The sequence below is a fragment of the Paenibacillus sp. P46E genome (assembly GCF_001909095.1).
Lineage (GTDB): Bacteria > Bacillota > Bacilli > Paenibacillales > Paenibacillaceae > Paenibacillus_AQ > Paenibacillus_AQ helianthi.
Window position 1 is genome coordinate 1 of sequence record NZ_LVYZ01000072.1, and the last position, 40,538, is coordinate 40,538.

The window sequence follows — 40,538 nt, forward strand, 5'->3', positions numbered from 1 at the left end:
GGTGAACGTCTAGCCCCGCGCATCTTTCTAAAATCGCCTCCATCCACATCACCCCTGGAATCAGTTTGACGCAGGTCATGTACCCTCAAGTAAAAGGATTTTTATACACGTGCTCATAGCAACAATTGGCGGTACTCGTGGGATACAATCGGCCGGTTTGGGACTCAGAGTATGTCCTACCAAAAAAGCCTCGGCCTGTGACCTGCACTTCCATTATGGAAGACACAGATTCACAAGCCAAGACATTTTCATTCATGATGGTGGCCGTCAGGCCATGTTAGTTTGGGACAGCCCCTTCTACTTGTTTCCATGGGTAAATTCCCGCATATTGCAGATACTCTCCATAAAAAGCGGGGAGGCAGCAGGATGGATCAGGGTGAAAAAGGATTATCGGTGTGGGGATTGACAATGCTCGCACTGGGTACAGTGGTCGGCGGCTCTTTTTTCCTGGGATCGTCGGTGGCAATCCGTGCAGCTGGACCGTCTGTACTGCTGTCCTATGTAATTGGAGGGGTTCTTGTCTATTTTATTTTGTCCGCATTGTCGGAGATGACGGTAGCTAATCCGGTTGCTGGGTCCTTCCGAACCTATACGGAACAGGCTTTTGGCCGCGGGGCAGGATTCACGGTAGGCTGGGTCTATTGGACAGGCCTTGTGCTTGCGATGTCCAGTGAAGCCACGGCAGTATCTATTCTGCTGCGGGGCTGGTTTCCCGCCTTGCCGCTTGCACTCCTCGGATCAGGGATTATCGTAGGGGTGACCCTGCTTAACCTGCTGGGTGCAGAACGGCTGAGCAAGCTGGAGAGCGGACTCGCCGCATTTAAGCTGCTCGCCATTGTGGCGTTTGTGCTGATCGCCGTGGCTTTAATTGTGGGCTTGGGTACTAGAGGAGCAGGTCCGGTAGGTCTTGGCGTTGCCCGCGGGCAGAGCTTGATGCCAGGAGGAGTTGCCGGAATCGCGGGAAGCATGCTGATGGTGATGTTCACCTACGCAGGCTTTGAGGTGCTCGGTCTGGCGGCATCGGAGACGGGCAATCCGGGAATCACTATTCCACGGGCGATCCGGTACACCATCGTGCTCCTGGTCGGATTGTATTTGGCAGCAATAACCGGACTGTTCCTGCTATTGCCCCCGGCACGGGTATCTGAACAGATTAGTCCATTCGTATCTGCACTAAGCCTTTATGGATTGGGGTGGACCGGGACCGTGATGAATATCGTGCTGGTATCTGCCATTTTGTCTACGATGCTGGCTTCGGTATTCGGTCTGGGCCGGATGCTCCGTTCTCTGGCTGAGGAGGGGCATACTCCCGAATGGATGCGGGACCGTACGGACATTCCCTTCAGAGGGATCCTGATCTCCGGGGCCGCGATGCTGGCAGGACTCTGGATGGGAATGCTGCTGCCGCAGGGGGTCTATCTCTTTCTGGTCAGCTCCGGCGGCTTCTCGCTGCTGTTCTCCTATGTAATCATCATGGCCAGCCATTACCGGCTGCGCAAGCGTCATGGCAGTCCACTGACCGGGCAGCATGGGTTGCGCGGATATCCTTACACCTCATGGATTGCGATCGTAAGTCTGGTGGCGATACTGGCCAGTATGCCTTTGATCCCGGGACAGGGCGGAGGACTCGCGGCGGGTGTGATGTTTGTTGTGTTATTTTCCGGGATTTATGCGCTTGGAGTCATGCGGAAGGCCAGGGAACAGGACGGATTTCGGAGACAGCCTTTTCAGGTGCCTGCGATAAGGGCCCAGATGGAGGCGGCAGAGGAGCTGGAAGGGGAAAAAGAGCAGGATACTATGAATGAATAGGGAAGGGGAATCCTCAGAGCGGATAGTTCAGCTTACGGGATTCCTTTTTTTCTACGACAGCATAATTAACTACCGTATAAGTGAATTCCATTTTTGCTCTAATTCGTTGAGGTAGCCTGCGCGATTGCGATTAAATTTTTTGCGTAATATTACGCTAGTTAAACACTGATCCCACAATGTTTTTCGAGATTTATAGCGAGTAAAGCAAACTGAGCGCAGTCGTGAAAAGACATGTTCTTGGCGCAGTGCATCATTCACTAGTACGATTATTTCACCATTGCGTACGATGTAACTGTTCCAATTACGAAGTCCCGTAATACAACGGTGACTAGCCTTCGTCCGTCGAAAGAATTGCTCTAAGTTATTGTTTGTTCTTGGAATGTAGTAATGGTCATAACAAGTGAAAAAGCCTTTCAAAACCCTCTGGAAAAGTTAAGTAAATTGTTAACCATTAGCTCGTCACTCTGATGCGTGTAGGTTTGTTTCACCCATTCCAGTAGCAGGGACAGTTCTCACTCAGCCGTCTCACTACTTTTGTCTTCCTCAGGAGTGAGAATGCTAGCGATATGTTCCAAGGGTTTCACTAGCTGCGAAACGGCTGTATGACTAGGTTTTAATTCTTCAATTTTTACTGAATAATCTGACAACGCCTTGAAGTAAATTAAGCTCTTTTTTTACTCAAGCATCTTTGTAAGGAAGCTTGTATGGCTTGTGCACGTTCATAAATTTTGGTAATCCTAACGCTGATAATCTGCCGTTCTACCTTACGGATTCCAAAGGTAATAAACTGGATACAGGGGTCGCCGATCAAGGCGAGCCAGAGGGGGGATTCGCGTTCAGCTTTAAAATTTCCAATGAAAAATGTGGACACCTCATAAGTGACCACGTTTTTTTGTCGCGAATAAATCAATTTTGAACCGGGGTCCCTTTTCATTGGTTTTGAGATTCTTAAAGTATGGATTCAGCAATCGGTATGCCGGGACAGCAACCGTCAGTGCTTAGGTAAGAACTTTTATCACTTCAACAACAATCTTAGTTCCCCCGGGGGAGTTTAATAAGCATAACGGTGTTAACAAAATTTAGCGTATATGCTCAGGGTGACACTTACCTTTATGACAGTACCTGTACTAAATGTGCGTACTTACATATTTAGAGTGCAATCTTTATACTCAAAGAACGAAATAAATAAATTTCTATACACCCGGAAATATAGAAACCTAAGAAAGAGGGATAATTAAATGTCTAATGCCTGGAAAGTTTACTTATTAGCCGCTGTTAGCTTCTTGCTTGGAACATCCGAGTATATCATAGCTGGGATTCTCGACACAGTTGCAAGAGACGTTAATGTCTCTGTCGCTGCTGCTGGTCAGCTCATTACTGTTTTTTCACTCGCCTATGCTTTTGGAACACCTTTCCTTATCGCATTTACAGCACGAATGGAGCAGCGCAAGCTTTTAGTTTATTCACTTGGCGTATTTGTGATTGGAAATATTATCGCCGTAGTTTTACCTGGCTTTGAATTTCTTATAGTCTCACGCGTTATTCTTGCACTAAGCATGGGAGTATTCGTTGTAACCTCCTTTACTGTCGCTACTAAGATGACTCCACCTGATAAACAAGGAAGTGCAATTGCAACAATCCTTATGGGCTTTAGCACCTCGTTGATTATCGGTGTTCCGCTAGGCAGAGTTATTGCTTCCGCTTATGATTGGAGATTGATCTTCGGAGGAATCGGTGCACTTAGTATTCTTGCGATGATCGTTATACTCTTAGTCATCCCACGCTCAAATGGCGATGAGTCGGTTCCCTTACGCAAACAGCTTGCTTTAATTAAGCAACCGAAAATAATTGCAGCCCTAATGATCACTTTCTTATGGATTTCTGGTTATTCTACTGTCTACACCTACATTTCTCCCTTCCTACTGTCGGTTACAGGGATGAACAGTAAAACTGTTATCATTGCTTTATTCGCTTTCGGGATTGCCAGCTTATTCGGCTCAAAGCTTGGCGGCTATAGTACGGATAAATGGGGATTCCCTCGTACTTTATTTGTCAGTATGGTACTGCATGTAGTAGCCTTAGTTCTACTGTCATTATCAGCCCACTCGCCTGCTATCGTTTTCCTTGTGCTCATATTTTGGGCTCTCTCCGCTTGGTCAACAAGTCCAACTCAGCAATATCACTTAATGACGCTTGCTCCGGCGGCTTCAGGCATTATGGTGAGTATGAATAGTTCAGTTTTACAGCTTGCTATGGGGGCTGGTGCAGGAATTGGAGGCGTTGTAGTGGAACAAGCTTCCTTAGCTTCGATTAGCTGGATTGGAGCTGCGGTTGTTGCCATCGCTGCAACAACCGTTATGGTATATTTACGAGTAACCGGCTCCAAAGCTCAATTAGAACTTAGTAAAGCTATAGGAAGAAACTAATATCTAAAAGGTTAGTGCTTAGCCAACTGCAAAATCCAAAGCGCACAAAATTGCTCAAGCGATCCAGTTGATTAACCGGCAATACGAATTTTCGTGTTTTAAAGTACGAAATTGTGAATTTCATTTCCCAGTTCATTGAGCTGAATAATAAAAAACTCCTACTGAAAAGTAGGAGTGAAGATAAGAAATAAGGAGGACAAATCTTTGAAAACTCTTGTTGTCGTGACACACCCGAGCATAGAAACATCCGTAATTAATAAGCGATGGGTAGAAGAACTCAAAAAATATCCTGAAAAGTATACTGTTCACGAATTGCATAAGGCTTACCCTGATGGAAGCATAGACGTGAAAAAAGAACAAAAATTGGTTGAATCACATGGTAATCTTGTTTTGCAGTTCCCTATATATTGGTTTAATTGTCCGCCTCTCCTTAAAAAATGGCTTGACGATGTTTTAACTTATGGGTGGGCTCATGGTTCAAATGGAGGAGATAAATTAAAGAATCGCAAAGCTGCTTTAGCTGTATCTACCGGAAGTAAAAAAGAAGATTATAGTGAAGATGGAAGATATCACTATGTACTTGATTATTTATTATCTCCTTTTGAAACTACCTTCCTATACTGCAATGCAAATTACCGTTCGTTCTTTGCGTATTATGGTACGGAAAACGAGACTGGTGAAAATGTGCCTGATACAGAAAATGAGCCGTCTGTAAGCGAATTGGAAAAAAGCACACTAAATTATTTGAGTTTTCTTGACAATCTGTAATAGTTAGCTTTATTAAGACTGCTATAAAAAAAGAAGTATTTCCCTGTTCAGGAGATACTTCTTTGTAATATAAACAAAACAACTATGCCTACCGCTGTACAGCCTCCAGAGCTGGCAAACTGTTTTTCTCTCCCCACTCGCACATCATATTTAACAATGGAATGAGAGAAAGACCTCTTTCAGATAATGAATATTCAACTTTTGGAGGTATTTGGGGAAATTCCTTCCGTATGATAAGCCCATCTGCCTCCAGCTCTTTTAACATGATGCTTTGCGTTTTAAAGGAAATGGTACCGATACATCGCTTCAGCTCATTAAACCGCATTACTTTATTTTCAGACAGCCAATACATAATGATCATTTTATATTTACCGCCTATTAAGGACAACGTGTATCCAAAGCCAGTTTCTTTTAGTTTCACGTTAGATGGAATATTGGTTTCGTGCACAAGTTACACTCTCCTTTTGGTAAGTATATGATATAAATATGCATACTTTATAATACATCATTATGCAATCTTATTGAAAGGATGTAAATCGCTATAATAAATTTTAGAAACGGAATGGGACCGGAACGATGGCAGCGCGAACGCGGAGGGCGAGTGTTGGCCAAAACAGGAAACGGTTTGTTCAGTAAAGATAACCTTTTTGTTACTTCTTCAGTTATTCGATTCACAATGGAGAATGTATCTAAATAACCCTCTATGACAATGTCTGAACTGGGTTTAACTGTCCTTTCCATTTTCAAATAAGCCGACCTTCCATTAACTAAATAGTTTTTTAACTATGACAGCAAAATTAACTACCGTATAAGTGAATTCCATTTTTGCTCTAATTCGTTGAGGTAGCCTGCGCTATTCCGTTTAAATTTTTTGCGTAATATAACGCTAGATAAACGCTGATCCCACAATGTTTTTCGAGATTTATAGCGAGTAAAGCAAACTGAGCGCAGTCGTGAAATGACATGTTCTTGGCACAGTGCATCATTCACTAATACGATTATTTCACCATTGCGTACGATGTAACTGTTCCAATTACGAAGTCCCGTAATACGACGGTGACTAGCCTTCGTCCGTCGAAAGAATTGCTCTAAGTCATTGTTCGTTTTTGGAATGTAGTAATGGTCATAACAAGTGAAAAAGCCTTTCAAAACCCTCTGGAAAAGTTAAGTAAATTGTTAACCATTAGCTCGTCACTCTGATGCGTGTAGGTTTGTTTCACCCATTCAAGTAGCAGGGACAGTTCCCGCTCAGCCGTCTCACTACTTGTCTTCCTCAGGAGTGAGAATGCTAGCGATATGTTCCAAGGGTTTCACTAGCCAAGCATCTCAGCTTCAGCAGATTTATACGCAACGCCTGCGTGTCGCAGTCTGGATTTTCACAAGCATAAGCCATGCTCCATACATGGATGATTCCGTCTCTTGTGATAATCTTTTTCTCAGGTCTGAAGTAAACTCTGAGCCCGGCACCCAATCTATTTTTCTCAAGCATGAAGGTCATCTCCTGGGGTGAATTCTGACCTATATACCTTCGACAAAAGACTGGAAACCTGTTAATTAATCTTGCTGTAGTAGTTTTTTTTGAATTTGCTTACGTGCAGATTTTGTTGCCGGGCAGCGTCTGAGAAGTCCTCCAGGCGAATAGTTATAGGTGATGCGGGTTTTAGTTGATTGACCCATACCTGTCACTAAAGGGGGAATTAGTATGCATCCGTCTGCAATCTATGCTGCAACAGTTGATTCCCATACCCTTGCAACATTTAGAGCACTTGTTGAGGCAATCATTCCTGATTCACCGGTGTCTGCCACATATTCGGTAGAGCTGTCTGCAGGAGCAGCTGATTTGTGCATACACGAGTATATGATCTGGGAGCTGGACCACAGCCTGTCCCTTGTATTGGGGTTTGGTTTGAGGGACATTCCATTGTCCTGTTCCACCGCAGGATTGCTTAATGCTGGTGCCGTCCATTTAGCCGCCTCGGGACAGCTGCAGTATCCTCCTAATCACCTACTCTGGGAAAGCGGACCCTTCAGCGCAATATCCACGGCTGACCGGATTCGTGTTCTCGCCATGCTGGAGCAAGGGAATATTGACCCGGGGGTTTTGCCTCCCCCATACCGGAACGATTTGGGGTTTACCCGGTATATGATTGACTTTCTTAACCGGCAAACGATGTTTGGCAACTATTCGGAGTGGTCGGCATACGGGACGACCCGGCTTAGGACACCGACCGAACGAAGGCTGGAATATTTCCCGGTCTCATGGAAGCAGGCGGAATATCCTGGAGTGGTGCCGGGCTACCGGGCGCTCCTTGGCTACATGCTGACCATCGAACGCAAGGGAGGGGAATCCACCATTGAATAGTGCAGAGACAATGTTCGATGCGGACGTCATCGTGATCGGATCAGGCGGTGGAGGTGCCGTTGCAGCGAAGGAACTTGGGGAGGCTGGGCTCAAGGTGCTGGTGCTGGAAGCCGGGCCCTGGTACGGAAACAAGCAGTGGGAGAATCCGAACAGCGAACGTGGCGGTGAATGGAGCTCAGAGGTTAAGGATCTGGATATAGGTATCTATAAAAAAATCTTCAATGCGTATGAAAATAATATGAATGATGTGGTGTCAGGCACATTCCGCTTTGGTCCAGCCGACCGCCGCCGCACGCCTTGGCACAGGATTATGCGCCAGAAGGGGGACATCTGGCAAGTATCCGGCGTAGGGGGAACGACTCAACATTACTGGGCCCAGTCACCGCGTGCTTTTCCGTCTGCAATCGATGATATCTGGCCAATCAGCTACCGGGAGCTGATTCCGTATTACGAGAAAGCCGAAGCCACCTTGCCTGTTCAGTTTGCGCCTACGACGCCCAAGGAAGAGCTTTTCTACTATGGCGCCCAAAAATCAGGCTGGCAGCTGAATCCGACGCTGAATGTCACGACCCCGGGTTACCGTCCCAATCCAAATGCCATTCTTCCCACCAACGAGCATCTGATGGACCCCAATTACTCGCTTGAGCAATTGTCCAACATGGAAGGATGTACCTTGAAGGGGAATTGTGTCAATGGTTGCTCAGCCGGGCCGTCTGTGGATAAAATCGCCAAACGGAGCACCCTAGTCAGCTACATCCCACTCGCACTTAAGACTGGAAATGTAGCCATCCGTCCGAATTCCTTCGTGGTCAAAATCTTAACGTCGCATGACCCCAAAGAAGGGCTTCGGGCGACCGGTGTACAGTTTCGGGATACGTGGACAGGAGAAACCGGCGAACTCACGGCCAGAACGGTAATCATGGCTGCGGGCTGTATTGAAACGCCGCGCCTGTGGTTGAATTCAGGACTACCTGATAACGAATGGGTGGGAAGAGGTTTAACCAATCACTGCTTTGACTGGGTTGGAGGCGTCTTTGAAGAAAAGGATCTGATGCGCATTATGGGACAGCCGGCGGTCTATCCGTATGTCGGCCATACTTCGGGTGCAAGGGTCGATATTCCGGGTACCGGGATCTTCCAGGTGTCTTGCTTAAGCCCTGGGATCATGTCGTTTCTGACCTATGGCTTCAGTGAAGCCGGTTATGACGCCTTGAACCCGCGGGAGCCGGGAGCGCCGTGGGATATCCGTGGCCGGGTCGTCGGTCCACAGCTGAAAGAGCTGATGAGGAACTATAGCCGGACCATGACCATGCTGCTTCTTACGGATGATGAAACGCTTTACCGCAACAGGGTGGAGGTTGACCCCTTTTTGAAAGACGAGAACGGTCCTATTCCCGTTATCCATTATTCTCCTAGTGTCAAGACGCTGAAGCGGCGCGATCAACTAGCCAGATATGCTTCGGAAACGCTGCGGCAAGCGGGTGCCAGAACCATTATTCGCTCGGATACGCCCTTCGGCTTCATGCTCCACCTGGAGAGCACCATGCGGATGGGATACGTTACGGATACGAACTGCGAAGCCTTTCAAGTCAAACGCCTGTTCATAGCCGACAACAGTGTACACTATAATGGAATCGGTGGCCCTAACCCTACTCTCACGACTCAAGCACTGGCTACCCGGACGGCAGAGAAGATTGTCACACGCTATTTCAGCTAACCACCCATTTCGGTGGCATAATACAGAACTGCTCCGGATAATGCGACGATTAGTAAAAAAACAATAGCTTTTCCGAACACTTTCATTCTGATTCCCCCCATTTCTGCATTGTTCGTGCGGTTAGTTATGGAAGAAGTATGCACGGCGGCCGGAAAAATATACCTTTAATGATTCTGCCAGGGCTATCTCAAAAGATAGTCCTGTTTGTCTGTCCTAATGTATGGAAGCATAATCCGAATAATCCAATAATGGATGGGGAAAGTTAAGCGGAAAGGGGGATAGTTTATGAGGAACAATCAAAAAACAAACAATCCTTTCGAAAAAAAGTTGAGAGAATCCGACACTCAGGTGGACTTGATGATCTCTGACAATCTGGATGACAACGAAGCGGCGATGAATCAGCATTTTTCCAAGTGTTACGATCTTGTCGTGCGGAGGCTTCATATATTCGGCTCGGTATCCGGCATGGTGGTGTTTCTCAAAGTTTTGATAGACAAGCAGCTTTGGGATGACGGGTTCCTCAACCCATTGATGCAGCAGGAGGCTATGCCCCTGAATGAGCCCTCCCAGATCTATGAACAGCTCAAATTCAAATTCTCATCCATCGTGCAGCCCACTGTCATCACAACAGTGAATGAGGCTGTTCAGCGGGTCGTCAGAGGGGAAACTATATTGTTCATTGAAAATAGCATTCAGGCTTTTTCTTTTGAGCTGAAGGATAAACTGAACAGGCCGCTTGAGGAACCGTCAACGGAGGCGGTCATCCGGGGTCCAAGATATGGATTTATCGAGAAAATAGACATCAATCTGGCGCTCATCCGCCATCGGCTTCACACCCCCCGTCTTAAGACGGAGAAACTGAAGGCGGGAAAAATATCCCAAACAGACATCGTGATTGTCTATCTGGAAAACATCGCTAAGCAGAGTGTGGTCGATGAACTGAAAAGAAGGATATCGGGCATTGATATGGATAGTGTGCTGGAGTCTGGATATATCGAGGAATTAATCAGTGACCATACGTATTCCCCCTTTCCCGTTATTCAGGCCACCCAGCGTCCCGACTTGGTCTCAGGTTCCCTGATTGAGGGTAAGGTGGCAGTCTTTACTGACGGCTCGCCCATGGTGCTGGTCCTGCCCATCACATTCTGGTTTGGATTCCAGACAGCCGAAGACTACTATATGAAATTCATATTCGCTACGACGCTGCGTTGGTTAAGGTATTTCTTTGCCTTTTTAGCGCTGGCCCTGCCTTCCATATTCATTGCTGTTACAACCTTCCACCAGGAAATGATACCGACAAGCCTGACCTTGAGTCTCGCGGCTGCACGCGAGGTTGTACCTTTCCCTGCTATTGTAGAAGCATTAATCATGGAAGTTACCTTTGAGGCACTTCGCGAAGCTGGTATTCGTCTCCCCCGGCCTGTGGGTCAGACCATCAGTATTGTGGGGGCGCTGGTCATTGGCCAGGCTGCCGTTCAGGCAGGTATTATTTCAGCTACAATCATCATTGTCGTATCCGTAACGGGCATTGCATCGTTTCTCGTTCCCAATCCAGGCATGAGCCAGGCCATCAGTATCATTCGCTTTCCGCTTATGCTGCTTGCCGCAGCGTTCGGGCTATATGGGGTCGGAGTCGGTATGCTCGCTCTTTTGATTCACCTGGTTAATTTGCGTTCCTTTGGAGTCCCCTATATGACTCCGGTTGCACCATTCAACCTGTCCGGACTAGCCGATGTACTGGTAAGAGCACCATGGACATTTATGAGGAAACGACAAAAGCATTCGAGGCAATGACTGGGGTGTGTTTGCATATGTGCAGAGCTGTTAGAATGTTGAAATTGATGGCTGTTCTGGTAATCTTGTACTTGACTACTGGCTGTTGGGACCGCAAAGAGATGGATGATCTCGCCCTGGTGATGGCCAGCGGTGTAGATCTTTTGGAGGACGGGCAACTAGAGGTCACCTTGCAAATTGCGCTTCCATCCGGAATGCCAAGTACGCTGAAGGCAGGAGCAGGGGGACAGAAACCGGTGGTTGTGATTTCAGCCAAAGGTAAAGATTCCCTGGAGGCCATTGACCGGTTACAGCAGCAAATGTCCCGTTATATCTATTTTGGGCACAGGGAAGTCTTCATTATCGGGGAACAATATGCAAAGCATGGGGTTAACCAGGTTCTGGATATGTTTTCACGGTTCCCTGAGAGCCGTTATAATAGTTTCGTCGTAACGGCATATGGATGTTCGGCCAAAGAAATATTGAATGAGATGTATCCGCTTGAACTTATTCCGGGTCTCGGGATCAGCAAAATACAAGCTAGTAAATCCAGCTTTTCCATAAAAATGGACGAGTTTATGAACGCCCTTTCCACTCAGGGTATATCACCGGTAACTGCTGCCATCCGGGTAATGAATAAAGACAGTGAAAAAGAAACATTTGCAATCGACCATGCAGCTGTCTATCTGGGAAGCAAGCTTAAAGGGTTCCTGCAGCAGAATGAATTGGAGATGTTGCGCTGGTGGATCGGGGAGAATTACAGAATGGGCTTTACTGTACGAGCTCAACCGGAAGATGATCAGTACAACGGAACCGTTAGCGCGCAAACGCTAAAGAGCAGAGTGAAGGTAAGCACGGTCATGAAAAATGGAAATCCTCAGGCCTCGGTTTCTTTCCATACAACGGTTAGGGTGACGGCCAATGACTCGAGATTGGATTTGAACAAGGTTGAAGATAAAAAAAATATTGAAGAACTGTTTTCGAATAATGTGAAAGCCAGGATAGAACAAATGGTATCACATCTGCAAAAGGAGCTGAAATCGGATGTCTTAGGCATCGGTGATGAGGTTCATGTGGAGCACCCTTATGAATGGAAAAAAATAAAGGATCAATGGAACGACATCTTTCCTGATGTGCCTGTGAGCATCAAGGTTGACGTCGATATTGAACGGATGGGAAAAACGCAGGGACGGGCATATTTAAGGAAATAGCCGCACAATACACTGAAGAGGATGCTCACAATGAAGATGAAAATTACAGGTATTCAGGTGTTCTGGCTCATCTTCAGTATGGATCTGGGAATGACGCTGGTCATGACGCTTACCCCGGGCCTTCAAGCTGCCAAGCAGGATGCCTGGATTTCCATAATCTTGGCAGGGTGTATTGCCTTGATGGTTGCCCTGCTGGCGACGCAAGCCGCTCATCTCTACCCGGGGCAGACTTTAGTTGAATATAGCCAAGTGATTCTTGGAACATGGATGGGTAAAATCGTCGTGGTTATCTATTTGGTCCAGTGGTATACGATAATACCCATTGTTCTCCGGCAATTTACTGACCTGGTACAAATCATGCTGCTCCAAGGGACGCCCAAAGAAGCGATCATTCTCCTGATGGTATTATTGATTGTCTACGCGACATTCGCAGGAGGAATCGAGGGGATTGGCCGTTGCAGTGAATTCCTGGGGCCTGTCATACTCATCATGGTTACTCTGGTTCTGGTTGCTAACGGCAACAACATTCACTGGAAGAATATTTTGCCCGTCTATGTTGACAACGGAATGAAGGGGATTATCAAGGGCTCCCTGGCTCCTGCATCTTATCTGGGACATTCCGTGGAGTACCTTATGCTCGCTTCATTTCTGCGGCGGCCCCGCAAGGGGGCACCCTTTGCTTTTGGGGCGGTCATCTCAGCCGTTTTTTTTGTACTGATCACCACGGTCATGGTCATTGCCACCATTGGTGTCAGTCTGGCTCCGAACATGTCGTATCCATTTTTTGGAATGGCCCAAAAAATATCGTTGTTTGGTTTTATAGATAATTTTGACGCCATCCCAGTCGTGATATGGATTTCAAGCGTGTTCATTAAATTGGCAGTATATTTCTTTGTCGCAAGCTATGGAACTGCCCAATTTTTGCATATCCGCAACTGGAGGGTAATGATCTGGTTCATTGCTCCGGTTATGTTTGCGTTTGCACTGATTCCCCAGAACGTAACGGAGGGAACTACGAATTATTTGCAGAGGTACTGGGTGCCGTTTGCGCTTCCGGTGAATATGCTTGGCCTGCCCTTGCTCCTGCTTATCGTTGGTAAATGGCGGCAGGCGAGAAGTTCCGCTAATGTCGATCCGGTATAAGAGGATGCGGTGAAGCGGGAGGAGCCGTAATCTCTCCAAACGGGGTTGTCTCCAAAGTGGATTTTTGGTCCATGGTAGGTTGAATGTACAAAAAAATCGCTCCTTTTTTGAAATGGTTGTTCGACACTTCCATTTTACCAAAGGGCGATTTCTTTTTGTGATTACTGAAAGAATTGTAGAACCGTTCCCCGCATAAACAGCGGGAGATTAGTATTCGTTGAACATTGCAGCAATTTCCTCGTAACCCGTCGTTTGGGTCAGCGCCAGCGATAATAGAATCCGGGCCTTCTGCGGCACCAGACTGTTGCAGGGAATCGAATTGGCGGACAGGTCGATATAGGAATCCTTCAGCGTAATGCCGCTGGATATCCGCGAGCATCTGACAACGGGAATATTGTTGTTTTTGAGCTCACCGACCTTATCGATCCAGGGCTTGCTGTAGATGCCTCCGCCTGCTCCGGCAATAACAATGCCTTTGGAGATGGTAGCCAGATAATCCAGAATGCCCGGATTGGCATCCACATGGAAGTAGGCCACGGATACTTCCGGCAGCTCTGACAATGCAGAGACGTCGAACTGCGCGGCGGTAGTATGTTTTTTGAGCGATCTCGTATAGAAAAAAGCCTGGCTGTCCCGCATATAGCCGAGACACCCGAAATCCCGCTCATCGAAGGCATTGGCCTTAAAGGTGTTGACCTTCTGCACATCCCGGCCGCTGTAAATCCCTTCAGCAAAAACCACCATGACGCCCTGACCGGAAGCCTCCGGGTTGGCCGCTAGGGCCACTGACTGATACAGATTCAGCGGGCCGTCTGCACTGATTGCCGTAGCCGGGCGCATGGAGCCGGTAATAACGACCGGTTTGTCGGTTTTGATTACGAGATTCAGGAAATATGAAGTTTCATCCAGGGTATCCGTACCATGTGTAATAACAAAACCATGAACATCTTCACGAAGCGCAAGTGTATTGATTAGAGTGGCCAAGGTCAGCCAGTGTTCGCTGGTAATATCAGCACTGCACAGATTGCTGACCTGCACACCCGCACAATTCGCTACCCGTTCCAGGTGGGGAACACTGTCCAGCAAATCCTGTATCGGCAGAGCACCAGGCTCGTAATTTAAGGTTTTATGCGCTTCGCCACTGCCGGCTATCGTACCGCCGGTGGCTAGAATGACCACATTTTTAAGAATAGGATTATAAAAAGGTGAAGCTGTAAAATTCACTTCCGGAGCTGGAATGATCATCGGCTAGTTCCTTTCAGATTATTCGTAAATCCATTACATTTAGGATCAATGTATTATAACATACGATATATGAGGTTAAGGGTGTTTTTAATCAGAACATAGTATACTGAGGGAAATTACCAATCTATTGGGAGGGGCTGGAAAATGATTGAACTGGAGGTTCAAGACTATTACAAGGGATTGCCGGCGCTGGATCAAGTGAAAATAAACACACTCTTTGCGAGGGCGGTGCTGGAGCAGCGAATTCCGGGCAAAGTCTATGCTGACAGCAAAGACATACCGCGGGCGTTCTATGTGGTCCATCCATACGGGATGTCATTGGTATATGGTGATTCCTCGAATAGCAGCTTTAAGCGTGGGCTCTATGATTACATAACGGGCAGAGCGGGAACCCGTCTGCATGTGGAATGGCTGCAGGGAGACCCGGCTGGAGAATGGAGTGTATGGATCGATACGATAGCGGCTGAACAGGACGATCACCGGTCCATTTTGAGAAATACCCGAGTGAATTTCAGTTTAGATCGTGAAGCCTATTTTGCCGCCAGAGCGCGGTTCTTTAAGCAGGACGCAGCCCTTGTACGAACGGGAAAAGAGCAATATGCTGCTCTGACCGGCTCAGTGGTCCCCAAGTACTTTTGGCGTGATGAGGAGCATTTCCTTGCCGAAGGAGTCGGTTTCAGTATTATGGAGGGAGACGAGGCGGCTTCTACTGCGTTTGCCTCCTGCTCGGCAGCGGGCCAGCTGGAAATTGGAATTGAGACTGCGGAAGCCTTCCGGGGCAGGGGATATGCATTTACCGTAAGCTCGGCATTGATCGATTATTGTCTTGACCATCAATTGGAACCGGTGTGGGCTTGCCGCCTGGAGAATCAGGGGTCGTACCGTTTGGCGCAGAAGCTGGGATTCAGACCATCACTGACGCTGCCGTATTACCGGCTGTCACATCGATAAATTTCGCTTATGCATCAAGCACGAGATTAGGAAGAAAGGAAACTATAGTTGGTGGATGAAAAAAGGCACTGCCTCATGGACTCCATGGGCGGGTGCCTTTTTTGTGCGGTAAATGGTATTGAAAAGGACAGCCTACACCCGTCCGGCATCTACGAAGCAATGCAGGTGAAGCGGTGACAGCACCTTAAGTCCTTCCCCAAGTTCAAAATCCTTTCCTTCCGCCAGTTCGAGGCCCTTCTTCTTGAAATACAAGTCGTAAAGTGCCAGCGTTTCCTCGCTGAACTGGCTGCAGTGCAGTGCCATGGCAGCAAACTTCCGGTTGAAGAAACGGGTAATATCGATCACGGTATTGGGTTCAGCGGTTAAATAAAATCCGATTGCTGTCGGCTGCCAGGGTTGTGTGTGCGTTCCCCGGGGATACAGCGGCAATCCCGCGGACAAGAAAGCCTGGGCTGCCGCCCGTCCGGTGACAATATGATCATAGTGGGCTTCATAGGGAAGCCATGGATCGGGACAGAATACCGCGTCCGGCTGTACGGTTCGGATGATTTCGGCAATCTCTGCCGCCAGAGCCGGAATATGCTCAAGTGTGCCGTCCCCATGCGCTAATTGGTGGAACACCGTGGCTCCAAGCGAGCGTCCTGCCGCTTCAAGCTCCTGCGAGCGGACTCTGGCGATCTCAGCATTGGACAGCAGGCCGTCACTACTGCCCAAATCTCCATTCGTCACCGTTAAATAATGAACCTCACAACCCTTGTCCGCTAGAGCGGCTATTGTTCCGCCCATGCCTACTTCATTATCGTCGGGATGGGGCTGAATGCACAATATTCTCCGGCAATCCGTGAGATCGGGAGGAGCCATAAGACTGTTGAGGATAGATGAATCCAATTTGATCCGCTCCTTCTTTTACTAATAGTATGGGTATAAAGATTATGCCTTCTGGCTACATCGCCCTGTGGTTCTCCAAATCAATTAATATCTGTGTCCGCTGCTTATCGCTTATCGAATAGAACAGAATCGGAAGAATGGCCCCAAGGAAACAAATGGCGGGCAGTACAAACATCACAAAGCTCAGGCCATGCTGAAGCCCGGATGTAACAGGCTGATTCTCTACATAGTTCAAAAGTCCAAGACTTGCCCCGATAATCAGCCTGGACACTGCTCCGCTGAATTTGGTGATAAAGGTATTCGTAGAGAATACAATCCCTTCCCCCCGAAAGCCCAGCTTCCACTCGGAATAATCAATGGTATCCAGCAGCATCGATGTGCTGACAATAATGGTTATACCCGAGAAAAAGAAGCTGATCCCAAAGAACACTAGCGTAAACAGAACATTCTGATCACCGAACAGATATGGGACCACACAGGAGAGGCTGCCCAGGATGCACGAGGAGATAAATACACTTTTCTTGGAAAAGACACCCAAAAGCTTGGGCGTTACGGTCATACCCAGCAGCATACCGACCACCAGGCTGATTCCGACCTGTGTCCCATAGCTGGCATCCCCCCAGACATAAACCACATAGTACAGCTGAATGCTCTGTCTGATGCCGGTCACAAGATTGATAATCAGCAGCGAAGCCAGAAGAGTGAGGAGAGGTTTATTCTTATATATGGTTTGCAGATTTTTGCGGAAAGGAATCCGTTCAGCCGATGGGGCCACTCTTTCTTTGGAAAGGATTCCAGTCAGCCAAATGGCCAGCGCGGCAATGACCGATACGATGATTGCAGAGTAGAGATAGGCTCTGGTGCTTCTTTCACCGCCGAAGGCAAGCAGGAGCTGTATACCGCCTATGGTGATTATGACTGTACCTAGGGTTCCGCCGATTTTGCCCAGAGTTACGACCAGTGTCCGTTCTGCAGGATCTTTGGAAATGACAGAGGATAACGCCCAAAGTGGAGTGTCGCAGACCGTGTATAACATTCCCCACAGCAAATAAGAAGCCGTTGCAATGGCTACGGTCAGTGTGGAGGAAGTACCGAGGTCCATGAAGCACAGCACGGTAGCAGCAGCGATCAGGAACGGAGCAAACAGTAAATATGGCCTGAATTTCCCCCACCTGGAATGTGTTTTGTCTGTGATCATCCCCATCACCGGGTCCAGGCAAGCATCGAAAATACTTGCAGTGACCAAGATGACACTGGCTGTCGTCGCGGGAATACCAAGTAAGTCCGTATAAAAGAATAAAATGTACATCGACATGAAGCTGTAAAGCATATTCTGGCCCAGCAATCCGCCGGAAAAAACCACTTTTTCTGCCAAAGTTACTTTTGTTGTCAATCGGCTGCCCTCTTTTCTGCGGAAGATTCGGTGAATCCGTTTCTTCGTAATTATGTCTATTTATAACTTATCTGCACATATTGTCAAGGGTGAGCTGCAGGTCGACAGGAATCGAATGCCTTTTGTGTATATGCGCAATAAAGTGAACGAAAAAAATAAGCATATTTAACCATTGTCAGGAAATTGCTATTAAAAAAATCACAAAAAATGTCGAAATATAGCTAAGCTGTTCAGATGGCATGCAGGGGGAGCGTAAGAAGAATGCATGACCATCAGACCGGACACTATGAAGTTAATATGTGGGGGGATTCTAATGAAATGGTATGGTAACTTAAAAACAGCAACAAAAATCATCTCTGCATTTTTAATTGTATCTTTGATACTTGCGGTTCTTGGCGTGTTCTCGATCTTCACGCTGCACAGTGCCAACGATAACATGAAAGAAATGTACAGTAACAACCTGATCTCTGTCCGGGATTTATCGGCTGCCCAGATTAAATTCCAGACCATCAGAGTATTATTGAGAGATATGAGTACAGCAACAGGAGATGCTGAAGTTTCCGGCTACAAAGATAAAATCAAAACAACAACACAGGAAATAGACAAGTTTATGAATAACTACCGGCCGCTTGCAACTACACAGAAAGAGCAAGATTTGCTGCGTGATTTTGATGAGCAATATGCGGGGTACATGAAATTGTTTAACCAAGCAATGGTTTTAGCGGAGCAGAATGATCCAACTGATTTTAATGCTTTTAAGCCGCAATTAGCACAGCAAGGAGAATTGGTTGCTGTCAATCTGAATGGTCTGATTGATACGAACGTGCAACTCGCAGATCAAACGAATACCAACTCCCAATCGTCCTATGCTTCGTCATTGAACTTGACCATCATAATCATTGTAGTCTCAGTAATTCTAAGTGTACTCATTGGTTACGCCATAGCCCGCTCCATTTCTAAGCCTCTCATGAATATGCTTGGACTGGCTACTGAAGTAGCAAAGGGTAATCTGACTCAGCGTTCAGATATTTCTACCAAGGACGAAGTCGGACAATTGGCCAGTGCACTGAATCGGATGGTTGATAATCTCAAAGAGCTGATTAACGGGATTGTGATGAATTCGCAGAGCGTTGCTGCCTCTTCTGAAGAAATCTCAGCGAGCACACAAGAAATTGCCAGTACCAGCACTACCCAGTCCGCAGCGTCGGCAAGTATTACCGAGCTGTTCAAAGAATTGTCCCTGGCTATTAATTCAGTAGCGGTAAGTGCAGAGGAAGCCGCAGAGCTGTCCAATCAAACGGTCAGTACAGCACGTGAAGGCGGTTACGTGGTGGAAGCCTCACTTCAGGGTATGCAAGCCGTGAATCACCAGATGACACAACTCGAAGAGGATAGCCGCAAAATCGGCGATATTATTGAAGTCATTGACGATATTGCCGAACAGACCAATCTCCTCGCTCTGAACGCAGCCATTGAAGCGGCTCGCGCTGGAGAACAAGGCCGGGGTTTTGCAGTAGTGGCAGATGAAGTACGGAAACTGGCAGAACGAAGCAGTGATGCAACGAAGGAAATTACAAAAATCATCAAAGCCATGCAAGAGAACACTAAGCAAAGTGTCCGGGCTGTCTCCGAAAGTGTTGAGCAATCTTCGATGACCAGCCAGGCCTTTGAGCAAATTATCAGCATGGTCAACACCTCATCGCTCAAAGTTAATGAAATTGCGGCAGCCTGTGAAGAGGAATCGGCTCAAGCAGCCGAAGTAATGAATTCGGTCGAATCCATAGCGGCCTCTAGTGAAGAATCTGCTGCTGCCTCGGAGGAGACGGCTGCTACCTGCCAGGCACTGGCCCAGCTCGCTGAGGAGCTTGCCCACTCTGCGGGTGCGTTCAGAACCCACTAATCTACAGACTGAAGGTGTATTCATGTCCACACTGCAGAAGGAACAATATATAGAGCTGGCCATAGGTCCGGAGACCTGCGCCATTCGCATCGAAGAAGTGCATGAGATTATCAAAATGCTCAGCATTACCGACATTCCTTTCAGCCGGAATGAAGTAAAGGGTGTGGTCAATCTTCGCGGCAAGGTAGTCTGCGTAATGAGTCTGCGAAACTTGCTGGGCATGTCCGATGAGGCTTATACACGGGCTACAAGAATTGTGGTGGTCCGATTCCGGGAAGAATTCGTAGGTCTTATCGTGGACAAGGTGAATAAGGTAACCACTTATGGAGAGGTACATCCTCCATCAAGTGGACAAGGCCGAAACCGAGAAGGCGTATTTCAGGGCATTGGCCAACGTGAAGACCAATTGATCGGTATTTTGAAGCTCGAGGAAGTATTGGGCAGTTAGGGAGGAGAACAATTGATGATGATGGAGCTGTCTGCCTACCGCGATATTTTCATTGAAGAGCTGAACGACCAATTGGAACGGATAGATCAGTCGCTGCTGGTGTTGGAGCATACCCCATCCCCGGAGCTGATCCAGACGATTTTCCGTGCTGCACATACAATTAAAGGGTCTTCATCCACTATGGGCTTCAGGGAAATGAGTGACTTGACCCATGAAGTGGAATACATCCTGGAGTGGGTTCGGGAAAAGAAGCCGGAGATCAGTTCCCAACTGATTGACACCTTGTTTAAGGCGCTGGATGTAATGAAGCTGCTGCGCACCGAATACATCAGTGGAAGTAATTATACTGATTGCAGCAGTATGGTGTCCGAGATCAAGTCCCTGATCAGTATGCGTTCAGAACCGATCACGCCCCCGGTTCTGAACACATCAGAAATGCTTCAGGCAGAGGAAGCCGCTGCCTCTGGACAGCATCTGCTCGTTGTAAGCATCAATCTGTTGGAAGATTGTCTGATGAAGGCTGCCAGACATTTTATCCTGCTGCAGCGCATTGAGGAGGTATGCGGAACCGTTATCGCCGTCTCTCTTCATAAGGCCGCAGCTCCGGGAGTGGATGAAGACGAACGGCACAGCCAGTTTGGCGTGGTAGTTGCTACCTATAAGGAGCGGCAGCTGATTCAGGACCAGCTTGGTGTCGACTCTGACGTGAAGAGTATGCATATTGCTCCGTTTGAGCTGAAGTTGTCGAAAAAGGACAGTATTGCATATCCCCCGGGGGCAACTGTACAGCAGGTGAACCAAAAGCCGGATGAACGGGGGAAAGGTTCCCATCCAACGGTCAGGGTAAACGTGGAGCGTCTGGACCATCTGATGAATCTGGTCGGTGAACTGCTGATTGAGCAGACCTCATTAGCCGATTTGAGTGCTGTCGGTCAACGTTCGGATCCGGGCAGCGTTCTGCCTGGCATTGGAAGTGTATCCGATCATATGGGCAGTATTATCAAGGAGCTGCAGGAAGGGGTCATGAAGACACGGATGCTGCCGATCGATCAGCTGTTCAGCCGTTTTCCCCGTTTGGTCCGGGATTTGGCCCAGAAGCTGGGCAAGGATATTGAACTGGTGATTCAGGGCGGAGAAACAGAACTTGACCGGATGATTATCGAGGAGCTGAGTGATCCCTTGATCCACCTGATCCGCAACAGTGCGGATCATGGGATTGAGAGTCCCGCGATCCGGGAGGCCGCAGGAAAGCCGGCTAAGGGAAGAATTACTTTAACTTCTTTTCATGAAGAGAATCATGTAGTGATCCGTCTGGAAGATGATGGACAAGGGATCGACGCGGGCAAGATCAAAGCTTCGGCTCTAGGCAAAGGGATCATCTCCGAAGAACAGGCCGGCTACTTATCTGTCCAGGAGGCAGTTCATCTGATCTTTGAACCGGGATTTACGACGGCTTCTGAGTTGAGCGAGGTGTCCGGCCGCGGTGTCGGGATGGATATCGTACGCAGTCAGATCGGACGGCTGAACGGCATTATTGATATCCAAACCGAGCCGGGACAAGGGACTGTATTTACGATCCGTCTCCCGCTTACATTGGCCATAATTAAGGGTCTTCTGGTCAAAGTCTCCGGACGCGTGCTGATTCTGCCGATGTATAATGTCGCGGAAATTGTGCGTATTGCTCCGGAAGAGATCCAAATTGTGCAAGGTGAGCAGGCAATTCTTAACCACGGGCGGATTGTCCCGCTCTCCTGGCTGAGAGACAAATTGCATTATCCCCGGGCGGAGCGCAGCTCCAAGACCATTCCGCTCGTTATTGTCAGATCCGTCGACAAGATTGCCGCTTTTGCTGTGGATGAGATTATTGGCAACCAGGAAGTTGTCATTAAGTCGCTGGGAGCGTATCTCGGAACCATGAACCATCTCTCGGGAGCAACGATCCTTGGGAATGGCCGGGTTGCCTTAATTTTGGATGCTGCTTACCTGGTAAGTCATTAATTCAACAGACCTGCACAACAAATAGCCGGAAGGACGCAGCCTAACGCTGCAAAGTCCTTCCGGCTTTTGTTGGATTACATGATCATGCAGATTCATCCCTCAGGTAAATACGGCTTCACACTTGGGCCTGAACTAAGATGTTCGATCGCTCTTTGGTTGAGCTGCAGCTCATTCATATAGGTGTTAACCTTGGATTGAAGGCTTTGCAGAATCTTAATATGCATTTCGCCCACTTGCTCTTCGATGCAAAATGCAGAACACATCATAATGCCGTTCGTATAGAATTTGGTTTCATCAACAACGGTGTTGAGCTTCTCTTTATAGATTCTTTTCACCGGACCGTTCTCCGGCTTGATCTCATAATAACGGTTTGTCTCCAAAAGCAGCCTCCAGTGGCTGACCTTGAGCTTATATTTATCCTTTTCTATTTCTGCGGATACTTTCACAATGCGAATGTGACTGTTCGTGATGATATGACCCTCCTGAACCCTTATGTCTTAAGGGGCTGAATTCTCCTAATTGGCTTAAGAGATTATATCATGACTGTCTCTCTATTCTCAATGCTGCGTTACAGTAAAGTGTTGGGAGATGCCTGAACTTTAATATATAGACAATCATATGCCCGAAACGAATTTCTCGAATAATGAAACAAAAATTTAGTTTTTTTTGGGAAATTTGATGTTTATTTGTTGTAAAAACCGTTTAATGATTGTATAGTATAACATAATATGTAAGCTTTTACTATGTATGTGGTTTCATGAGAGCGCACCATATGTTCTGTGTCTTAATCCTATCCGCTATGCTTGAACGATAAATCTTCTTAGGTCTGATGATCTAACTGCCTCCATTTACATATGCACCTCCATACTTCCAATTGGCTACACCCGAACGATTAGTTAACTACCATCCCTTAAGACTGTCACTTCACCTTTTTGTTTCTTAATGAAACACCAAGACATACCCCATAGATTTACAAGTTTAGTGAAAGGGGGATATTCTCGGACAATAGCGCACGGAAATGTGAAGCAAACCATTTGAGGAGGTAGCTTTATATGTTCAAAAAAATGATTGCGGTTTTTTGTGCATTGATTATCACCTTCATGACCGTATCTTTCGTCCCCCCGCAAAAGGTGAATGCCGAGGCTAATTCGGTCGTAGCCCAAAATGGCCAACTGCGGGTTTCCGGGAACCAGTTAGTGAATCAGGCGGGAGAAGCGATCCAATTAAAGGGGATGAGTTCCCATGGTGTGCAATGGTTTGGCCAGTACGTGAATTATGATAGCATGAAATGGATGAGAGACAATTGGGGCATAACTATCTTTCGGGTAGCTATGTATACGCAAGATGGCGGCTACATTAATGATCCTTCGCAAAAAAATAAGGTGAAAGAAGCTGTACAGGCCGCAATTGATCTGGGAATCTATGTGATTATCGATTGGCATGTGCTGGGCGAAAAGGATCCGAATATTTATAAACAACAGGCAAAAGGTTTTTTTACAGAAATGGCCAATTTGTATAAGGATTATCCGAATGTGATCTATGAAATTGCCAATGAGCCTAACGGGTATGCTACGTGGAACGGCCACATTAAGCCCTATGCAGAGGAAATGATTCCGGTCATCCGATCCATTGACAATAATGCAATCATTATCGTAGGAACCGGAACATGGAGCCAGGATGTACATGATGCCGCCAACAACCCCATCGCCCAAAGCAATATTATGTACACAACTCATTTCTATGCGGGAACCCATGGTGCATGGCTAAGAGATCGTATTGATTATGCGAGGAGTAAAGGTATAGCCGTATTCGTCACAGAGTGGGGAACGAGTGACGCTTCAGGAGACGGTGGTCCTTTCCTTGCCGAATCTAAAGTATGGACGGATTTTATGAAAGACAGAAAGCTGAGTTGGACTAACTGGTCGTTATGTGATAAAACGGAAGCCTCTGCTGCATTGGCGCCTGGAGCAAGCCCTTATGGAGGATGGTCTGACGGGCAGTTGACGGCATCCGGTAAATTTGTCAGAGATCAGATAAAGTCAGAAACCCCTCCAAGTGACGGTATCGTTTCCGGTAAAACCTACAAAATGGTTAACGTAGGAAGCGGTAAAGCACTGGACGCAGCTGCAGCAGGTACTGCAAACGGCACCAATGTACAGATCTGGGATGATAACGGAACGGGCGCTCAGCAGTGGATCATCACAGATGTTGGCGGAGGCTTGTATAAGGTTACTAACGCCAATAGTAATACAGGACTGGATGTTGCTGAGATGGGGACTGCCAATGGATCGAATGTGCAATTATGGAGTTATGGCGGCGGTTCCAATCAGAAGTGGAGCATCGTTAAAGTTGGAAGTGCTTACAAACTGATTGCGAGCAACAGTGGGAAAGCTCTGGATGTCGCTGCTGCTGGTACTGAAAATGGAACCAACGTGCAAATTTGGGATGACAATGGCACGAACGCGCAAAAATGGAATCTGTTCCAATTAAACTAACTGAAAAACCATAGAACTCAACGGAACAGCGATTCTCCAGTACTTGGAGGATCGCTGCTCTGCGTTTTTGGTCATTTGCAGCTTGATTCAGTAGAATATGAGCAGGTGAAAACCAATTGACCTGGGGGTGTCTCAAGTGGATCGACAAAATAAACTTGACGATGGGCAGGTAGGGAATGCCATAATAATGGGGTATATCCTTTATTTAGAAGTTGTGGTTTGCGGAAAACAACAATTTCACTAATAAGGCTGGATGTCCTTCTTCTGTACCAGATCCAGTATTATTGGAGCTTAGGATCCGCTGAAAATTCAGAAAGGGGGCATTCAACATGCCGGAAGCCACTAATCCTATGCGTAAAAAATGGTTCCGTAACTATGTCATTGTAATGACTGCCGCCATTGCCATTCTGCTTGTATTATTGTTTGCCAAGGAACCGGCGGATACCCCCGAAGAAACGGTAGAAACTGAAGGAATTCCAGCGAATACTGTGACAGCTGATATATCAGCAAAAACCGGCTTAAGGGAAACTGCAGGTGAGGCGCTGGAGATGGTCAGCAAAGCTGATACACTTTCGCAAGATGGTGTTTTTTTTATTAGAGATAGTAGATCGCGGGGAAGGGGGGGCTTTGAGAGTACCTTCACTTGTGTCCCTGAATATGGTAAGGAATTAAGTATACGGATTAAAAACAACGGCAGTTCGGGTATCATTATTGCTAATGTAATTCGTGGCTCGCATGAGTATGGATATGTGGATGTGAAAGCGGGACAATCCATATCGAGAACCTTCCACATGGCTGATGGCGGCGGAATCTCCGGAGAATGGAAGGTTTATCTTACCACCCAGGATGGGCATGAGACCGACTTAAACATTGAAGCAGAACAACACTAAGTAAAGTAAAGAAACAGGGGAATCGCCTGATACTTTACTTTTTATGAATAGAAAATTTTAAAGGAAAGTATTACAATAAATCCATTATTGACCTGGTAGGCCAATGAGAACTGTAAATGATTAATAAGGGAGACGAGCTATGATAGAACACAACGTAAAAAAAGGGCATCCGGTTTTATTTTCACTTATGCTTGGCATTGTGCTGACCCTGTTGGTATCCGTTGCCTCAGCAGCCGCAAGCATCATGGAGCTTGACGACACAGGAATCCGGTTTGCCCAGGCTTGCGCCTTTTTGCTAATGGCCGTAATCATCACGGTGTACATGACCAGAAGTAAGCGTCCATTCGGCAGCTATGGATTCCAAAAACGAATCGGGGCGAAGGATAAGCAGGCGCTGTATTACATACCATTGCTTATTATCGCGCTGCTCCAGCCGGCTATAAGCGGAATTAATCTCGAACTTTCGGGAATCGGGATTGTGAGTATTCTGCTGCTAACGGTTTTTGTCGGATTTACAGAGGAAACGATTTTCAGGGGAATCATCCGGGAGAAGCTTCGCCACAAAGGGCCAGTGTTCTATATTGTTTTTTCTTCCGTATTTTTTGGCATTCTGCATATGGCCAATGCGCTTAACGGAACTGAATTTATACATATCATTCTTCAGGTCATCAATGCGCTGCTGCTGGGCTTTATTCTGGCGCTCTTAATTGAAACTACGGACAATATTATTCCGTTAATCGCTTTCCACTTTATCTATGATGCACTCGCCATGGTCAGCAATGAAAATTTGGATCAGGAAATTCTGATAGTGTCCCTGCTGAATATTCTGTATTTGCTGTATGGCATTTACCTATATGTAGTATTGACGCGCAGAAATAAATCGAATAGCCTATCGGTGTAAAACACAAACCGGCCCGTAAGCAGGAGCAATTCTGCTTGCGGGCCGGTTTGTTGTGCAGCATAAGGATTTGTCTTGCTATGCCACATCCGGTTCCTCATTGAAATCTGTATCTGTTTCAGTGTCAGTTGCTGCCTGAACCTCTAACTGGAATTGGTTGACCAGATTATCCAACTCCTCTGCTAATTGGGTTAGACTACGGGTAGAATCCATCATTTCCTGCATCGCCGACATGGATCTTACGGTGGCTTGTGCCGCATGTGCAGCTTTTCCGCTGGACAGCTCTGCGTTATTGGAAATGAGCTGGATCGTAGCTGCGATCTCTTCGGAGCTGGAGGAGATCTCTTCAACAATGGCAGACACATTGATGATCTGGCTGTTCACCGAATCCACCTTTTCTGTAATATGCGCAAACGCTTTGCCGGCTTCATGGACTACGTTCAGGCCTTGTGCCGTTTTTTCCGAGCTAAGGTTGATCTGAAGCACGACGGCCTCCGTTTCGTCCTGAATGGAGTGGATCATTGCGGATACTTGGTCTGAAGCAGTTTTGGATCTTTCCGCAAGCTTCTTCACTTCATTCGCCACAACAGCAAAGCCTTTTCCTTGTTCGCCCGCACGGGCTGCTTCAATGGATGCGTTCAAGGCTAACAGATTCGTTTGGGATGCTATCTGTGAGATGAGCTCATTGATTCCATCAATTTCTTTCGTTTTTTCCCCCAGACGTTCAATAACTGCGACGGATTCACTGGAGTCGATAACAAGATTCTCAATCATTTGCTGCGTTTCATGAATGATTACCCGGCCCTGTTCAGCCTGTGCGAGAGAGGATGCTGACGCATGGGCGACATCCTCAGTGCTCATGGAGATCTGCTCGATGCCCTTGGCTACTTCATCGATTCCCAGGGAACTCTCCACAATGGAAGCAGATTGTTCCTTGGAGTTCTTCGCGATCTCATCAATGGAAGCGGCGATGCTTTTCTCTGTTCTGCTTGCCATAATGGAGATTAGGGATATCTGATTGGCGTTATCCGCTAACCGGCTGGATGAACGTGAAATTTGTTCCAGTGTGTGCTTCAGGTTAAAGACCATTTGGTAAAAAGAACGGGATAATAGTCCGATCTCATCCTTGCGGCTGTTATTAAGTACTTCAATATCCGCGCGGAGATCACCGGCTGCTATTTGCTCAGAGAACCGTACAAAGACACCTAGAGGTTTGGTGAAAAACCGGCGGACCAACAGCCAAAAAACCAGCATTACCAGAACCAGCAAAATTAAAGATACTATGATGATGTAATACACTAAATCTACGGAAGCCTCCAGTTCATCTGCAATGTCAAACTGTACACCGGCAACATATGTGATTTTTCCGTCCGTATGTAAAGGAGTAGTAACGTCCACAAGGTTCTTATTCAATAGAGTTACCGTGCGGTTTTCCTTGGCTGCCTCAATGTCTTCCTTATCGGCAGGTTTGCCGATTTCAGCCGCAGTCATGGCGGCAATCGCTTTGGGCTGGCTATCCAGGCTGTAAATATTAAAGTCTACAATTTCAAGGTCAGCCGACTTTAGTTTATCCAGTGAAGCTTGAAGCTCCGCGGTGGATTCCTTTCCGGACAAAGTGGAGTCAAAGGCTTGGATAACGCCTAGGGCCTTTTCTTCTCCGGAGCTGATGGCGGCTTTCCTGCTCTGTGAGTAGAAAACAGAACAAATGACGAGTGTTACAACGATCAGAGAAATACTAGCCATAATGATAATCTTGTTAGCAACTTTCAATGAAATCCACCTCATTATTTATTTGAAATCCATAAAAAGTAAATTGCGTACAATATACTTTTATCAAGTATAACATAGAACATGTGAAATTATATACAATTCACCTGCAACTTACTAAATGTAAAAAAAGCCTAGCAGGGCAGGCTGCATTGCCGTTGCTGTAGCTCAAAGTTCAGTTTATACGAAAACGCTTACAAAACTGCGAAATATGCAGCTTTACTTAGATCTAGGAAGACCAGGAATGGGAATCACCGTATATCGGGAAATAGGCGAATAAATACAATTCTATGAAGTTTTAAATTATACCTATAATGCGCTAGAATAAAGGCATCACCACAGGAACCACAAAAGCAAACATTCAGTGGTTACCAGGGTGACTGTCTCATTCCTAAATTTAGTAATGAATGTAGGAGAGGAGAGAATCCAATGTACTAAGTTAGCGAAGCATGCCGGAATCGGCTGCGGGTAGAAAGGTGGATGTGACAACATCTTTCGGCAGACCGTGGGGATGCGGGAAACCACAGCAAATCTTTATTGAAGGAAAAAGCTATTCATTCAAGCAAGAGTGATCTTGCGGAAGAAAGAGCGTGATTCCACCAGAAAAGGTTAGCGAAGCGTACGGATACGATGCTCACAGCAGGGAAAACGCCGGTGAAAACGTTTTTCGTGAAATCGTGTACGTGGGAATTCACCCCATATGCAGGACATGGATTATAACTCCGGACAGGAGAGAACGGGTAATACGGTAATTTGAATATGAGAACAATCACCATGTCAGGGATATGGCTTGTTACTTGGAGGAAATGATTGAAGTGCATACAGGAGTTAACACATAAGTCCCCGTTACCTTGCTATAAGGTGAACGGGGATTTATGCGTTCCTATGAATTTAGTATTGAATAAGCAGAGGCGCAATGTGTTCACGGAATACATCAACAGGCGGGTTGTTTTTGCCGCGTTTGTTGTCTTGGGTCAGAACCACGACAGCCTCAATCTCCGGAAGTACATATACATACTGTCCAGCGTATCCCCGGGCGTAATAATAATTCATGGCAGTTGGCTGATCTCCGTCCTTAGCAGTTAATGGAAAAGAATCCGTCCACCAATGCCAGCCATACCCGCCGCGGCGGGGAGGTTCGGCAAGAATTGCGGATGCGGTTGAACGCGTCACCCATTTACGAGAAAGTACCTGCTTCTTCTCCCATACTCCCCCATGTAAAAAAAGCTCTCCAAATTTCAGCAAATCGCTGGGCCGTAGCTGAAGCCCGAAACCCCCGGTGTGGATGCCTTGAGGATCCGTTTCCCAGTGATACTTCTCAATGCCAAGAGGTCCGAACAGGAATTGCTCGGCAAATTGGGCTGTTGATATTCCTGAGGCTTGGACCAGAATGGACGATAACATCTGCGAGATTCCGGAATTGTATTCCATATGTGTGCCCGGATCATGTGCGAGCGGCTGCTCCAGTACATACTTTACCCAATTTGGGGACCGGGTCATTTTTGGGAAGGAATTCTGTCCGCCGAATTCAGTCCAGCGAAAACCTGCAGACAAGGTTAACAAATGTTCAATTGTGATCTCCTGCTTGCGCTTATCTGTATCCCGGCCCAGTTGCGGAAAAAATTCGGCTGCCTTGGATGAAGCCTCCGGGAGCAGGCCTTGGTCCATTGCGATGCAGATTAGCGAAGAAAGTACACTTTTGGTACAGGAATTGATCTTGGCAATCTCTGAAGCTGTGCGGTCATTTCTATAATATTCAAATTTGAGTTCGCCCTGGAGGCTGATCAGGCAGCTTCTCAAATGCAAAGGGGCCATTGCTGCAGATAATGTCATCAGATTCATACCGTTCACCCTTTCAGGGATATCATACCACCAGTTGATATAATACCCCAATAGGACTGCGGACAATCTGCAACAACGAAAAAGCTGCCCGGATTGCTCTGGACAGCTTTTTATATTTATAAATCCTGATATACGATATTCATAAGTTCGATCTTCAAGGTCTGGATAGCCTCTTCGCGGGGCAGCATGATGAACTTAGACAAATATTCGATATCTACCGAGAACAGGCTAAGAATATCCTCCATGGATGCTTTGTCTCCGTTTTGTGCTTTTTTTACAGTTTCGACGAATTGATGAGATATTCCCTCAGGATTTCTAGTCCCTTCCGCTTCCATTTGCTTACCCCCTGTTGAGTCATATGTAGTTCGATCGCAACCTCGTGTTCCGGCATACCGTCAATCACTGTTTTTTTAATGATATACCTGCATTTTTCCCAAGGAATCATTTCCAGAAGCTCGTCAACAAACAGCTCCGAAATCACCAGGCTCTCGAAGCTGTTGTCATAGAGCTGATTGTCATACAGCGGTTTGCTTTCTCTGATCAGTTGAATGCGAGTCTTATACTGGATTCTCCAAGCTGAGCGTTTTAACAGTTTTCTGCAGGTTTCAACTAACTCGTCTTCACAGGTACTCATGACTACTCCCCCATGTTCAGTTTTGCACAAAAGATTAACCAGCACAGCCTGTTCCCCCAGGCCCGATCCCTCCATTTGTTAAGCATAGGATAGATCAGCTGATTTATCTCCTCATATAACAAGTAGAATATTCCATAGATTCCACAACTATCAAAAACATAAATTTACATGATTACTATTTTTATTAGCAAAGTTGTAATAATAGTCTCTGATTTACCTTTCTTTATGAGGAAAAACTAGGTTGGGTATGTCGAAATTACACTTTTTGGAGGCGATACCGATGAAGGACTATTTTACACCGGAGATCATCAATACCATTCTTACCGTGCTAGTTATTCCGCTATTGGGTCTAATGGCGAAATCAATTATTGCGTATACCAAACGGGAAATTGCCCACTTGGAAGATAGGATAGGCGACGAGGCTGTGAACAAGCTTCTGAACCGGGCTTCAGATGCCATTGAATCTGCGGTGATAGCGGTGAACCAGACGTTCGTGGAAGGGATGAAACAGCAGGGCTCATTCGACGCAGCGGCGATGGAGAAATCGTTCAATCTTGCCAAAGAGAGGGCTGTAGCCATATTAGGGGAAGCCGCCAAAGAGGAGCTGAGTCTTGCAATCGGTGATCTCGAAGCGTGGATCGAAACGAAAATAGAAGTTTATGTGAACCGCAATAAACAGTTGTAAAAACCTGCCCTGATTTCCCTTTGTTAAGTAAAGGAGGAGCAAGATTTCGCCATAATCGATACGCTTATCACAAAAAAAGTTAGGGGATGCATGATGAAACATTCGAAAAGAAGAGGAAAGCATGTAGAGCAAAGAAGGCTAGGCATCATCACTAAATGGTTATGCCTCACGCTCCTGATCCTGATGCTGGCTCCCGGCGCAGTGTTTGGATCGGAGACAATGTTCTCCACTAGCCCGCAGGATGCGGGAGCAGGTAAAGCATATGCGGCAGTGTATGGTACCGAACCTCCCGCTGAGCAGACAGGTCATGTCTTGACAGTCAGAGATTCCGTCTACCAATCCGTATATGATTCGGTGTATGGGCTAGACCCTACACTCGGGGTCATCTTGCATCACGGAGCCTATCAGATGAGCCTGCTCGCTGTAGGCAATGTGGAAGGGACGATGACCGCAGCGTCACCCCTGCTGCAGCAAATGAAGCTGTCGCAGGCTTCGGGTGTCATTCCCGGCGGACGCGGATTCATGCTGCCTCAGGTTGTCGCGGTCAAGGATCTGGCCGGTAACCCGCTTGCCGGGGTTCCGGTTACCTTCACTGCTTCTGAAGACAGTACGATCACCGCGGTAATGCGGGGACTGAACAGTACTGGAATCACGGTTGTTACGGATGCGAATGGGTATGCTTCTGCGGCTAACACCTACACAAGTTACGCCGGAGAAGGATACCAGGTCTATTCCAAGAGCACCGGGGTGATCAAAACCATGGAGGTCAAAGCCACGGTTCCGGGCCTTCAACCGGTCACTTTCCGCGTGGAGGTCGGGGCTGTAGGATCAAACCTGATCGATACCACACCACCGGCGATTACGGCATCTGCACTAACCGATGCGGGAGTGCCTTACATTGCTGGAACATGGACCAATCATTCGGTGACTGTTCACTATACGGCAATCGATACGCTATCTGCGATCAGATCACTGACCTCGGACCAGAACTTTACCGCTGAAGGTGCGGGTCAGATGGCAACCGGTAAGGCAGTCGACAGCTCCGCTGCCAGTGATGAGGATAAGAGCCATTATTCCATCGCCACTTTTGGTCCCATTAACATTGATAAAACAGCTCCGGTCACGACCGTAACTGCAGCAGGTGCGGAATCCGGCAGCTGGAACCACGATAAAGTCACACTTCACTTTACCGCAGAAGATCCTTATTCGGGTGTAGATTCTATCTACTATAAGCTGGGTGAGAATGATTCGGTGAAAACGGCGGGCGTAAGTGCGGATACTGAGATCAGCAAGGAAGGAACAACTACAGTCACCTATTGGGCTGTGGACAGAACCGGGAATACCGAGGCTGTCCAAACCGTCACTGTCAAAATTGACAAAAGCGGTCCGGTGATTGCCAGCATAATAAGCCCTGAGCCGAATACAAAAGGCTGGAACAGCGCCAATGTCACAGTCGCTCTCACCGCCTCCGATGTAAACTCAGGGGTCAAGGAAATTCATTATGCTCTGGGTGCATCCGGAGAAGAGAAGGTTGTAGCCGGAACAACGGCAACGTTTGCCGTTCAGACTGAGGGCGTCACACCGCTCGCGTTCTGGGCTGTAGACCAGGCGGGAAATAGTACTCCCGTGCAGAAAACTGAAGTGAAAATAGACAAAACGATTCCGGTGCTTACCGTACCGGCAGATATCAATATGGAGGCAACGGCAGTCCGCACGCCTGCCGAGATTGGTAAAGCCTCCGTACAGGATGTATCCATCCCGGATGTCATCGTGACGAACGATGCTCCGACCGATTTTCCCATCGGAACGACAACCGTGAAATGGACCGCTGTGGACCCGGTAGGGAACACCTCTTCACAGGTGCAGAAAGTAACGGTAAAGGACACAACCAAACCTGTACTCACTGTACAAGGGGATATCGTAGTTGAAGCAACCGCTGTGCAGACACCCGTCATTGTCAGCGGTGCATCGGCCAAGGATATTTTCCCGGTCATCGTAGTTAACAATGCTCCAAAGGAATTTCCCATGGGTACGACCAAGGTCACATGGACTGCTACGGATGCGAACAGCAACGTGATTACCGCAGCACAAAATGTTATCGTGGTTGACACGATCAAGCCGGTGCTTACCGTACCTGCAAACATTACCAAAGAAGCTTTGGGTAGAAGAACTCCGCTTTCTGTGGGTACGGCAACAGCGGAAGACATTTTTAAAGTGAATATTACAAATAATGCGCCAGCGGATTTCCCGGTGGGGACCACCAAGGTGATCTGGAGGGCTGAGGACGAGAATGGCAATGTTACGACAGCGGAACAGCTGATTACGATAACAGACACAACCAAGCCTGTATTGACGCTTCCGAAGGATATCCGTATTGAAGCGACCGACACGCGGATGAAGCTGGAAGTTGGAGCGGCTAAAGCCACAGATTTGTTCGATGTGCTGTTAGTCAATGATGCTCCGGAATATTTTACAGTAGGGGTTACCAAGGTCACCTGGACAGCGACAGATGAGCATGGCAATGTAACAAAAGCTGTTCAGAATGTAACCGTTACAGATACCACAGTTCCGGTACTGACGGTACCCAAGGATATTTCAGCAGAAGCCACCGGAATCAAGACACCGGTAGCACTGGGGCAGGCGTCTGCCACGGATATTTTCAAGGTCGTGATTACAAGTAATGCCCCGGATAGCTATACTGTCGGTAAAACACTGGTCACCTGGACAGCCACCGATGAGAATGGCAACAGCACCAAGGGGACACAGACGGTTACGATCACAGATACCACCAAGCCGCTAGTTACACTACCAGGTGATAAGACAGCAGAAGCGGCCGGAGAAAGAACGAAGGTAGACATCGGCGAACCAATAATTACCGAGATTTTCCCGGTGACTATTACCAATAATGCACCCGTTGATTTCCCGCTGGGAACGACCGAGGTTACCTGGACCGTTACCGATGAGCACGGCAATACCACCGTAGGTACTCAAAAGATCAAGGTCGTGGATACGACCAAACCTGTTCTAGGCGTACCAGCAGATATTACAGTTGAAGCAACGGCCGTCAGATCCATAGTCTCGCTCGGTCAGCCCACTGTAACTGATTTATTCAAAACTACTGTGATTAACGATGCGCCCGTTGATTTTGCGGTAGGCACCACCAAGGTGACCTGGATGGCTACAGATGTGAGCGGCAATGTGGCCATAGGCACACAGAATGTAACCGTTACTGATACTACCAATCCAGAACTCCATGTCCCTGCGGATGTCCGGGTTGAAGCTACGGCAGTAAGATCAACTATTCAGATTGGCACGGCTACGGCCACAGATATTTTCCCGGTTACGGTAACCAGCAATGCTCCGGCAGATTATCCAGTGGGTACTACCGAGGTCACTTGGACTGCCAAGGATACGGGCGGAAACCTAACTACAGGCAAACAAAAAGTGACTGTTGAAGATACAACACTTCCAGTTCTGAAAGTACCCGCGGATATCACCAAAGAGGCTACAGCGGTGAATACACCAGTCAACATTGGACAAGCGACGGCAACGGACTTGTTTGCGGTAGAGATCGTAAGCAATGCTCCTGCAAGCTATCCGCTGGGCAAAACCATTGTGACCTGGAAGGCCACCGATGCGAATGGCAATATCAGCAATGCAACACAGACCATTACAATTGTTGATACAACTAAACCTTCCATTGCCGAAGCTGCGGATCTGACGGTGGAAGCAACCAGCCGGGAAACTCAGGTTCAGCTGACGGTACCGGCTGTGACAGATATTTTTGGAGTTGCAACGGTAACCAGCGATGCGCCTGCTGCATTTCCTATTGGAGTTACTGAAGTAACCTGGACGGCCAAGGATAAGAACGGCAATCAGTCTATCCGCAAACAAAAGGTTACGGTAGTGGATACGACGAAGCCGGTGCTCAGCATGCCTAAGGATGTTCAGGCAGAAGCTTCGGCACTACAGACACCTGTTGGGATCGGGCTGGCAACTGCTACAGATGTATTCAGTGTTACTGTGAAAAGTAATGCCCCGGCGACCTTTCCCATTGGCATAACAGAAGTCACCTGGACGGCTACCGATGAGCATGGCAATGTGTCCACCGGAGTGCAGAAGATTACAGTGGTAGACACCACAAAACCGGTGCTGAGTGTGCCGGAGGATCTGTCGGTGGAAGCCACCGCAGTGAAAACTCCTGTAGAGATTGGACAGGCGACAGGGACGGACATCTATAAAGTTACGGTAACCAGCAACGCACCAGAATCCTATCCATTAGGCGTAACTGAGGTTATATGGACCGCAACAGATGCAAACGGCAATGTGACCACGAAGGTGCAGAAGATTACAGTAGTGGATACAACCAGTCCGGTGCTCAGCGTGCCTGAGAATAAAACTGTTGAAGCTACGGGGTTGAAGAGCGTTGTGGAGACCGGGCAGGCAACGGCGGCAGATATTTTTAAATATACGATTGTGAGCAATGCGCCTGCAGACTATCCGCTGGGTACTACTGAAGTCACCTGGACGGCTACGGATGAGAACGGCAATGTAGCGAAGAAGGTGCAGCAGATCACAGTGGTGGATACCACCCGTCCGGTGCTCAGTATACCGAAGGATCAAACCGTGGAAGCCACGGCGGTGAAGACGGTTGTGGAGACCGGGCAGGCAACAGCGGCAGATATTTTCAAATATACGATTGTAAGTAATGCGCCTGCAGACTATCCGCTGGGTACTACTGAAGTCACCTGGACAGCTACGGATGCGAACGGCAATGTGTCCACAGGTGTCCAAAAGATTACCGTAGTAGACACGACGAAGCCGACGCTTAGCGTACCTGAGGATCAGACGGTAGAGGCAACAGCGATTCGAACCACCGTCGAAATAGGGCAGGCTGCGGCCAAGGATATTTTCTCCGTAACCGTGACATCGGATGCTCCGGCAGATTACCCGCTGGGCACTACGACAGTCACCTGGACGGCCAAGGACAAGAACGGCAATGAAGTCAGAGGCGTGCAGAAAATAACCGTTGTGGATACCACGCAGCCCGTGCTGAAATTCAAAGGATCTTTGCATCTGACCAAGGAAGCATCTGCGCTGGCAACGCCGGTGGAACTGGAAGTGCCTGAAGTTCTGGAGCTGTTTCCGGTCGTTTTAACTACGGATGCCCCGGGGTTTGACAGTCAGGACCCGATCACTTCAGGGGAGAGCATTACTGCGAAATTCCCTCTGGGAACCACTAAAGTAACATGGACCGCAAAGGATGCAAACGGAAATGCAATGATCGGGATTGTCACAGTAACCGTCACAGATACGGTCAAACCCGTACTCAAGCTGCCGGCAGACATTACTTTGGAAGCAACTGCGGTTCGAACTCTGGTTGAGATTGGACTGGCTACGGCAACGGATATCTATGATGTGACTGTGACCAGTAACGCTCCGGCGGATTACCCCCTGGGAACAACAGAAGTCACCTGGACCGCAAAAGATGCGAACGGCAATGTGACCACAGGTATACAGAAGATTACGGTAGTGGATACAACCAAACCGGATCTGATCTTGCCTGTCGACAAGACTGTCGAAGCGACTGCTCTGAAGACGCCAATAGACATTGGTCAGGCAAAGGGCACAGATATTTACAAAGTAAACGTGAGTTCGGATGCCCCTGCGGATTATGCACTGGGTGTAACTGAAGTGAAATGGACGGCTACGGATGAGAACGGCAACGTAACGACTGGTGTACAAAAGATTACAGTGGTGGATACGACAAAGCCTGCTCTGAAGCTGCCAGCCGACAAGACAGTGGAAGCGACTGCGCTGAAGACACCGGTTGATATTGGACTAGCCACAGGCACAGATATTTACAAAGTGAATGTAATATCGGATGCCCCTGCGGATTATGCACTTGGCGTAACTGAAGTGAAATGGACGGCTACAGACGAGAACGGCAATGTAACTACGGGTGTGCAGAAGATTACCGTGGTAGATACGACGAAGCCTGTTCTGAAGCTGCCAGCCGACAAGACAGTGGAAGCGACTGCGCTGAAGACACCGGTTGATATTGGACTAGCCACAGGCACAGATATTTACAAAGTGAATGTAATATCGGATGCCCCTGCGGATTATGCACTTGGCGTAACTGAAGTGAAATGGACCGCTACAGACGAGAACGGCAACGTAACAACTGGTGTGCAAAAGATTACGGTGGTGGATACGACGAAACCTGCTCTGACACTACCAGCCGACAAGACAGTGGAAGCGACTGCATTGAAGACGCCGGTAGAGATCGGACAAGCGACAGGCACGGATATTTACAAGGTAACCGTGACCAGCAACGCTCCGGCAGATTATGCACTTGGCGTAACTGAAGTGAAATGGACGGCTACGGACGAGAATGGCAATGTAACTACCGGTGTGCAGAAGATTACCGTGGTAGATACGACGAAGCCTGTTCTGAAGCTGCCAGCCGACAAGACGGTCGAAGCGACCGCATTGAAGACGCCGGTAGAGATCGGACAAGCGACAGGCACGGATATTTACAAAGTAACCGTGACCAGCAACGCTCCGGCAGATTATGCGCTGGGTGTAACTGAAGTGAAATGGACGGCAACGGACGAGAACGGCAATGTAACTACGGGTGTGCAGAAGATTACCGTGGTAGATACGACGAAGCCTGTTCTGAAACTGCCAGCCGACAAGACGGTCGAAGCGACCGCTTTGAAGACGCCAGTAGAGATCGGGCAAGCGACAGGCACAGATATTTACAAGGTAACCGTGACCAGCAACGCTCCGGCAGATTATGCGCTGGGTGTAACTGAAGTGAAATGGACGGCAACGGACGAGAATGGCAATGTAACTACCGGTATACAAAAGATTACAGTAAAGGATACGACTAAACCTGTGTTGAAAGCACCAGCAGATGTATCCGTCATAGCTACAGGCGTCAAAACACAAGTGACCCTGGGCCAGGCTACAGTGAATGATATTTTCGGATACACGTTGAAAAATGATGCTCCTACGGATGGGTTTCCGGTAGGCAAGACAGCTGTCACCTGGACTGCTACCGATGCGAACGGAAATGTATCCACAGCAGTCCAGTATGTAACCGTTACTCAAGTTTTCAAAGTCCAATCGTACAACGGCACCAGAACGAGCATCACGAATACGATTGCTCCGAGAATAATCTTTGAGAACACAAGCAGCAGCACTATTCAGCTTTCAAACATTAAGCTTAGATATTACTACACCATTGATGGAGAGAGAACGCAGGGCTACTATACCGATTACGCACGGGTATCGAGCTCCAGCAGCAACATTCAGTCCTATATTACAGGAAGCTTCCAAAAGGCCGCCAGCAAGACCGGTAGCGATTATTACCTTGAGATCAGCTTCTCCAGCGGTGCGGGAAGTCTGAAGCCGGGTGAAAAAGTAGAAATCCAATGCAGGTTCTGGAAATCTAATTTTTCCAACTATACCCAGACTAATGACTATTCCTTCAATGCACCGGCAACAGATTATACAGATACCAACAAAATTACGGTTTATTCTTCCGGTAATCTGATTGCAGGCATGGAACCGTAAGAAAGCATGAATTACATTGTAACAGCGTAACAGCTTCCAGGCTGCATTCCTGTAAGATTGGCTGCAGCCTGGAGCCTATATTCTTAATGAGAGATCAAGCAGCTCCATCCGGGGGTACGATATGCCAGACGACATGAATGAAATTCTGCAAAGGTTGACCCGCGTAGAAACGAAGCTCGATATTATGAACAGCGCAAGGGATATTGCGCTAGAGGCTATGCAGAACAGCAAATCGGCACATCTGCGTATGGATGAAATACGGGATGAGCTGGCCAGATTGAAGGTCAGGCAAGGAGAAAGCCAGCGGTGGCTGGTGGGAACCATCATCAGCAGTGCGGGGCTGTTTATTGCAGCAGTGGGTCTTCTCATGAAGCTGTTGATCGGGTAGCAGAAATATCAGGGGCAGATGATGGATGAGGAAGGAGGATACGGCAATGGCCAAGGGATTTGATTGTGCGGCACCGCTGACGAAGACGTTAGCGAAGCGGTTCCGGGAGGACGGTTATGAATTCGTATGCCGGTACCTGGTACCTTCTGGCTGGAAAAGACTTACCAGGGCTGAGGCGGCAGCTATCAGCGCTGCCGGCCTGCAAATTGTCTCTGTATATGAGACAACAGCCAGCCGTGCGCTGGGAGGACGCGCCGCAGGTCTTGCTGACGGGGCGGCTGCAGCGCAAACGGCGATAGCTGTCGGCCAGCCGGAGGGAAGCCGGATTTACTTTGCGGTAGATTTCGATGCCTCAGCAAGCCAGATGGCTTCGGTAATCCAGTATATCAAGGCTGCGGGTGAAGCCTCACCGAAGTTCCGAACGGGTGTATACGGAAGCGCGGCAGTCGTTGAAGCGGTGATGGCAGCCAAGGCATGTACAGGTTTTTGGCAGACCTACGCCTGGAGCAGAGGCCGGAAAGCAGAAGGAATACACATCTATCAGTACGATAATGGCCCCAAAGGGCTCGGGCAGCCGATCCACGGCGTAAATGTGGATATAAATCTGTCCAGCGGTGATGCAGGTTGGTGGAATATGCTGGCAGCCGTTCCTTCACCGCCAAACAATTCGGGCGGGGAGGTGAAGGAATACATGCTGAACAAAGAGGACGCGAATAAGATCATTGCCTTCATTCAAGCCGCCTATATGGCGGCAGGAAGCCCGGAATCGAGAGAGGAGTTCCACCGTCTGGCAGATGAGATACGCAAAGCATCGGGTCAACCGGTGGACGGGGAGAAGTAGGACCACCTACAAAATAAAATTAGCTTGGTAAAAATGCTGTTAACGGCCACCCTCGGGTGGCTTTTTGCTTTTAGTTTAGAGGGGTAATGAGAGGTGAATGGTTGCAATAAATAGATTTATTTTTCCATCCGGCTGTAAAAAGCGCTATGGATTTTACTTTATCTATAGGAGCAATTTTTTTACAGAGGGGGAATCCGTTTGCAGACCCATGCAACCGTAAGCAAGGACAAAGAGAACACTTCGGGCAGCCATCAACCATATAGCAAACCATCGAATTTCGTGAAGCCGGCAACGGCCAAGCAGCCAGACCCGGTGGAGATCATCCGGCGTATCCGGCGGAACCCGGCCTCCTTAAGCCGGGAAGACAAACTGGCGCTTCAGCGTACCCTGGGCAACCGGGCCGTGGTTCAGTTGTTATCCAGTTTGAAGGATAGTAAGGAAGGTAAGCAGACAAGTGAGGCGGGAGCGGCGAAGCGGGGTGAGCA

General features: G+C 47.8%; 30 protein-coding genes. 20 read left to right on the plus strand and 10 right to left on the minus strand.

The features are described 5' to 3' along the window. Nucleotides 1–366: 366 nt before the first annotated feature. From A3849_RS26405 to A3849_RS26420, 3 genes are all read left to right on the plus strand, one after another. Complete coding sequence (locus A3849_RS26405; protein WP_074114069.1) at nucleotides 367–1,809, plus strand: amino acid permease; 1,443 nt, start codon at nucleotides 367–369, stop codon at nucleotides 1,807–1,809. A 1,238-nt stretch (nucleotides 1,810–3,047) separates the two neighbouring features. Beyond that, the gene (locus tag A3849_RS26415) at nucleotides 3,048–4,235 is read left to right on the plus strand and encodes an MFS transporter (RefSeq protein ID WP_074114071.1); all 1,188 of its coding nucleotides are present in this window, start codon (nucleotides 3,048–3,050) and stop codon (nucleotides 4,233–4,235) included. A 204-nt stretch (nucleotides 4,236–4,439) separates the two neighbouring features. Further along, on the plus strand, nucleotides 4,440–5,003 hold the full coding sequence (locus A3849_RS26420) for an NAD(P)H-dependent oxidoreductase (protein WP_074114072.1): 564 nt from the start codon (nucleotides 4,440–4,442) through the stop codon (nucleotides 5,001–5,003). 88 nt (nucleotides 5,004–5,091) lie between these two features. On the opposite strand, the gene A3849_RS26425 is transcribed toward A3849_RS26420, so the two are convergent. Together A3849_RS26425 and A3849_RS26430 are read right to left on the minus strand one after the other, a co-directional pair. Continuing rightward, a complete protein-coding gene (locus A3849_RS26425) occupies nucleotides 5,092–5,451 on the minus strand; it encodes a winged helix-turn-helix transcriptional regulator (protein WP_074114073.1) in 360 nt (119 codons plus the stop codon). Between the two features lie 840 nt (nucleotides 5,452–6,291). Further along, nucleotides 6,292–6,492: a hypothetical protein gene (locus tag A3849_RS26430; RefSeq protein ID WP_074114074.1), complete on the minus strand. Its 201-nt coding sequence runs from the start codon at nucleotides 6,490–6,492 to the stop codon at nucleotides 6,292–6,294. 213 nt (nucleotides 6,493–6,705) lie between these two features. Here A3849_RS26430 and A3849_RS26435 point away from each other — a divergent pair, with 213 nt between their 5' ends. From A3849_RS26435 to A3849_RS26455, 5 genes are all read left to right on the plus strand, one after another. Continuing rightward, nucleotides 6,706–7,365 carry a hypothetical protein gene (locus tag A3849_RS26435; RefSeq protein WP_074114075.1) on the plus strand — a complete coding sequence of 220 codons (660 nt, stop codon included), beginning with the start codon at nucleotides 6,706–6,708 and terminating at the stop codon, nucleotides 7,363–7,365. A 10-nt stretch (nucleotides 7,366–7,375) separates the two neighbouring features. Next, nucleotides 7,376–9,082, plus strand: a complete 1,707-nt coding sequence (locus A3849_RS26440; protein WP_074114093.1) for a GMC family oxidoreductase N-terminal domain-containing protein — start codon at nucleotides 7,376–7,378, stop codon at nucleotides 9,080–9,082. A 285-nt stretch (nucleotides 9,083–9,367) separates the two neighbouring features. Further along, entirely contained in the window at nucleotides 9,368–10,876 is a 1,509-nt protein-coding gene (locus A3849_RS26445; RefSeq protein WP_074114076.1) for a spore germination protein, read from the plus strand. Nucleotides 10,877–10,911: 35 nt separating this feature from the next. Beyond that, on the plus strand, nucleotides 10,912–12,066 hold the full coding sequence (locus A3849_RS26450; protein WP_178382806.1) for a Ger(x)C family spore germination protein: 1,155 nt from the start codon (nucleotides 10,912–10,914) through the stop codon (nucleotides 12,064–12,066). Nucleotides 12,067–12,096: 30 nt separating this feature from the next. After that, nucleotides 12,097–13,209: a GerAB/ArcD/ProY family transporter gene (locus A3849_RS26455; protein WP_083613673.1), complete on the plus strand. Its 1,113-nt coding sequence runs from the start codon at nucleotides 12,097–12,099 to the stop codon at nucleotides 13,207–13,209. A gap of 207 nt (nucleotides 13,210–13,416) precedes the next feature. On the opposite strand, the gene A3849_RS26460 is transcribed toward A3849_RS26455, so the two are convergent. Further along, nucleotides 13,417–14,454, minus strand: a complete 1,038-nt coding sequence (locus A3849_RS26460; RefSeq protein WP_074114078.1) for an asparaginase — start codon at nucleotides 14,452–14,454, stop codon at nucleotides 13,417–13,419. Nucleotides 14,455–14,598: 144 nt separating this feature from the next. On the opposite strand from A3849_RS26460, the gene A3849_RS26465 reads away from it, so the two are divergent. Continuing rightward, entirely contained in the window at nucleotides 14,599–15,405 is an 807-nt protein-coding gene (locus A3849_RS26465; RefSeq protein ID WP_074114079.1) for a GNAT family N-acetyltransferase, read from the plus strand. Between the two features lie 132 nt (nucleotides 15,406–15,537). On the opposite strand, the gene A3849_RS26470 is transcribed toward A3849_RS26465, so the two are convergent. Both A3849_RS26470 and A3849_RS26475 read right to left on the minus strand, forming a co-directional pair. Further along, nucleotides 15,538–16,293, minus strand: a complete 756-nt coding sequence (locus A3849_RS26470) for a PIG-L deacetylase family protein (protein ID WP_083613674.1) — start codon at nucleotides 16,291–16,293, stop codon at nucleotides 15,538–15,540. 55 nt (nucleotides 16,294–16,348) lie between these two features. Continuing rightward, nucleotides 16,349–17,686 carry an MFS transporter gene (locus A3849_RS26475; protein WP_074114080.1) on the minus strand — a complete coding sequence of 446 codons (1,338 nt, stop codon included), beginning with the start codon at nucleotides 17,684–17,686 and terminating at the stop codon, nucleotides 16,349–16,351. Nucleotides 17,687–17,999: 313 nt separating this feature from the next. Between A3849_RS26475 and A3849_RS26480 the strand changes: the two genes are divergently transcribed. Genes A3849_RS26480 through A3849_RS26490 form a run of 3 tightly spaced genes read left to right on the plus strand, consistent with a single transcriptional unit; the run spans nucleotide 18,000 to nucleotide 22,032 of the window. Next, nucleotides 18,000–19,586 carry a methyl-accepting chemotaxis protein gene (locus tag A3849_RS26480; RefSeq protein ID WP_074114081.1) on the plus strand — a complete coding sequence of 529 codons (1,587 nt, stop codon included), beginning with the start codon at nucleotides 18,000–18,002 and terminating at the stop codon, nucleotides 19,584–19,586. 22 nt (nucleotides 19,587–19,608) lie between these two features. Further along, a complete protein-coding gene (locus A3849_RS26485) occupies nucleotides 19,609–20,034 on the plus strand; it encodes a chemotaxis protein CheW (RefSeq protein ID WP_074114082.1) in 426 nt (141 codons plus the stop codon). A 15-nt stretch (nucleotides 20,035–20,049) separates the two neighbouring features. Then, a complete protein-coding gene (locus A3849_RS26490) occupies nucleotides 20,050–22,032 on the plus strand; it encodes a chemotaxis protein CheA (protein ID WP_256700924.1) in 1,983 nt (660 codons plus the stop codon). A gap of 92 nt (nucleotides 22,033–22,124) precedes the next feature. On the opposite strand, the gene A3849_RS26495 is transcribed toward A3849_RS26490, so the two are convergent. After that, entirely contained in the window at nucleotides 22,125–22,412 is a 288-nt protein-coding gene (locus A3849_RS26495; protein ID WP_256700925.1) for a hypothetical protein, read from the minus strand. Nucleotides 22,413–23,084: 672 nt separating this feature from the next. Between A3849_RS26495 and A3849_RS26500 the strand changes: the two genes are divergently transcribed. The 3 genes from A3849_RS26500 to A3849_RS26510 all read left to right on the plus strand — a co-directional run bounded on the left by A3849_RS26500 (nucleotide 23,085) and on the right by A3849_RS26510 (nucleotide 26,318). Beyond that, nucleotides 23,085–24,527 (plus strand): cellulase family glycosylhydrolase, encoded by a 1,443-nt coding sequence (locus A3849_RS26500; protein WP_074114084.1) that lies wholly within the window; start codon nucleotides 23,085–23,087, stop codon nucleotides 24,525–24,527. Nucleotides 24,528–24,856: 329 nt separating this feature from the next. Then, nucleotides 24,857–25,417, plus strand: coding sequence for a hypothetical protein (locus tag A3849_RS26505; RefSeq protein WP_074114085.1), 561 nt, complete (start codon nucleotides 24,857–24,859; stop codon nucleotides 25,415–25,417). Between the two features lie 139 nt (nucleotides 25,418–25,556). Continuing rightward, nucleotides 25,557–26,318: a CPBP family intramembrane glutamic endopeptidase gene (locus A3849_RS26510; protein WP_074114086.1), complete on the plus strand. Its 762-nt coding sequence runs from the start codon at nucleotides 25,557–25,559 to the stop codon at nucleotides 26,316–26,318. A 75-nt stretch (nucleotides 26,319–26,393) separates the two neighbouring features. Here A3849_RS26510 and A3849_RS26515 read toward each other — a convergent pair whose 3' ends face one another. The 4 genes from A3849_RS26515 to A3849_RS26530 all read right to left on the minus strand — a co-directional run bounded on the left by A3849_RS26515 (nucleotide 26,394) and on the right by A3849_RS26530 (nucleotide 30,558). Further along, complete coding sequence (locus A3849_RS26515) at nucleotides 26,394–28,085, minus strand: methyl-accepting chemotaxis protein (RefSeq protein WP_074114087.1); 1,692 nt, start codon at nucleotides 28,083–28,085, stop codon at nucleotides 26,394–26,396. 888 nt (nucleotides 28,086–28,973) lie between these two features. Then, nucleotides 28,974–29,924, minus strand: coding sequence for a serine hydrolase domain-containing protein (locus A3849_RS26520; RefSeq protein WP_074114088.1), 951 nt, complete (start codon nucleotides 29,922–29,924; stop codon nucleotides 28,974–28,976). 116 nt (nucleotides 29,925–30,040) lie between these two features. Further along, the gene (locus tag A3849_RS33390) at nucleotides 30,041–30,169 is read right to left on the minus strand and encodes a hypothetical protein (RefSeq protein WP_218619261.1); all 129 of its coding nucleotides are present in this window, start codon (nucleotides 30,167–30,169) and stop codon (nucleotides 30,041–30,043) included. A gap of 29 nt (nucleotides 30,170–30,198) precedes the next feature. Next, nucleotides 30,199–30,558, minus strand: a complete 360-nt coding sequence (locus tag A3849_RS26530) for a sigma-70 RNA polymerase sigma factor region 4 domain-containing protein (RefSeq protein WP_074114097.1) — start codon at nucleotides 30,556–30,558, stop codon at nucleotides 30,199–30,201. Nucleotides 30,559–30,838: 280 nt separating this feature from the next. Between A3849_RS26530 and A3849_RS26535 the strand changes: the two genes are divergently transcribed. The 5 genes from A3849_RS26535 to A3849_RS26555 all read left to right on the plus strand — a co-directional run. Next, nucleotides 30,839–31,243 carry a hypothetical protein gene (locus tag A3849_RS26535; RefSeq protein ID WP_074114090.1) on the plus strand — a complete coding sequence of 135 codons (405 nt, stop codon included), beginning with the start codon at nucleotides 30,839–30,841 and terminating at the stop codon, nucleotides 31,241–31,243. Between the two features lie 93 nt (nucleotides 31,244–31,336). Next, complete coding sequence (locus A3849_RS26540; protein ID WP_256700928.1) at nucleotides 31,337–38,824, plus strand: HYR domain-containing protein; 7,488 nt, start codon at nucleotides 31,337–31,339, stop codon at nucleotides 38,822–38,824. Between the two features lie 121 nt (nucleotides 38,825–38,945). Beyond that, nucleotides 38,946–39,212, plus strand: a complete 267-nt coding sequence (locus A3849_RS26545; RefSeq protein WP_074114091.1) for a hypothetical protein — start codon at nucleotides 38,946–38,948, stop codon at nucleotides 39,210–39,212. A 46-nt stretch (nucleotides 39,213–39,258) separates the two neighbouring features. Continuing rightward, nucleotides 39,259–40,053: a glycoside hydrolase domain-containing protein gene (locus tag A3849_RS26550; RefSeq protein ID WP_074114092.1), complete on the plus strand. Its 795-nt coding sequence runs from the start codon at nucleotides 39,259–39,261 to the stop codon at nucleotides 40,051–40,053. A gap of 198 nt (nucleotides 40,054–40,251) precedes the next feature. Further along, nucleotides 40,252–40,538 (plus strand): hypothetical protein (locus tag A3849_RS26555; RefSeq protein ID WP_218619262.1); only part of this gene is annotated, 287 nt, incomplete at its 3' end.

Coding starts and splice junctions, on each gene's coding strand:
- A3849_RS26405 (WP_074114069.1), top strand. CDS start 367: ATGGATCAGGGTGAAAAAGGATTATCGGTGTGGGGATTGACAATGCTC.
- A3849_RS26415 (WP_074114071.1), top strand. CDS start 3,048: ATGTCTAATGCCTGGAAAGTTTACTTATTAGCCGCTGTTAGCTTCTTG.
- A3849_RS26430 (WP_074114074.1), bottom strand. CDS start 6,492: ATGCTTGAGAAAAATAGATTGGGTGCCGGGCTCAGAGTTTACTTCAGA.
- A3849_RS26435 (WP_074114075.1), top strand. CDS start 6,706: ATGCATCCGTCTGCAATCTATGCTGCAACAGTTGATTCCCATACCCTT.
- A3849_RS26440 (WP_074114093.1), top strand. CDS start 7,376: ATGTTCGATGCGGACGTCATCGTGATCGGATCAGGCGGTGGAGGTGCC.
- A3849_RS26445 (WP_074114076.1), top strand. CDS start 9,368: ATGAGGAACAATCAAAAAACAAACAATCCTTTCGAAAAAAAGTTGAGA.
- A3849_RS26450 (WP_178382806.1), top strand. CDS start 10,912: ATGTTGAAATTGATGGCTGTTCTGGTAATCTTGTACTTGACTACTGGC.
- A3849_RS26455 (WP_083613673.1), top strand. CDS start 12,097: ATGAAGATGAAAATTACAGGTATTCAGGTGTTCTGGCTCATCTTCAGT.
- A3849_RS26460 (WP_074114078.1), bottom strand. CDS start 14,454: ATGATCATTCCAGCTCCGGAAGTGAATTTTACAGCTTCACCTTTTTAT.
- A3849_RS26465 (WP_074114079.1), top strand. CDS start 14,599: ATGATTGAACTGGAGGTTCAAGACTATTACAAGGGATTGCCGGCGCTG.
- A3849_RS26480 (WP_074114081.1), top strand. CDS start 18,000: ATGAAATGGTATGGTAACTTAAAAACAGCAACAAAAATCATCTCTGCA.
- A3849_RS26485 (WP_074114082.1), top strand. CDS start 19,609: ATGTCCACACTGCAGAAGGAACAATATATAGAGCTGGCCATAGGTCCG.
- A3849_RS26490 (WP_256700924.1), top strand. CDS start 20,050: ATGATGATGGAGCTGTCTGCCTACCGCGATATTTTCATTGAAGAGCTG.
- A3849_RS26500 (WP_074114084.1), top strand. CDS start 23,085: ATGTTCAAAAAAATGATTGCGGTTTTTTGTGCATTGATTATCACCTTC.
- A3849_RS26505 (WP_074114085.1), top strand. CDS start 24,857: ATGCCGGAAGCCACTAATCCTATGCGTAAAAAATGGTTCCGTAACTAT.
- A3849_RS26510 (WP_074114086.1), top strand. CDS start 25,557: ATGATAGAACACAACGTAAAAAAAGGGCATCCGGTTTTATTTTCACTT.
- A3849_RS26520 (WP_074114088.1), bottom strand. CDS start 29,924: ATGAATCTGATGACATTATCTGCAGCAATGGCCCCTTTGCATTTGAGA.
- A3849_RS33390 (WP_218619261.1), bottom strand. CDS start 30,169: ATGGAGGATATTCTTAGCCTGTTCTCGGTAGATATCGAATATTTGTCT.
- A3849_RS26530 (WP_074114097.1), bottom strand. CDS start 30,558: ATGAGTACCTGTGAAGACGAGTTAGTTGAAACCTGCAGAAAACTGTTA.
- A3849_RS26535 (WP_074114090.1), top strand. CDS start 30,839: ATGAAGGACTATTTTACACCGGAGATCATCAATACCATTCTTACCGTG.
- A3849_RS26540 (WP_256700928.1), top strand. CDS start 31,337: ATGAAACATTCGAAAAGAAGAGGAAAGCATGTAGAGCAAAGAAGGCTA.
- A3849_RS26545 (WP_074114091.1), top strand. CDS start 38,946: ATGCCAGACGACATGAATGAAATTCTGCAAAGGTTGACCCGCGTAGAA.
- A3849_RS26550 (WP_074114092.1), top strand. CDS start 39,259: ATGGCCAAGGGATTTGATTGTGCGGCACCGCTGACGAAGACGTTAGCG.